Origin of the sequence: Paraflavitalea pollutisoli, assembly GCF_029360705.1 — a bacterium.
GTDB classification, from domain to species: domain Bacteria; phylum Bacteroidota; class Bacteroidia; order Chitinophagales; family Chitinophagaceae; genus Paraflavitalea; species Paraflavitalea pollutisoli.
The window spans coordinates 1444661-1502331 of the sequence record NZ_JARKMX010000008.1 but is presented as its reverse complement, the minus strand read 5'-3'; the positions used below and the strand labels follow the sequence as shown (position 1 = coordinate 1502331).

Below are 57671 nucleotides of genomic sequence, written 5' to 3'. Positions count from 1 at the left end.
ATGGTCATGGGTTTTTCGGTGATGATGTTGGCGCCATATTCCATGCCTTTAATGATGAACTCGTGGTGCGTACCATCAACCGTCATGACCATGAGCGTGTCGGGTTTGGTTTCCTTCATCATCTTGTCGAAGTCGGTGAAGGTAGGGCAGGAGAGCTTGAGTGATTTGCGGGCTGTTTCCACGCGGCCGGGGTTGATATCGCAAAGACCGACGAATTCAACCTGGTCTTTAAACTCTTCGATGACGGGTTTGCCCCACATGCCGATGCCGCGTACGCCGGTGCCAACCATGGCGATGCGTTTTTTGGCGAATGGGGCGGTCAGGTTTTCGTTGGCGAGTACGGAATCGGCAAGAATGGTTCCGGCGAGGAGGCTGCCGGATTGTTGCAGGAAATTTCTTCTGTGCATAGCAATCTGATATTTGATTTAAGATACCGATTGCACCGCAAAACGGAAAATACATTTACGATTTTGGGTAAAATTCCTGTATAAAAGGTTGTATTTGTTGATCATGCGATCAGGATGGAGCAGGATGGTGGGGAAGTAAGGCAATTAGGCAGCAAGGCAACCAGGCATCGAGGAAAAAAGGCATCGAGGCAACCAGGCAAGAAGTTGTCGAGGCGTCAGGGGAAGCTGGCAGGAAAGCTACTATGGGGTGGCCAGGTGCGCGTTTAACGCCAGCAACCTTTCGTGCACCTGCATCACCTGCGGAATTACTGCCTGCTGTTCGTCGTTGGTAATGACAAAGTCGCAGAGGCGCATTTTGATGGATTGGCTGATCTGTTTGTCCATTCGGGCGATCACGGCTTCCCGGGTTACGTTGTCACGCTGCATGGTACGGTGGATGCGCAGGGCGTCGGGCGCATACACGCCGATCATATAATCGAGCTGCGATTGGGTGCCACTCTCGAAGATGATGGCCGCTTCCTTGATCGCATAGGGATCGGTTTGCTGGGCCATCCATTGTTCGCCGGCGCGTATGGTGGCGGGATGAACGAGCGAGTTCATCAGGGCGAGTTTCTCCTCGCTGTTGAAGACGATCTGTGCGATGTATTTGCGGTTGAGCGGACCACCTTCATAGGCGGCTGCTCCAAAATGGTGTATGATCTGTGCCTTGAGGTCGGGATCATCATTCATGATCGACCGGGCTACGTCGTCGGCATAGTACACGGGAATGCCCAGCACTTCAAATACTTTGGCTACGGTGCTTTTGCCCGATCCGATACCGCCTGTCAGTCCGATCTTTAACATGGCGCAAAGCTACTGCGTAAAATCCTGTTTTAATAGGGCCTGTTTAATTAGCATCAACTGCACAAAAAAAGCCGGAACCATTCGGTTCCGGCCGTATAAAAAGTTCACTGGTAAACTTATTTGGCTGGTGTAGCAGCAGTGCCTTTGTTCACGTTGTTGCTCCACTCGATAGAGATAGCGCTCTTTTCGATCTTGATGGTGCTGCCGGGGCTTGTTTCCAGATCGATGGTGTTGTCTTCGCTATTGATCCGGTATACCTTACCGTGGATACCTGCGATCGTTACCACTTTGTCACCCTTTTGCAGGTTCTCCTGGAATTGTTTTGCCAGCTTCGCTTTTTTAGCTTGCGGACGGATCATGAACAACCAGAAAATGAGGATCATACCACCCAACAGGATCAGTTGCATAGAACCGCCGCCGGGGCCTGATGCCTGCAATAAAACAACTAATTGAGAATTCATTCGTATGTCGGTTTTAAAAAATGTTTAATAATTACTTAACCAGAGGCCGCAAGATACGGCAATCGGGATAATTAATTGCCCTTCATCTCTAAATCAACTGTATATTAACAGTTTACTTTTTCTCGGCAGCTGGTTTTACATCCACCATGAACTGCAGTCGGTGTTCTTTAGAACCTTCCGTATTGGCCACTACATAAATGCTTTTGGAGTTGGGGCCGGGTTTGCCTGTGCTGTTGAAAGATGCTTTGATGATACCTTCTTCACCGGGGGCAATGGGCTTTTCGGGCTTCTCGGCCACGGTACATCCGCAACTAACATTTACCTGTTCGATCACCAATGGTTTGGTACCCGCATTCTTGAAGCGGTAGGAGATGTCTATTACCTGTCCTTCCGTCACCTGACCCATTTCCTTCAGGGTATCGACCCATTGGATGGTGGTGAGTTCACCGGGTTTTGGTTGCGCTGCTTTGTTTTCAGAAGCGCTGCTTTGGCAGGCTACGGCAACTACGCCGATCGCCAGGGCCAGGAACATGAGTTTTTTCATCTGATAATTATTGATGGGGTATTTGAAATCTTCGATTAAGATGGTTTGAAAGCCACTTTATGCATCCGGTCATCCTTCACCAGGTCCTTGTGAATATTGTCCAGGATACCATTTACAAACTGACCGCTCTGGGGGGTACTGTATTCCTTCGCCAGGTCGATGTATTCGTTGATGGTGACCTTGGGCGGGATGGTTTCAAAGAACAGGAATTCACACACACCCATCCGCATCAGGATCATATCGAGTACAGCGATCCGCTCGGGATCCCAGTTCTTCAGCTTGGGTTTGATCAGCTCCATGGTCACGTCCTTCTTGCCGATCACCGTCTCCAGCAGTCCTTTGCCAAACAGCCATTTCTCCCGGCTGATCAACTCCTGGAAGTTGAAAGCAGCTGGCTTGTTGAGAAAGTTCTGTACCAACACGCGCAGCATGTCCGCATCATCGTCCCAATTGGTAAAGTTCTCTTCCACATAGCTGGTGAAGGCCTCATTGGGCAACAACAGGTCGTTGAAGATGAATTCGAGGATCGTTTTCTCGTCTTTCTTATCCCGTCCTGCTACTGCAATATATTGCTGGTATTGGTCTGTATCGACCAGTTGCCAGTAAAGTTTACGTAACATGTCAGGACTGTCCAGTAATTCTGGTCTTGTTTCCTTGACGGCTTTCTGGTAAGAAGGGTATTCGAGGATCTTCCACAGCAGTTCGTTGCCGGCCAGTTTGATGTTCACGTTCAGGTCTTCCTTGGAGGGAAGGTGTTTGCTGGCGCGGTTGCGTGAGTCGGTTTCTGCATAGCGTGCTACCTCTAAGAGCGAATGAATGAGGAACACAAAGAGCTGGTGGGTCTGGTCGAAATGTTTCTGGAGGAGCTTAAACGGATCGCCTGGTTTTTCATTCGTTTCCTGGCTTTCTACGGAATAGAGGGCCTGCATTACCTTCACACGGATGTTTCTTCTGCTGATCATGCTAAGAGCTTATTTTGAACCGGCAAAACTAACGTTTTCCGGTGGAATAAGGAATTTGGATACCGGAAATAGGGGTGAATGCCAGCGGTTTCCGCACGGAAAGGTTTCCAATATACTGCCAGCAGCCCGGCCTGCCGGCGGACTGACAAACAAGGTGGTCTGCCAACTTTCGTTGCAACATTGATCCGCTGCCTGCTAATTTGGCATTGAAGCTGAGGCGAATAGCCTGCTTCGCGCGGTACTCCCTGTCAGCCTTACGGTTAGAAGCTGAAAAAATGACCTGTAAATCCGGTTTGGTATGGATTATGTTTACCTTTGCGGACTTTCCACCGGGGCTATTCCCGGACAGAAAGGCGTTTGAACCACTATTTAAACATTAGTAATCAATTTCACCAAAATCAAAAAACTGATAAACTATGGCTAAGAAGCTTAATGTTACCCCCTTGCACGACCGGGTAATTGTGAAACCCGCTAAAGCGGAAGAGAAAACTGCCGGAGGTATCATCATCCCCGACACTGCCAAAGAGAAGCCCCAGCGCGGTACCGTGGTAGCTGCAGGTCCTGGTAAGAAAGACGAGCCGGTAACAGTTAAGGTAGGTGACACCGTATTATATGGTAAATATTCCGGAACAGAAATCCAGATCGAAGGTGATGATCTGCTGATCATGAGAGAGAGCGATATCTTAGCGATCGTTTAATCTTTTTTATCTCGCATTTCCAATTATTCAAATTCTCAAATCAAGAATATCATGGCAAAACAACTGTTCTTCGATATCGAAGCACGCAATAAAATGAAAAGAGGAGTTGATGTCCTCGCAAACGCCGTTAAGGTAACTTTAGGTCCTAAAGGCCGTAACGTAGTGTTGGAAAAGAAATTTGGCGCTCCTGCTATCACTAAGGATGGTGTGACTGTAGCCAAAGAAATCGAACTGGAAGACCCCATCGAGAACATGGGCGCTCAAATGGTGAAAGAAGTAGCTTCCAAAACCGCTGATATCGCTGGTGATGGTACTACTACGGCTACCGTTCTGGCTCAGGCGATCATCGCTGAAGGTCTGAAGAACGTAGCTGCAGGCGCCAACCCCATGGACCTGAAGCGTGGTATCGACAAGGCTGTTACTGCTGTTGTTGCCAACTTGGCCAGCCAGTCTCAGGTTGTAGGTTCCGACAAAAGAAAGATCGAGCAGGTTGCTACCATCTCTGCCAACAACGACGAAGCAATCGGTAAGCTGATCGCTGAAGCGTTTGGTAAAGTAGGTAAAGAAGGTGTGATCACTGTAGAAGAAGCAAAAGGCACTGAAACTACCGTTGACGTAGTAGAAGGTATGCAATTCGACCGCGGTTATATCTCTCCTTATTTCGTTACCAACAGCGAAAAAATGGAAGCTGAACTGCAGAACCCTTATATCCTGATCTACGACAAGAAGATCAGCGCTATGAAGGATATCCTTCACATCCTGGAGAAGGTTGCACAAAGCGGCCGTCCCCTGGTGATCATCGCTGAAGACCTGGAAGGTGAAGCACTCGCTACACTCGTAGTGAACAAGCTCCGCGGAACCCTGAAAGTAGCAGCTGTAAAGGCTCCTGGTTTCGGTGATCGTCGTAAAGAAATGCTCCAGGATATCGCTACCCTGACCAAGGGTATCGTGATCAGCGAAGAGCAAGGTTACAAGCTGGAAAACGCTGACCTGAGCTACCTCGGTACCGCGGCTTCTATGACCATCGACAAAGACAACACCACTGTTGTTGGCGGCAAGGGTAAGAAAGAAGAAATCGCAGCCCGTGTAAACCAGATCAAAGCACAGATCGAAGTAACTACTTCCGACTACGATAAAGAAAAATTACAAGAGCGTCTCGCTAAGTTGAGCGGTGGTGTGGCTGTACTGTACGTAGGTGCTGCTACTGAAGTAGAAATGAAAGAGAAGAAAGACCGTGTTGACGACGCCCTGCACGCTACCCGCGCTGCTGTTGAAGAAGGCATCGTTCCTGGTGGTGGTATCGCGTACATCCGCGCTATCGCTGGTCTGGACAAGCTGAAGACTGCGGCTAACGAAGATGAGCAAACTGGTATCGCGATCGTTAAGCGCGCTATCGAAGAGCCCCTGCGTCAGATCGTGTTCAACAGTGGTATCGAAGGCAGCATCGTGGTACAAAAGGTGAAAGAAGGTCAGGCTGACTACGGTTTCAACGCTCGCACAGAGAAGTATGAGAACCTGTTCAAGGCTGGCGTTATCGATCCTACTAAGGTATCGCGCATCGCTCTGGAAAATGCCGCTTCAATCGCCGGTATGTTGCTCACTACTGAGTGTGTAATTGCCGACAAGCCTAAGAAAGAAGAGCCCCATGTACATGGTGGTGGCGCTCCTGGTATGGGCGGTATGGACTACTAAGATCATCCGTTTTACGGAACTATATCGAATCCCGCTGTTTCGCTCGTCGAGGCAGCGGGATTTCTTATTGGTGCCCTTACCGTTTGCCCGTCTTTACCGGCAGGCCCCTTCATATCGGCAGGCGATTGCGTTGCTTCAGAAGTCGTTATGCCCAATTCTGTACAATTGCGACAACGGTCGTTGCCGCCCGTATAAATCCCCGCCAACGGCTGTCCGGCTCCTTTATATTTATGGCTCCTTAATGTAATCAACATGAACAAAAGAATGCTGTTGTGCCTGCTGGCTTTCGTAGGTATGAGCCACCTGAGCCAGGCCCAGAAAGCCGAAGATTCTGTGAAAGCGACGATCAATCAATTGTTTGAAGGCATGAAAAGCGCCAATGCCTCGATGGTGCAGGGCGCTTTTGCCGACAGTGCCGTACTGCAAACCATTATTACCCGTAATCGGGAAGGCAGAACGGTGATCAGGAATGAGCAGGTCAGCGCGTTTGCTGATTTTGTAGGTAAGCAAAAGGCCGGAGCGGCCGATGAACGCATCCAATTCGAAACCATTCGCATCGATGGCCCGCTGGCTATTGTATGGACGCCCTACAAATTCTATTTCAACGGCAGTTTCAGTCATTGCGGGGTCAACTCCTTTCAACTGGTTCGCCTCAATGGCCAGTGGAAGATCCAGTACCTGATCGATACCCGCCGCAAAGAACCTTGTGAGTAGAGAGGGATGGAGCCACGGCTCCTCCGGCAGCGCGCGACGGCTTTTGAGGCATTGTGCTGTGCCGGACAAATAAAAGGGCCATCCCGTCTGGAATGGCCCTTTTGTATGAATAGGGGAGTCTGGTGCTGTTATTTCTTCAACCGGTATTTTCTGCGCACTTTAGGGCTGTCGAAATAGTCGTTCAATTCCCGTTCTGTCATGTCGTTGGTGATCTCGATGGGGACATCGATCAGCTGCACCTGTATCTGCTTGAGCTCATCTTTTAGCTTGGCCGTTTTCCGGCTGATGTCCGGATCACGTTCGCCGACCAGGGTTTGATCCTTGACCATATAGTCAAGCCGCTTGATGGCAGCACGCACGGAAGAGGCCTGGTTCTGATCGAACACCTTTTGAGGGGCTACGGCTTCTTTGATCGGTACCAGTGATACGCCGACGCTGGGCAGGATCTTGCCGGTTTTCTGGGTGCCAGCGCTGGTCGCCGAACTCATGATGGTACCAGTTAATGCCGTGGTAGAACTAGTGATGTCAAACCCCGTCCGAGCATTTTTGGTTTTCTTGACGCCTTTATCCAATTGTACAAAGGTGTATTTCAGCTGTAAAATATAGGTTTCAATATTACGGGCCGACAACTTGTATTCCTGCAGCGCAAAAGGATAATTGAGGGCATCTTTTACGATCACCCTGACTGTTGCCGTATCGCGAACCATAAAGCGGTTGGTGCCGATAAAGCTGAGAATCAGGATCCGCTCCTTGCCGGGATCGGTTTCCTTCACAAAGTCGAAGGGGGGAGACCAGATGAAGTCGTCCTCACATTTCTTGACGTTGGTGTATCCCTTCATGGGCAGGTTGGCCAGCATGGTAATGTTCTCGATCGGGAAGCTGCCAAACTCACACTGTACTTTGAAAGCCAGGGTGTCGCCTTCTTCGATCGTAATGGTAGAGCTGATGGACGGCTTGACCCGGGCCGGTACGATCTCGGTGTTGTAGAACACGATCACGAAGGAGGTGTCTACCCGTTCGGCCGGATTGTCCAGGCTCTGTACCCCCAGGTTTACCCGGTACTCATTGTCGTACCGCAGTTTACCGCTCAGGAAGTAAGATTTTTCAGCTTTAAAAGTGAGCGTACCATTGTCTTTACTGATCCGCAGGCCCACGGGGGAGTTGCGGAGGTACCAATAATACTTGGATTCATCCTTATTGATCTCCAGCCGGTAAATGAGGGTGGAGTCTACATGGAGTGTAAAATAAGGATTGAGGTTCTTGATGCGCAATAGCATGTCTGCCGAGTCCTGGTGCGTGGGTGGGAGGGCCACCGTGTCAACAGATTTCGGAATAGTGTCAGTCAGTCGATCTTGCGCCGTTAACCAAACTGTGGGTGCGATCATACATACGATCAACACCAGCCATTTTTTTGCGAAGGGATTTGGACTTATCATGTTGTAAAATCGTGGCCGAAGTTAATAACAAAACAATAAAAAACCCATCCCGATTGATATCGGGATGGGACTAATAACCAAAACCAACTGCTTATGAAAAAAGTTTATGAAATATTTAAAGCCTTTGCTTACTGAATGTTAATTTGTTTAACACTTGCTTTAGGCTGTTCCTTCTTGGGCAGATGCAGTTTCAACACGCCTTGCTCATACTTAGCCTGGATATTGTCTACATCGATGTTCTCATCTACCGTGAAGCTTCTTTTAAAGCTGCGTGTTGCAAATTCCCGGCGCACGGTCTTGTAGCCTTCTTCCTTAGTTTCTTCTTTCTTTTCGTAACCGATGGTCAGCAGACCTTCTTCTACTTTGATCTGAAAGTCTTCTTTGGCCAAACCGGGTGCGCTCAACTCAACATGATATGCATCTTGTGTTTCATGAATGTTGACGGGGGGATTGTGCAGGGAACTGTCTTTCCAGGTAGCCGGAAACTGATTGAACAGTTCATCAAATACATTATTGAAAACTCTGTTAGCGGGACGGTTGTTAAACTTTACCTGTGTCATAGTCTTATGCTTTTTTTGTTTTTGAAAGATTGTACAGCCCCATGTCCAAATGGTGTACCAGTGCCAAAATCAGAGGTTTGGTCAGACAAAATGGAAGGAAATGAGTGGCTGGTAAGACAAGTTGGCGGTTTGTGTTGGGTTTATGGTGACATAAGGGCAGTTTATCCATTTCAAAACAAGGCGTCAACTTTTTGCGTAGATTTGCGTTCTAACAATTGAACTTAAAAACATACAATAATTATGTATCCAGCTGAAATAGTGCAGCCCATGAAAGAGGAGCTGACGGATTATGGCTTCACCGAATTACTGACCCCTGCTGATGTTGACACGCAAGTTGCTCAGCAAGGAACGACGCTCGTAATGATCAATTCTGTATGTGGTTGCTCGGCGGGATCTGCCCGTCCAGGTGTATTGATGGCTGTCGCTAATGCCAGCAAGAAACCCGACCACCTGACCACCAGCTTTGCTGGATTCGATGTAGATGCGATCAAGAAGCTGCGCGAGCACCTGTTGCCTTATCCTCCGTCTTCTCCAGCGATTGCGCTGTTTAAAGATGGCCAACTGGTTCATTTTATCGAGCGTCATCAGATAGAAGGACGCCCGGCACAAATGATTGCGCACAACCTGATCGGTGCTTTTGATCAGTACTGCTAACCGGTTTCAAAGGCCCGGTCACAAGCGGCCTTTATGAAATGGAATTATGCTGATTAAATCAGCTTTGTTCATAGTGATAAACCTTCCCATTCCTGGGAGGGTTTTTTATTGCTGGAACCTTTTACTTATCATTGCACATTCAAATCCTATAACCGTTCTCATTAAATTCAACTACGCTCTTCCATGTATCCCAATTTATATTATGCTTTTCGTGATCTGTTTGGCCTTGAATTAAAAGCGTTGCGCTTTGTGAATTCATTTGGGTTCTTTGTGGCCCTTTCTTTCCTGGCCGCCGCCTGGGTGCTTACGCACGAACTGAAGCGCAAAGAGCGGGCAGGGTTGCTGGGGTATCAGGAAGTAAAGATCGTAGTGGGCAAGCCGGCTTCATTGGCCGATCTGCTCCTCAATTTTATATTGGGTTTTATCCTGGGCTTCAAAATACTGGGCCTGTTCTTGTCGAAGGATCCTGCTGCTGAAGATCCGCAAGCCTTTATCTTCTCCGGAGCGGGCAACTGGCCGCTGGGTATTGCCCTCGGCGTCGTGTTTGCTGGTATCAAATGGTGGGAAAAGAACAAGCAAAAGCTTGCCAAGCCCGAAGAGCGTACCGTGCGTATCTGGCCCCATGACCGGGTAGGAGACCTGGTGATCTATGCGGCGCTGTTTGGTTTCCTGGGCGCCAAGATCTTCCATAACCTCGAAAACTGGAATGAGTTCTGGGCCAGTCCGATCGAGGCCCTGCTGTCGTTCAGTGGTCTTACTTTTTATGGTGGATTGATCTGCGCAGCGGTGGCTATTTATTTCTATGCGCGCAAACACAAGATCGGTTTCCGTCATTTATGCGATGCGGTAGCGCCGGGCCTGATGATCGCGTATGCCATTGGCCGTATTGGTTGCCAGGTGGCAGGTGATGGTGACTGGGGCATTCTCAACAGCGCCTATATCACAACACCGGAAGCGAAAGTGCAACTGGCAGATACCACCCAGTTCAGAACGACGCTGGAGGCCAACAACCGATTTTACCTGAAGACTTTCCAGGCACAGTCGCTGGACCAGATCCATCACAAATCGGTGAAAGCGCCTTCCTGGCTGCCCGACTGGATGGTGGCCTACAACTATCCCCACAACGTGATCAATGAGGGTACGCCCATCGCCGGTTGTACCGATCCTCAATATTGCAATCAATTGCCCATCCCGGTGTATCCGACACCCTTTTATGAGTCGGTAGCGGGCTTCCTGTTGTTTTTCCTGTTGTGGTCGCTGCGCGGCCGCCTGAAAGTGCCGGGTACCATCTTTGCGGTGTACCTGATGGTGAATGGGTTGGAGCGTTTCTTTATAGAAAAAATTCGGGTCAACACTACCTATTCTATCTTTGGTTTTCACCCTACCCAGGCAGAGCTCATCTCCACGGGGTTGGTCATTACGGGTCTCATATTATATTATGTATTGACCCGGAAGAAAATTGCCGATTCGGCAGTGCTGGAAAAAGAGATCAAAGGATAAGGGCAGGTGTTATTATTGAATATAAACACATTACATATCAAAAGCGGGTTTATGCCCGCTTTTTTTGTGCCCGGGCAGGTTTCTGCCATTCATCCCCGAATGCCTGCCGCTCATCCCAACCTGCCACCTGCCTGTAACCTTCTCCGCCGCTCTGCGTCCTATTATCGTTCCCCGTTATTTACCGAACATCAGTATTAGCAGCCATCTGACACTTGGCAATGTACTATGTAACACATAGTACCTACTTTTGGACTGTAATAGCAAAGACAAAGTATTCAACTTCATAAAGAGTATAGCCATGAGAACAAAACTGATCTTAGCATCGATGATGCTGACTGCCGTGCATTTTGTAGCCGAAGCCCAACAGAAGGCTGGCAAAATCACAGGGTCAATCGGTGGCGGCGACAAAGCCGCTGTGCAAGCCGCCACCGTTTCCTTATTAAAAGCCAAAGACTCCGCTGTAGCTAAAATTTCCGTATCAGACAAGACAGGCCAATTCGCTTTCGAGAACGTCCAGGAGGGTAAATACCTGCTCCTGGTGTCTGCCGTTGGTCATGAAAAGAAATATACCAGCGCCTTTGAAATGGCTGGTTCCGACGTAGCCGTCGGTAGCATTGCGCTGATCGCCGTTTCCAAAGACCTGAAGTCCGTCACCGTAACTGCCAGCAGGCCGATGATCGAGCAAAAGATCGACCGCACCGTGGTGAATGTAGAAGCCCAGGTTACCAATGTAGGCGCTAATGCGCTCGAAGTGCTGGAAAAAGCCCCTGGTGTGCAAGTTGACAAGGATGGCAATATCAGCCTGAAAGGCAAGCAGGGTGTGGTCGTGATGATGGATGGACGTCCTACTTACCTCACCGGCGCGGAACTCGCCAACCTGCTGAAAGGTATGCAGGCCTCTCAGCTCGATCAGATCGAGATCATGACCAACCCGCCCGCCAAATATGATGCAGCCGGTAACTCGGGCATCATCAACATCAAGACCAAGAAGAACAAGGTTAAAGGTTTCAATGGTAGCGTGACTGCCGGCGTTGGCCAGGGTGTTTATTTCAAGACCAACGAAAGTATGAGCCTCAACTACCGCGATGGTAAGGTGAACCTGTTCAGCAATTATAGCTTTGGGTACAATGAGAATTTCCAGCAGCTGGACATCTACCGCCGCTTCAAGAATCCCGATGCCTCTACCCGCGCCATCTTCGAGCAGGTTGCCTTTATGAAAAGGAAGAACCGCAACAACAACCTGAAATTGGGCATGGATTATTACCTGACCAATAAAACCACCCTGGGTGTGGTGTTGAGTGGCGCCTTCAATCCGGAAGAAAGCGATGGTCGTAATACCAGCTATCTTAAGAACCCTCAATCGCTGGTCGATTCCATCAATACCGCCGATTCCTATATCAAAGAAGTATGGAAGAATGTAAGCGTCAACCTGAACCTGCGTCACCAGTTCGATTCTACAGGTCGCGAGTTGAGTGCCGACGTAGATTATATCCGCTACGATGCTACCAACGATCAGCGTTTCGTGAATACCACGTATGATCCTAAATGGGTAAAGCGCTACGATGAGCTGCTGAATGGCGACCTGCCTTTGTCGATCAATATCTATTCTGGTAAAGTGGATTATACACATCCGCTGAAAGGCCAGGCGAAACTGGAACTAGGGGTGAAGTCAAGCTATGTGAACACCGATAACAGTGCTAATTATTTCCAGTATGCCGGTGGTCAGTGGGAAGCGGATCTGCAGAAGACCAACTTCTTTACCTATAAAGAGAATATCAATGCTGCCTATGTCAGCCTGAACAAACAACTTAACAAGAAATGGGGTATACAGGCGGGTCTTCGGTTTGAAAACACCAACCTGGAAGGCCGCCAAACAGACATCAACGTCAATAAACCCGATTCTTCTTTCAAGCGCACCTATAATGGATTTTTCCCTACGGTTTATATAAGTTACAATGCCAATAAGGACAACCAGTTTGGCGTTTCTTTCGGTCGTCGTATCGATCGTCCCTCTTACGAGAACCTGAACCCTTTCCTGTTCTTCATCGATAAGTTCACCTATGGTTCCGGCAACCCCTTCCTGAAGCCACAGTATTCCAACAACTACGAAGTGACACATATCTACAAGGGATTCCTGACTACGACGTTGAACTATAGCCTGACAAAAGACCTGTTCAATGAAACGTTCAGCCAGGAAGAACTGGCCAACGGTGACAAGGGCTATGCCACCATCGTTCGCCAGGGTAATATCGGTCGCCGGGAAAATGCAGGGGCGTCGGTGAGCGTGCAGCTGCCTGTTGCCAAATGGTACACGATGATGGTGTACACCAATTACAACTATACCAAGTACAGTGGTGTGCTGAATGGCGAACAACTGGATGTGCAGGCGGGTAACCTGATGGTGAACATGAACAACCAGTTCAAGTTCAACAAAGGCTGGAGCGCCGAACTGAGTGGCTGGTACCGCACCAAAGGTCCCGAAGGACAGATCCTGCTGGAAGCTTTTGGACAAATGTCGGCTGGTATTGCCAAGCAGGTGTTGAAGAGCAAAGGCACTGTTAAACTGAACGTACGCGATATCTTCTATACACAACAGCCCCGGGGCGATATCAATTTCCAGGAAACGGAAGCCCGCTTCAGGAACTATCGGGATAGCCGGGTGGTCAATGTCACCTTTACGTATCGCTTTGGTAAGCCTTTGAAGAATGGCAACGGTCAGCAACGCAAGAAAGGGGGTGCTGGCGACGAACAGAATCGTGTAAAAGGTGGTGGGGAATAACGCAACCGTTTGCGGGTGCTAACGGCCAATCACACAACCGAAATCATCGCAAGGCATACCACTTTCCGGTAATTGTTGCCTGGTATGAGGATTGCAACACAAAACGTGTTTCCCAAATTGAACCGTTTGACGTCAAATGGGAAAGTGCATCACCTCGGAAAGAAAGTAGCATGAAAAACAAACAGATCAAGTAGCCGCAGGGAAGTCAGTGACCATCGATCCGGATGATATTGGGGGTAAAAAATATTCAGGCGGAAAAGATGGTCGCTGACCATGTGAGGGATGTTAATGAACCGTTATTGATACGGTAATTCGGTTGCTAAATGCGTTTAGTGGTGGACATTTGACTTGTTGCTCTTTTAAATCGATTGGTGCTGCTTTTGGAAAATTTTAACAGGTGTTGGTACAACCTTTTCTTTTTAAAATGGTCTTATATATATAGCCAACGATGAAGAAAATTATACTGATAGCGATAGCACTAATGTACCTGGTAGGATGTGGAATTTCGTACATGTAAAATAAAATGGACAGTGCCGTCGTTTATAGATTGTTCGAATGATGCAGCAAAGGACCGGGAACAAAGCAGATCGACAAACGTTATTCTTATATAAAGCAATTATAAATTTTTTCTCATAAGCAGTTAGTTTTGGTTAACGGGCCCCATGTCTATGGGGCCTTTTTCATGTACCTACCTTACTGATTCTCCCGTTCATGGAATGAATTACCGCACAGGGAATGCCATGCTACAAATGGGAATTTGTACAAATGCGGGAATTGATTACCGGTAGGAGACTTTATAGAGCTCATTAACCGGATCCGATTGCCAATATTCATGGGTGGCTACATTCATGATGGTAATTCTTCCTCCTCCTCCGCCTCCTGTATCGATATTGTAAATATTGGCCGCTTTCATGGGTTGGTCGGTATCCCACATCAGCGTGCGGGTATGACCGATGAATACTTCCTGAAAGGGTGTATCCATATGGAATTTTGTCTTCCTGATTCTGCGGCGGTTGGTGGCTTCCCAGGATAGTGCCTGCAGCCATAGGTGGCGATCCCAGTAATAGATCTCTTTGGGTTGGATGTTGATGGGGAGCGTTCTGTCGAACCCGGCATGTACATAGCAGTTGTTGAGGCCATCGATATGGAATAATCGTTGCGCGGCAAAGAAGGCACGGTGGGAGCGTGGTATCTCCGCGGGCTGCAGGGCGCTGGCGGGTGTATTGCCGTACAGGGGGATCAATCCTTCCATGCCCAGCGCCTTGAGGTAGGAGCGTAGGGTGCCTTCGCCGCCTTGCGCCCAGGATTGAGGGTGGAGCCCGGTTTCCAGGAAGTGGAAAAACCATTGGTCATGGTTGCCCCGGATCGCCACGTGGTTGTCGATCTTCAGCAATTCTTCTACACAATCATAGACCTCATCGTACCCATCGGCGATATCACCCAGCTGTATCAGGGTATCTTGCCGGTAGTTGAACCCGGCCCGTTGCAGGCATTGCACCATGGCTTTGTGGGCGCCATGGATATCTCCCATTACATAGGTGTTCATCGCAGGAAAGATTTCTCCGGCAAATTAGCATATTATGTTTTGGATACATTCCCTAGCTTTGCGCAAAATGTTGCCATGCCCTCATTCGACATCGTTAGTAAAGTAGACGCCCAGGCATTGGACAATGCCGTCAACGTAACCAGTAAAGAGATCACCAACCGGTATGATTTTAAAGGTACCCATGTGGTGGTCAACCTGGATAAAAAGGAATTCAAGATCAAACTCGAGACCGAAGACGAGATGAAAATGGGTCAGCTGGTCGATGTGCTGATCAATCGTGCCCACAAGCAAGGTATAGTTCCCCAGGCTTTCGATACGTCTAAAGAGCCTTTCCCCAGCGGTAAATTGATCAAGCAGGAGATCAGTGTGCGCAACGGCCTGAAGCAGGAAGATGCCAAAAAGATCGTGAAGCTGATCAAGGATTCGGGCCTGAAGGTGCAGGTAGCAATCATGGACGATATGGTACGGGTAACCGGCAAAAAGATCGATGACCTGCAAGAGGTGATCGCGCTGTGCCGGGGTGCTGAACTGGGCCTGGCGCTGCAGTACGAGAATATGCGGAGTTAGGTCCCGATGTGCATAACCAGGTGCAGAACTGGTGCATATCGAAGCCGGTGAAAATTTGGAATCAGCCTATTCGTAATAGTATCTTAGATGTAGATAGTCGCTCAAAATTCAATCAAAAGTGTTGAGAGCGCAAACAAAAGCATTGGATTAGTAAACTATACAAGCCTACGCAAGTATAGACTATTAACCCGGTGCTTTTTTGTTTTTATGGTTCTGTGTCGCATGGTGCAGGCATCCACTATCCCAGAAACGTCCTGGCCTATGTTTGAGTTGCCGGTTTATTTGTAGCTGAAAGCGGTATTAACTACCTGTTTGAGGTAATTAGGGGGCTTTTTCGGTAAAAAGGGTGTTTTTTTGAAAACTTGGTGGATCTATGCGGATAATTTCGTATATTTAGGCGTAAGCTTTTAGACTCCAATAGGTTACCAATTGCCCGGTGATAGCCTACAGTATGCCTGCATATTGCCTACACACCGGGAAAACATGGCCTCCGCTCATTGAGCGGCCAGGCAATGTGTAGGCAATCCGTAGGCAATCTGCAGACAGTATGGGGATACTATGCTGTTAACTCACAGGCCGTATTTCCTGCCACTGCCTCCTTTCTGACAGGTCTGCCACCTGCACGAAACTCCCCGGAAACTCCTAGTACACTCGAACTGCTATATAGAGGATCCATACCAGTAGTATACCAGTGTCATACCAGTAGTATAGGAGTAGTACCGCCGTGGGAAGGTGGTGGGATAGAAAATCAGGGGCACCACAACAAGTTAAAGGTTACGTAAAGCGTCTTATTGCCGGTTGTAGCAGGCTGCAATTGGTCATTAAAAGACTTTAATCGACGAATGGTAGTGTTTTCTCTTAAGTTTTCTTTAACTTACTGGTCTGCAACCTGTGCGCAATGGTATCCATCTTTATAATGAATTGAGGCAACGCAAACGATTGAGTACAGGAAAACGATTGACCTTAGTCAATAAACAGTGTTGTAACTGTAATTTTGTTAAAGTTAAATTGGCCGTGAATTGAATTAAATTTAATTTGGCGGTAAGACAGTCGGGAAGTAATTTTGCGGCTTTGTTAATATTAAAACTGTACGGCAAAATCCGTACAACCTTTAAATCAGAGAGTTATGAAAAAAGGCCTCCATCCCGAAAGTTATCGGTTCGTTGTTTTCAAGGACATGAGTAATGGCACAATGTTTTTGAACCGTTCTACGGCTCCTACAAAAGAGACGATTAAGTATGATGATGGGAACGAGTATCCCCTGATCAAGTTAGAAATTTCGAGCACTTCGCATCCTTTCTACACTGGTCAGAATGTGTTGGTTGACACAGCCGGTAGAATTGACAAGTTCAAAAAACGTTACGAAAAGAAGAAATAAGCTTAACTTCAGCATAACATTTTTTGTTTTTCATGGCTATACTTTCCCTTTCCTATTCTTAGGAGAGGGACTATTTTTTTAGGCCTATCCCAGTCAGTTTTTTTAAGTTTCACCCGCATTCAGCTGACGCCTTTCTCCGTTCTAGACGCCCCTGTTTTCTTTTATCTTCCCCGCTCACTGGAATCAGGATTGCATAGCAGGATGTATTACATTTGAAACCCAGTCGGTAGACTGTCCAATTTTTTACGCTATGGTATTCCTGAATGACAAAGAAGTACGCCAGCATTTATTCCCTTTTACAGAAGTACGACCCACCTCCGATATCCGTATCGGTATCCTGACGATCCGAGAAAAGTGGGAGGGCCTGCTTGGACAGCCTGTGCAGGTGGTGGGTGATGACCAGCAGGTGGCTTCACCCGATGCAGCCCTGTTTGCCTCCAATATCATCCCTTCCGCCCGTTTCATCGCTTCGCTGCAGCAAGACGATAAAACGCTGAAAAAGGATCCGGACTGGGAGGCCATCAAGATCCTGCAGTATCCCTGGCATATTTTCGAATGGAATGACTGGGCCCTGCGCGAAGATTTTGCCCTGGTCACCAAAGACCGGGTAGGGCAGGTGATCCCTGAAAGCGTGCAGGTGATCAATGCCAAAGACATATTTATCGAGCCCGGTGCCCGCCTCAGCCATTGTATGCTCAATGCATCTACCGGACCTATCTATATTGGCAAAGATGCCGAAGTGATGGAGGGAAGTTTTATCCGCGGGCCTTTCTCCCTGGGAGAAGGCGCCGTCGTGAAGATGGGTAGTAAGATCTATGGAGCTACAACCATCGGACCTTATTGCACGGTGGGGGGCGAGATCAAGAATTGCGTGTTCTTTGGCTACTCCAATAAAGCCCATGATGGATACCTGGGCGACGCGGTGATCGCCGAGTGGTGCAACCTGGGCGCGGGTACCTCCAACTCGAATTTGAAGAACAATGCCACCGATGTAAAGGTGTGGCACAATGCGTCGAAAGACTATATCCGCGCGGGCATGAAATGCGGTCTGCTCATGGGCGATTATTCACGTGCTGCCATCAATACTTCTTTTAACACCGGTACGGTGACGGGCGTTTGCGCCAATATCTTTGGCGAGGGGTTGACGCCTAAATTCATACCCAGTTTTACCTGGGGCAGCAAGGCGTTGTCACGCTATGAGTTTGAAAAAGCCCTGTCTGATATCAGTAACTGGAAAAAACTGAAAAAACGGGAACTCACAGATGCGGAAGCAAAGCAATTGAAACATATTTTTGAGCAATCATAAAAATCAACCAATCTCATGCGTAAACAAATTGCTGCTGCGAACTGGAAAATGAATTGTACCTACCAGCAGGGAGAAGAGTTACTGGATAATATCCTGAGCGAAAAGATCGCGCTGGCCGATCACCAGCAGGTGGTTTTTGCCGTGCCTTTCCCTTACCTGATCATGGCCAATAGCGAGGTAGCTGACGAGAAGAACTATTTCATAGCAGCACAGAATTGTTACAACAAAAAATCCGGCGCTTATACCGGCGAGGTATCGGCAGAAATGCTGCATTCCATCGGTATCAAATATTGTGTTCTGGGGCATAGCGAGCGTCGTGAATACTTCCAGGAAAGCAATAAGGCTTTGGCTGAAAAGCTGGACCTCTGCCTGGAAAACGGCATTACACCCATCTTTTGTTGCGGCGAACCTTTGTCGATCCGCGAAGCGGGTACACAAAACAGCTTTGTAGAAGTGCAATTGAAAGAATCCCTGTTTCACCTGCCAGAAAATGTGATCTCGAAGATCGTGATCGCATATGAACCCATCTGGGCGATCGGAACAGGTAAAACGGCTACCTCCGACCAGGCGCAGGAGATGCATGCGCATTTGCGTAGTGTACTGGCCAAGCAATACGGTCCGGTACTGGCCAACACCATCCCCATCCTGTATGGTGGCAGTGTGAAAGCCAATAATGCGGCGGATATTTTTTCCCGTCCCGATGTAGATGGTGGACTGGTAGGCGGCGCCTCCCTGAGTGCTGCTGAATTTATCGCGATCATCAAAGCATTGAAATAAATCATAGCCTGGTACACTGGCCGGTAGCGCCCGCTATCGGCCTGTGTGCTGGTTCCCGTTTGCCAACTCTCGGAACTGCCAACTCCCCGATTGCCAGCTCCCCGCATTTCCTGGTGCCCGCTGCCTTTTCTCCCCACTGGCCAAATAATGTTAAAGTTTTCCACATTCAACGGATATGGAGTAAAAATTGAATAAGCAAGGTCAAAGGAGGGATTTATCATGGAGCGTAACGCCGTATTAAAACCATATTTGGACCGCCTGGCCTATGAGCGCGAAACCTGCACCCGTCTGCTGGGTTTATTTCTATCCGGCAAGAACAGGGAGGGCGTCAGGACGGAAATCGTCAATTTCTGGAAGAATGATCTGCGCAAACATGTGGATGCCGAAGAAGCACGGCTGATCCCTTTTCTGATCCAACACCACTTCAACGAACAGTTTACTGCATTGCTGCACCGGGAGCACGATACGATCCGTATACTGGGCGAAAGATTGTCGGGTAATGAAGGGAATGATTACCCCTTCGAGGTGTTCATTAAACTGGTGCACCAGCATCTGTTGTTTGAAGACAATGTCGTGTTTACGCATATCGAGCAAACAATTCCAGCACCTGAGCTCGCGCAATTGAAACTGGTTGCCTGACGGCATTGAGGAGCGGTGACAGAGGTCGTTTACCGGGAGGCTTGTGAAGAAGTTGCTTTACTGAGTTGGTGACGGCAATAGGCGTTGAATTCTTCTTCGTCGGCGTCATCCTCTTCGTCATCTTCTACCTCTCGTTGCAGTATTTTGTTGTTGGTGAAGTCGAGGGTGAGCAATCCATCTTTCAGTACGATATTGTCGAACTGGCTCCACTGGTACCTTTTTTTGAACAGGGAGTTGACGACGATCTCTTTGTCGGCGAAGCCAATTTCCAGGGCGTATTTTGCCTGGTATTCGAGTAAGGCCAAAATGATAAGCACGAAGGTGAGCCATTGAAAGTAGGGCATCTTCATCCATACGAGCGCGGCGATCAGCAAGGCGCGCGAGTAATATACTTTTTTGCCTTTGGATGCCTGCACCACATTCCAGACCAGTACCGCTACCACGGCGATGGACCCTACGAGATAGGCCACATGCACGCCTGCCGACAGCAGCATTTCCCGTACAAAAAACAGCACAGACAAAATAGCCAGCAATAGACCGATGAGGTCGATGCTCCTGGTCTGTTTATTTTTCAGACTTACAACGTATTGGTAGATCATGTGTCGGGGTAGCTTATTGGTTGCAAGCTACCAGTAAATTACTTAACTTCCATAAAACACGGGCACCAACATTCGCATCCCATTCGTTTTCGCCAACGCCCACTTCCGTGAGGTCGAATCCGATGAAATGGCGGCCGCTTTTAATGACTTTTTTCAGTAAGTAATACACCTGTTGGGCTTCGAAGCCACCGGGCACGGGCGTGCCGGTATTGGGGCAGAGTTTCGGGTCAAGACCATCGATGTCGAAGCTGAGGAAAACATGTTCCGGCAGTTGTTCAACGATCTCATCCACGATGTCTTTCCAGCACTCGCCTTCATAGATCCTTTCTTTGATCGTTTTATCGAGGTAGGTGACCACCCGGTCCTTGTTGTTGCAGATATAGTTCCATTCTTCTTCGCAATAGTCACGGACACCAGCCTGTACCAGTTTGGTGAGCTGTGGTACTTCGCGCAGGGCGTTGTACATGATACTCGCATGGCTGTAGCGGAATCCTTCGTAGTTTTCGCGCAGGTCGCAGTGCGCATCGATCTGCAGGATACCGAAGGAGGGGTATCGTTCCGCGATCGATTTATAATACCCGAGGGCCGTGCTGTGGTCGCCGCCCAGCAGTGCCACTAGTTTTCCCTGCTCGAGCAATTCTTTGGTTTGTTCGTATACCCAGGTATTCAGGTTGGCAGCGCCTTCATTGATCTCTTTGAGGGATTTGCACATGAAGGAGTTCTTGGCCACCTCATCTCCTTTGGAAATATAATCGATGAGTAGTTCTGCTTCTTTGCGGAGGTAATCGCTTTTCAGCAGCACCTTTTTGTCGGGACTGCGCATGAAGAAGCCCTGTTTCCAGGCATCCTGCACATCGGCGTCGTAGAGGTCCACGTGCATACTCGCTTTGAAAATATGGTCTGCCGCCCGGGCGGTGCCTGCGCTGCAACTGACCGTTACCTCCCAGGGCACGGGTAATATTACAAGTCGGGCATCTTCTTCTGTGAAGGGTAATCCAAAGATGTTGTTATTCGGATTACTAACTGCGTTGGGATCAAAATGCGATAGGTCTGTCATTGTTGAAGAGGTCTCTTCTTTAAAAACGCCGTGCAAGGTAGCACAGTATTAGATAGAAGCAAAATTATCTCTTTGCGTTGCATACGGGCGTTCGTAAGGGGAGGAAAGGCAATGAGGGGAGGGCGGGGATCGGCCCAGGCAACGAGGGGGAGGAAGGCAATGAGGCACAAAGGCATTGAGACACCGGAGGGGGAAAGGGGGCTCTGTGGGTGCACGACCTTATGACGGCAGGCTCGAGGACGCCTTTGCAGCCGCTCGCCCGCCGGCTGTAACGGGTGGGATTTTGATGTGATGCGGCGCCGCGGCCAGCCGCGCCGGAAAAAGACGGCGAATATGACCTATGAAAAAGATTTTCAAGATTTTACAAAAAAATGAACAAAATCTAAACGGCCTGGTTATACAGGCCGTAAACCCACAAAATTCACATTAACCCGAACCGCATTTTGAGCTAACTTTGCGGGGAATTGTAATAGGTTATGAAGAAGATCCACATTGTTATTCTTGTCGCTATTGCTGCCGGTATTATGGTCCTGCTCAGCTTTATGGGCGACCTTTCCACCTACGAAACCCTGTCGTCTGCCCGGCAGAAAGCGGGAAAAACAGTGACGGTGATCACCCAACTGGACAAAAATTTTCCGATCGAGTATAATCCTGCCGTCAATCCCAACCTCACTACCTTTCATGTGACGGACTCCCTGGGCAACAAGGCTCGGGTTGTTTATTATTTCGAGAAACCTTTTGATATGGAAAAAAGCGACCGGATCGTGTTGAAGGGAAAGATGCAAGGTGAGGTGTTTGAGATCAGCCGGAAGGATGGTATCCTGATCAAATGCCCATCGAAATACAAAGACGACCCTAAAGCAGCCTATAATAACCTCTCTCAAAAATAATCACCCTGATGGATTACATTGGTGAACACCTGTTGCCTGGCCAACTGGGCCATTTTCTGGTCCTGTTATCCCTGGTTGCTTCTATAGTAGCCTTCATTGCCTATTTCAAATCTGCCAATGCCAAACAGGTCGACGAGGCCGTAAGCTGGCGTAAGATCGGGCGAATCGCTTTTATGACCGATGCTTTTTCGGTGATCGCGGTTTTCCTCATCATCCTGTACATTATCGTACAGCATTACTTCGAATATTATTACGCGTATAATCACTCCGATAAAACCCTGTCTGCCAAATTCCTGCTGAGTAGCATCTGGGAAGGGCAGGAGGGCAGCTTTACCTTGTGGACCCTTTGGCACGGTGTATTGGGCCTGGTGCTCATCCGTACTGCCAAGAAATGGGAAGCGCCGGTGATGGCCGTGATCAGCTTTGCGCAGATCTGTCTGGCCACCATGGTATTGGGTATCTATGTATTCGACCTCAAGGTGGGCAGCACGCCTTTTATGCTGACACGCCACCAGTTTTCGAATGCGCCCATTTTCAGTCAACCAAATTACCTCGAAAATATTACCGATGGGGTAGGCCTCAACCAATTGCTGCAGAATTACTGGATGGTGATCCACCCGCCGGTATTGTTCCTGGGCTTTGCGTCTACCATCGTGCCTTTTGCTTTTGCCATTGCTGGCCTCTGGAAAAAGGAATATGGCGGTTGGGTGAAGCAGGCCTTGCCCTGGTCGCTGTTTTCCGGCGCCATCCTGGGCCTTGGTATCATGATGGGCGCCTACTGGGCCTATGAATCGCTGAGCTTTGGTGGTTACTGGGCCTGGGATCCGGTAGAAAACGCTTCCCTGGTACCCTGGCTGATCCTCGTGGCGGGGATTCACACGCAAATCGTGTACAATTCTACGGGCCACTCGCTGCGGGCTACTTATTTCTTCTTCATCATGCAGTTCCTGCTGGTATTGTATTCTACTTACCTGACGCGTAGTGGTGACCTGCAGGATACTTCGGTGCACGCCTTTACAGGCAGTGGTATGAACTGGCAATTGCGTTCACTGCTGTTCGTATTTGTAGTGCCTGCACTGGCACTTTTCATCGCCCGGTACAAAAAGATACCTTCCATCGCCAAAGAAGAAAACTCGTACAGCCGCGAATTCTGGATGTTTATCGGTTCGTTGGTGCTGTTCCTCTCGGCGGTGTTCATCATCATTGCGACCTCATTGCCGGTGATCAATACCATCACCGGATCGGCCTTTACCATTGGTGAAGACAAGGAGTTTCCGTACAACCGTATTCAGGTATTTGTAGCCGTGGTGCTCGGCATCCTGACGGCCGTGACCCAATACCTGAAATATAAAAATACGGCGAAAGCCACCTTCTATAAGAAATTGCTGATACCGACTGTTGTGGCGCTGGCCATCTCGCTGTCGATCAGTTTCTGGGGTAATATCAACTACAATACCTATGGTCCAGGGTTCCTGGCGGCCATTCACCTGGCCCTGTTTGCCAGTGTGTATGCGGTGATCGCCAACGGAACCTATATCTGGGGCGGGCTAAACGGTAAGCTGAAGGCTGCCGGCGCTTCTGTAGCACACGTTGGTTTTGGGCTGATGCTGGTAGGCATTCTCATTTCTTCTTCCAAAAAAGAAGTGTTGTCGATGAACTTCCTGAACCCGCTCAATTTTGGTCCCGAGCAAAAAGAGAAGGGCGTGGAGAACCTGACGTTGTACCAGGGTGTTCGTACCGATATGGGCAAATACTGGGCTACTTATGCCGCCGATTCGGTGACCGGCAAAAAGGGCAATGTAACCTATTTCCGGATCGATATGGAGCGGAAAGATGGTTCAGAGCGTTTCCCGCTGTATCCCGACCTGATCAAGAATACCAAGGGACAGGAAGGTTATTCCAACAACCCCGATGCCCGTCATTACTGGAATAAAGATATTTTTGTATACGTTAACGCTTCCTCGAAGATCCAGGAAGAAAAAGATACTACACAATTCCGCGCACACGAAGTGAAGGTGGGTGACACCATCTTCTACTCCAACGGTTTTATCAAGCTGGATAGTGTTACGGCCAATCCTCCTTCTGGTGGTTATTACCAGGCTGAGGCTGGGGATGCCGGCATCCGCGCCAACCTGAGCATTGTGACCCGCGAACAACAAAAGCTGAGCGCTCATCCGATCCTCTATGTACGTAACAACGAGGTGGAGCATGTGATGGATTCCGTCTACAACCAGGGGCTGGCGATCGCCCTGTCGAAAGTGATCGACGACAAGCACATCGAGATCCGTGTACGGGAAACTTCTCAACTGGTGCCGTTCCTGGCCCTGAAGGTGTTGCAGTTTCCGTTTATCCGTCTGGTATGGCTGGGTACGGTGCTGATGGTGATTGGCTTTGTAATGAGTATGCTGTACCGCATCCGGTTGCTGAAACCGGTGGGGGCCGAGCGTGCTTTGCGCAAAAAAGAGCCTTCCACACCGCCACGGGAAGTACCGACTGAAATTTAACAAAAAAATTTAACGTAATTATTTGCAGCGACTGGGGTTACCAAGTTGGTCTTACCTGTATTATTCCTTAGGAATAATTCCTATTTTGTGTAAGAACAATGGTTTTCCCACGCAGCATATGTAATTATTTTTTCCTGCTCCTCCTGTGCCTGGGCGGTAGTATGGGGCTGTGCGCGCAAACGCGCGACACGGTGCCTCCGATACCGGCGGGTGTAGAGGTGCCAGAACTTGGGCCCAACGATACCATCCCGGTTCCCGGTCTCATCGTCAACAACCAGCTGATACCGTCGGGCAATCTCGAGTGGTATTGGGTGACGGCTCCCTATCCCAAACATTTACTGAAAAAAAGACAGGAGTGGACGCGGCTGCGCAATGCAGTGTATGTAACCTATCCCTACGCGAAGAAGGCCGGTGTGATCATCAATGAGATCAATGCCCGCCTGTCGGGTGTTACCGATAAAGAGGAGCGTAAGAAATACCTCAAGACGCGGGAAAAGGAACTGAAAAAGGAGTTTGCCGATCCATTGAGCAACCTGTCTGTATACCAGGGTAAGGTGCTTATGAAGCTCATCAACCGGCAAACCGGCAACAACTGCTACGATATCATCAAAGAATACAAAGGCGGATTCACGGCCCGTGTGTACCAGACAGTCGCTTTTTTCTTCAACAGCAACCTGAAGCAGCCTTACGATGCACAAGGTAACGATCAGGAAATTGAAATGATCGTGCAGGAGGTACAACGCATGTACCGGATGTAATTATTCGCTTACAGCGTATTGATCTTACCGATCAAGCCGGTGGTAGAATAGCCTGCTACAATGGGGTTGATGACGACCCTGCCTCCCTTTGCTTTCACCTCTTTAGCACCCACGATCTGCTCTTCGGTATAGTCTCCGCCTTTTACGATCACGTTGGGCAGGATGGCCGTAATGAGCTCAAGGGGTGTGTCTTCTTCAAAGAGCACGACCGCATCCACCATCAACAGGGACGCCATCACGATGGCACGTGCCTGCTCGTCGTTGACGGGGCGGCTATCGCCTTTAAGGCGTTTAGTGGAAGCGTCGGAGTTGAGGCCCACTACGAGGTAATCGGCTTCTGCGGCTGCTTGTGAGAGGGAGGCAATATGTCCACGATGCATGATGTCGAATACACCATTGGTGAAGGCGACGGTTTTACCGGTCAGGCGCCACTGGGCGATCCTTTTGTTCAACTCGGGTAGTGTGAAGATCTTGTTGGGTATGATGTCCGCTTTGCGCATAAGAAGCTTTTTGCGTCTTGTTAAATATTGGCAGCAAAGCTAAGGCAACAAATCCACTGATGAGCATCTGGAAGAACTGAACTGTCCACATGAGCAATCCGAAGGCTAGTGCAATACCGTCGTTGGTACCATACAGGATGAGGGTTTGCTGTACGAAGATGTGGTACACACCGAGACCACCGGGTGTGGGCATGATCATGGCGAGGCTGCCTGTCGACAATACCGACAAGGCTTCTTTGATGCCATAGATGGAGGTTTCCTCGAGGGAATAAAGGCCGATCCAGGTGCTAACGAGGTACATGGCCCAAATGAAGATGGAATGGAAAATGAACCAGCCTTTTTTCTTTACATAACGAATGCTGGTTACACCACCCCAAACACCGGCCACGATCTTTTTGATCTTCTGGATGATACCTATATGGGAGAATTTTTTAAAGACGAAGATGGCGCCACCGATCAGTACGAGCAGGGCGATGACCATCATGATGATCTTGCCGGGGGTAAACAGGGCGGCTTTGGATTCGATGATGCTGTTGACCTGGGTGCCGACGAATCCGCCGATCACATCCAATTGGGAGAGGGTAGCGAGGGTGATCACGACAGCGAGGCAGATCACATCGACGGCGCGTTCGGCGACGATGGTCCCTACCAGTTTATCGGCGGGTACTTTTTCATAACGCGCCAGTACGGTGCATTTGAGTACTTCTCCCAGCCTTGGGAAGGCCAGGTTGGCCAGGTAACCGATCAGCACCGCGAGGTAGGTATTGGAGGTACGGGGTTTATAGCCCAGGGGTTCCATCAATATCTTCCAGCGGATAGCGCGGCTGTAATGGCTCAGCAGGAGGGCACCCATGACGGGTATAATCAACCAGTAACGGGCCTTGCTGATAGCGAGTTTAATATTGTCCCATTCTGTGGCAGGAATTTTGGAGATTGACCACCAAACCAGGAAGATTGCCAGTCCTAAAAACAATGCATACTGAAGGTAACTGACAATTTTCTTGTTCATATCAAAAGGCGGTTAGTGTTCCTGACAAAAATAGGGACAATATATCACGCGAATATTATTATAACGGGATTGTTATAATTTATTGCCCTCTTTAGGAAATACCAACCAGGGTTTGAAAGCTTTGGCTTTTTCAAAATCCATGCGGGCGTAGGAGATGATGATCACGATATCCCCGGCAGCACCCTGACGGGCAGCGGGACCATTGAGACAGCAAACACCGGAGCCTCTTTTTCCTTTGATGAGGTAGGTTTCGATACGCGAACCGTTGTTGACGTTGACCACCTGGATCTTTTCGTGTTCGATCATATTGGCTGCTTCCATCAGGTCTTCATCCAGGGTAAGACTACCTACATAATTGAGGTTGGCTTCTGTGATCACTGCCCGGTGAACTTTTGACTTGAGCACTTCTATATCCATGATACCTTTTTATTTGTGTTATAGGGGATGGTTTGCATTGCCTGTTGCTACCTGTTACTGCAACCCGGTTGGGGGACAGATCAGCCTTTGGCCGTGCGTTCATAAAAACGGCTGCAAAGCTATAAAAGTTTACGCATTTTCGAACGTTAGTTAGTCCGAAACGGATGAGTGGAAATAATAATGTCAGTTATTGGGTGATTACCAGGTTGTCGATCAGCCTTACCTCTCCCAGAAATGCGGCGACCAGGGCTACCAGGCGCTGTTTTCCATCCCAGGTTTCTACGGGGGCCAGGTTATCGGCATCGGCGATGGCGACATAATCGACGCGGAATCCTGCACCATCCAGGATGGCCACAGCCTGTTGCAGTCCGGGAGCGAGGTCGCCGGCAGCGAGGTGGCTGCGGAGGTGGTCGAGCGCCCGGTAAATGGTGGTGGCCGTATTTCGGTCGGCAGGGGCAAGCCGCATGTTGCGGCTGCTCATGGCGAGTCCATCGTTTTCGCGCACGGTAGCCACGGGTACCAGGGTGGTGTTATTCATACCGAGGTGTTGTAATAACCATTTTACTACCATACATTGCTGATAGTCTTTTTGCCCCATGAAGAGCTGGTCGGGCTGCACCATGTTCAGCAACCGGCTCATGACCTGGCATACGCCCTGGAAATGGCCGGGGCGGAAAGCGCCTTCGAGTATCGTTTCGAGGTAGCCGAGCGGATAGTGCTCCAGTTGCTGGAGGCCCTGCGGGTACATCTCCTCGACAGATGGCAGAAAAAGTACATTTGTGCCTGCTTTTTCGAGTTGGTAGATGTCTTTGTCTAGGGTATTCGGGTATTTTTTGTAGTCGTTGGGATCGTTGAATTGGGTTGGGTTGACGAAAATGCTACAGATGGTAATGTCCGTCTGTTGCCGCGACTCCCGGATAAGGGTTAAATGCCCCTCATGGAGGGCTCCCATGGTGGGAACAAAGCCTGTTTTCCGTTGCATCGTACGTTGCTGACTGAGATACCTGACCAGGTCACTGACCTGCTTAAAAATGATCATTTTGAGACGTTTAAAAGCATGGGACGGGCTATTCTGCCCGTTTTTCTAATAAAATACCTTAACTTTGCACCCTGTTTTCAAAAAAATGGTTTAGCGCAACCAATTATTTTCATAATGCTGACAAAGAAAAGAATTTTATTTATTGCCAACGAAATGTCTCCATATCTGGAGCTGACAGAATTCTCGGAAACTGTTAACCGACTGGCGATAAAGGCAAATGAAGGTGGTTTTGAAGTACGTTGCATTATGCCCCGATTTGGGGTGATCAATGAGAGGAGGCACAGGCTTCATGAAGTGGTTCGGTTGTCGGGTATCAATGTATCTGTCGACAATGACGATTTCCCTCTCCAGATCAAAGTGGCTTCCCTCCCCAACGCACGCCTGCAGGTTTATTTTCTGGATAACGAAGATCTGTTCAAGCGCAAGAGTATTTTCCACGATGACGATGAAAAGTGGTTTGATGACAATGGCCTGCGTACCGTATTCTTCTGTAAAGGTGCACTGGAAACCGTCAAGAAATTCGGATGGCCACCGGACATTATCCATTGCAGCGGCTGGATGACCGGCCTGATTCCCCTGTATCAAAAGACTGCCTATAAAAAAGAGCCTGTATTTGCCCACAGCAAGGTAATCTACACGATGGGCAACACCAGCTTTAAAGAAAAGCTGGGTGCCAACTTCCTGAAGCTGGCCAATATAAGTCCGAACATCAAGGATAAGGACCTTGAGCCATTCAAGGAATTGAATAATGTTGCCATGATGCGTGGTGGTGCTACGTATGCGGATGCGGTTACTTTCGGTGCCGAAAAGGTAGATAAGAAACTGGTAGAGGAGTTTGGTAAGGTGAAAGGTAAAAAGGTACTTACCTACAATGCTGAGTCCGATTTAACAGACTATTTGCAATTGTATACCGACCTTGCCAAATAAGTTTTATTTCCGTAACTGATAACAATCTCAAGTGAATAGGAAAATTTTTCTATCTGTCAGCGCTGCTTTGACCGGATTGATCCTCTATAGTTCCTGTACCAAAATAGACACTACCGACCTGGGCAATGAACTGATCCCTGCTGTCGACAACGTAAAGACCTTTGAGACGGTGCTCGACGTACAGACGGATAATTTCCTTTACGACGATTCTACGAAGATCACTTCCAATTTGCTGCATGCCCTGGGTATCATCGCTGATGATCCCGAGTTTGGCGGTACGGAGGCCAATATCTATTCCAATTTCAGTCCCGGCACAGCGGCTACCAATCCTTTCGGCAGCGTCACGGATTCCGTGATCATCGATTCGGTGGTATTATCGCTGGCTTATGGTGGCTACTATGGCGATTCCAACACCGTTCAGCATCTGGAGGTGTATGAGATCGACCCGGCTCCCGGTAATTTCATCGATTCCACGTATTATATCCATACACCTGATTTTAAAGTGTTGCCTTCTTTATTGGGTAGCAGGGATGTGCTGTTTACGACGTTGAACGATTCTGTACTGTACCGCAATGGGAAAGACACCATCAGAACGATCAGTGAAATGCGGATCAAGCTGGATACGGCTTTCGCCCGCAAATTTGTGAACTATGATACGGCCGTTCAGTATAAGACCGACTCGGCCTTCCGTACTTATTTCAAGGGATTGGCCATCAAGGCTACCAGCGCCGGTGCTGTAAAAAATGGGTTGGCTTACTTCAACCTGACCAGTACTTCCAACACCAAGCTGACCTTTTATACACGGGTAACCAATGATGGTAAGATCGATACCACTACGGCCACCTTTGCTTACAACAGCAACAACCAGGCAAACCTGGTCAAGCATACACCCGCTCATGCGTATCAGCAATACCTGACCAATGGTACGCCTAACGACGATAAGGTTTATATTCAATCTACCCCTGGTTCTTATGCTACGATCAAAATTCCGGGCATCGATACATTTGCCCAGGTAAACCGGGTAATCCATCGTGCTGAACTGATCATCGAGCAGGTACCTTCGATCCAGGATAATATCTACACGCCACCAGCCCTGCTGTTCCTCGATGCGGTAACCAATGTGGGTGATTCTATTGTTACCATCCGTAACGACTTTACATATGACAACCAGGGGGGATATGATATCAGCACCTTTGGCGGAAACTATACCAGTGGTAAATATGTATTTACCTTGTCCCGGTATCTGCAAAGTGTGGTGACGAAAAAGCAGGCTTTCTATAGAACCATGCGTATCTATGCGCCGGTGATGACCGATCCTTATATCCAGGATACTTACGGGGTATCGAGGGCCTCACAATACCAGGTTGGTGTCAATACAACCGTGGCCAATGGCCGGGTAGTAGTAGGGGGCGGTAGTCATCCTAACCAAAAAATGCGCATACGAATTATTTATTCCAAAATTTGAGTTGGACGCTTATCTTTGCGCGAGTTCTGAAAAAACCCATTAAAGATTCTGTTTTAACCTTTATCAAATTAAATAGTCATGCCGTATTTATTTACTTCGGAGAGTGTGTCGGAAGGCCATCCCGATAAGGTAGCCGACCAGATTTCTGATGCGCTGATTGACAATTTCCTTGCATTTGACCCTCAGTCCAAAGTAGCCTGCGAAACGTTGGTTACCACTGGTCAGGTGGTACTGGCAGGTGAAGTTAAATCTGCTGCTTATCTCGATGTACAGGAAATCGCCCGTAACGTGATCCGTAAGATTGGTTATACCAAAAGCGAATACATGTTCGAGGCCAGCTCCTGCGGCGTATTGTCTGCCATTCACGAACAATCTGCTGATATCAACCAGGGTGTTGACCGCAAGAAAAAAGAAGAGCAAGGCGCTGGTGACCAGGGTATGATGTTTGGTTATGCAACCAACGAAACCGATGATTACATGCCCTTGGCATTGGATCTGGCGCACAAGATCCTGCTTGAACTGGCCATTCTGAGAAGGGAAGGCAAGCAGATCAAGTACCTGCGTCCCGATGCAAAGAGCCAGGTAACCCTGGAATACGATGATAACAACAAGCCTGTTCGTATCGATGCGATCGTGGTATCTACCCAACACGATGACTTCGCTACTGAAACGAAAATGCAGGATCAGATCAAGAAGGACATCATCAATATCCTGATCCCCCGCATCATCGCCAAGAACAAGAAGATCGCCCACCTGTTCAACAATAAGATCAAGTACCATATCAACCCTACCGGTAAGTTTGTGATCGGTGGTCCTCACGGCGACACTGGATTGACCGGCCGTAAGATCATCGTTGATACCTACGGTGGTAAAGGTGCACACGGTGGTGGTGCCTTCAGCGGAAAAGATCCTTCCAAGGTTGACCGTTCAGCTGCTTATGCTACCCGTCACATCGCGAAGAACCTGGTGGCTGCCGGTATCTGCGACGAAGTACTGGTACAGGTATCTTACGCTATCGGTGTAGCCCAGCCAATGGGTATCTACGTAAACACGTATGGTACTGCCAAGGTAAAGCTGTCCGACGGCCAGATCGCCAAGAAAGTTTCTGAAGTATTCGACATGCGTCCTTACTTCATCGAACAACGTTTGAAATTGCGCAACCCTATCTATAGCGAAACCGCTGCTTACGGCCACATGGGTCGCAAGCCAGAAGTTGTGGAAAAGACATTCACCTCACCAGATGGTAAAACTGTTAAGAAGAAAGTGGAATTGTTTACCTGGGAGAAGCTGGACTATGTGAGCAAGATCAAAAAGGCATTTAGTTCCAAATAGTTGCTGAAAAAAACGGAAAGGCCCTGCTGAAAAGCGGGGCTTTTTTTGTTGAGGGCCTTGGGGTAAATTCGCAGCATGAATGAGCAGCACAACCCCTGGCAGATCAAAGGTGAAAAGCAGGTCTACGATAACCCCTGGATCGGCATTACGGAATTTGATGTGATCAATCCGTCTGGTGGAAAGGGTATTTATGGTAAAGTGCATTTCAAGGGTTTTGCGATCGGTGTGTTGCCGTTGGATGAGGAGTTGAATACCTGGCTGGTAGGGCAGTACCGTTTTCCGCTGAACCAATATAGTTGGGAGATACCGGAGGGAGGTGGACCACTGCACCTGACACCACTCGAATCGGCGCAGCGGGAGTTGCTCGAGGAGACCGGACTGGTGGCTGCCGAATGGACCAAGATCATGGAAATGCATCTTTCCAATTCGGTGAGCGATGAACATGGCTTTATTTATGTGGCCCGTGGGCTACGGCAGGAAACAGCCTGCCCCGAAGAAACGGAGCAGCTGCAGATCCGGAAACTGCCTTTTGAAGAGGCATACCGGATGGTAGAGGAAGGCAGGATCACCGATTCCATGTCGGTGGCTGCGATTTTAAAAGTTAAACTCATGTTACTCGATGGAAGGATATCATAAGAAACCGGGGATCAAGAAATCATCTATGATCATAGGAAGGCAGCCGATTATTGAAGCTATTCAATCGGGGCGGCCCATCGATAAAATACTGTTTCAACGCAATGTGTCCGGAGACGCGATCGGTACGATCCGCCAACTGGCGCGTGAGCAAAATATACCGATCCAGCAGGTGCCGCCGGAGAAATTGCATGCTTTGACGAAGGCCAACCACCAGGGCTGTATTGCCATAGCTGGACTCGTTCAATACCTGGACCTGCAGCAGGTGATCGACCATGTCGTAGGTGCCGGCGAAACGCCGCTGTTCATTATGCTGGATGGTGTAACGGATGTACGTAATATCGGCGCCATTGCCCGTACGGCGGTTTGCTGTGGTGCGCAGGCGCTGATCATTCCTGACAAAGGTGTCGGTGCGCTGAATGAAGAAGCGCTGAAGTCGTCGGCGGGTGCATTGGAGAAGATCCATGTGTGCCGGGTCGGCAGCCTGATGAAGGCAGTGGATACGTTGCACCTGAATGGCATCCAGGTGTTTGCTTCAGAGATGACAGCCACTAAACTGGTAGCGGAGCTGCCTTATACCGATCCTTGCTGTGTGATCATGGGCAGCGAAGACAAAGGTGTGTTTCCCGGTTTGCTGAAGATCTGTGATGGTGTGTTCAAGATACCGATGGCCGGCGAGTTCGAGTCGCTGAATGTTTCCGTGGCCGCTGGCATTATTTTGTATGAGGCGATGAAACACCGGATGGGGTAGACTAGTATATTTTTTTCTGTTCCAATAAAGGACTATTGGCCAGCATAACGGGGGAGATCAGTTTTTGGTGCAGGGGTATATTTTTACCGTAGCGTTCTTGGAGCATGGTCTTGACGGCAATGCCCCGTAAATCCATTTCGTAGAGGTGCTGCAATTCGCCCAGCTCAAGCCCGGTGGCTTCCTTGTATACTTTCCAGATCAATTCCGAGCAATAGAGGCGATCGTCGCTCCATTCGAAATACGGATCGTAGGGTTTTCCTTTAAAACGCCTTAGTGCCTTGTCCATACGGGCAATCACCGCTGGTGTCAGTATTTCGCCGGCGTTCTTAAGGCGGCTAATGGCATAGGTTTGGTTGATCCCTCTGTTGATCCATTCCTGCAAAGGCGTTATTTTTACGGGTCCTACAGCCTCCCACACATACGTTTTATGATCGACTATCCGGATCAGGCCGCAATGGCTATACAGGGCATGCGTGGCTTCTTGTATGGCAGCGCTTTGCCGGGAAGGAGAGCGGTGGAAAATGAGGTCGCCATCGCGTAGCACCAATGGCGTATCGGGTTTTGCCGGTGGCGGACTGTATTCTACCTGGGGTGGCCGTTTAGGCTTCTCTGGGGCATCACATGCGGAAAAGTGTGCACTCACTATTACCAGGAAGAAGACTATCATGTCTACACGGGAGAAACTGATTTGCGTATTGGCCATCCCGAAAGATAGGCGTTTGCATTGGTAAATACAATGTATGCGACAAGTGTGTAGGCGAAAATGCCACATGGCGTCAAAGGCCAGCGATACAAGGAGCTGTTTCATGTGCGTTGATTGTAGGGGAAAGGGTTGGCTTATAGAAGGTACGACAAATCCATGCGTTGATAAATTCTCATACTGCAATAGCGCTGCAATCCGCTGGCCCATTCACGAATATAAAAGTGGCCAGGTGCAAGCCTGGCCATGAAACATCAGAAAGACTGCTTCAGCACTAAAAACTCTTCTTCTCTACTTGCGGGTACTGTATGCCCAATTGCTCGAGGTAGGTTTTGTATTTGGTAGGATCGTAGTAGTATTTCTTCAGCAGCGGTTTGAATTCATCCATCGTGCCCTTGTTGAGGTGAATGGCTGGTGGCGTTTTGGCTTCTACAAACGGAATGTACTTTATGTCTTTGGTCTGCACATTGCGGAAATAATCCCAGGCATCGGTAATAGTCTTGGGATTCGTGAGCATATCCAGCAGGGTGATAGCAATTACTTTACTACCTGCGACTACACCTTTGTGTGCGATGGGGGTAGCCATCGAAATGGCATCTACCCAACTGTGGCCGGGTGTGCCGGGTATGTTGGAGGCATAGCGAAATACGACGGTGGGTATGTTCCAGCCAATATCAGCGATATCATCACTGCCGCCACCCCAGGAAAACTGCACGGGGCCGTTGAGTGAATCCAGCTTCAGCGCGAGTCCATCGATAGGCTCACCGCGCTGGTTTTTTTTAGGTGCGTTGCTCATTTTCTGTACCGCCCTGGCGAGTTGCTGGTCAGCGGTGTCCCAAACAGGCAGGCCAACTGTTTGAATGTTCTTATACACCAGTTCTGCAATGGGTTTGTTGAAATGCCCAGGCCAGGCCGTGCCGAGTAATTTGTGCGAAACCGTAGTACCCGTCATCGTGGCTACCGATTTGGAATAAAGAACTGCTTCGTCGTACATGGCCTTGATGTCTTCATAAGTCCGCTCACGCAGGTAATACCATACCGATGCTTTGGAGGGCACTACATTGGGCTGATCGCCGCCGTCGGTGATCACATAGTGAGAGCGTTGGGTAGGCTTCAGGTGTTCTCTTTTATAGTTCCAGGCTACGTTCATCAGTTCGACCGCATCGAGGGCACTCTTGCCTCTCCAGGCCTGTCCGGCTGCGTGCGCCGCGGTGCCTTCAAATTTGAACTCTACCGATACCAGACCGTTGTTCCCGGCATCGCCCCAGGACACGCCCATATTGCTGCCGACATGGGTAAAGAGACAGGCATCTACGTTCTTGAAATAGCCATCGCGGATATACCAGGCTTTGGAACCGACGACTTCTTCTGCAACGCCTGGCCAGATAACGAGGGTGCCGGAGAGTTTTTCGCGTTCCATGATCTTTTTCACTTCGATGGCCGACAGGATCACCAATGGCAGGCCTGAGTTGTGGCCTTCACCATGACCAGGTGCGTCTTCCACGATAGGGTCTTTATACGCCACACCGGGTTTTTGAGATGCCTTCGGAATACAATCTACGTCGCTGCCAAGCGCAATGACGGGCTTGCCGTTGCCCCATTTGGCCATCCAGGCCGTGGGGATGCCACCAATTCCTTTCTCAATGGTAAAGCCATTCTGCTCCAGGATACCGGTGAGGTAGCGGGCCGTTTCCGATTCCTGGAAACCCAGTTCGGAAAAGCTGAATACCATGTCGACCATTTCCTGGGCGGTCTTGTACTTGCCATCCAGGGTTTTGATCGTTTCTTTTTTCCAGACTTCCACCTTCGCATTGGGCGCGGGTGCTTTTTGGGCAAACAAGGGCATGGATATAGCCAATGCAGCAGATAGCCATGTTAGTCGTGCATGTAACATAGTCAGTGTAAAATTTGAGTAAACGAAAGCGGGTATCGGTACCTTCGGATTGCAGGTACAGGCGTACAATTGTTGATGGAGAAGCCAAGATAAGAAAAAAAGAGGTATTGAATGGAATGTTACCTTTATCAACCAATTAGTTTTCATGAATCAACCAATAAAACTGATCGAATGCCCACGCGATGCGATGCAGGGCTGGAAGGAGTTCATCGCTACGGAGCGTAAGGTAGAATACCTCAACACCCTGTTGCAGGTGGGGTTCGATACCCTCGACTGTGGTAGCTTCGTTTCGCCGAAGGCTATCCCGCAGATGGCCGATACCGCTACCGTATTGTCGAAGCTCGATCTCTCCGGATCGTCGACCAAACTGCTGACAATCGTAGCCAATGAGCGGGGCGCTGTAGAAGCGGTGGCCTTTGAGCAGATCAGTTACCTGGGATTTCCTTTTTCTGTGTCGGAAACCTTTCAATTGCGCAATACAAAAAGCACAGTTGCTGAATCGCTCGACCGGGTGGCAGGTATTCAAAACCTGTGCGTAAAGAGCGGCAAAAAACTAGTTGTCTATATCTCCATGGGATTCGGTAATCCGTATGGTGATCCTTATTCACCGGAGCTTGTATTTGACTGGGTCGATAAGCTGGTGGCGATGGACATTGGCATAATCTCCCTGGCGGATACGGTAGGGCTGGCAACGCCCGAACAGGTAGCGTCGATCACGGAATACCTGGTGAAGGCCCTGCCCGGTACTGAAATCGGTGTTCACCTGCACTCAGCACCTTTTAACCAACAGCCTAAGTTGGAAGCGGCGCTCGGGGCAGGCTGCCTTCGTTTCGATGGTGCATTGAAAGGTATCGGCGGATGCCCGATGGCCAATGACGACCTGGTGGGCAATATGAATACTGAATGGATGATTGCTTATTTCGACCAGTTAAATAGAGGCCCCAATTTGAATAATGATGCTTTGCAGGAGGCCGGCCGGCTGGCCGACCTTATCTTTGCGGGTCATTGATAAAGGCCGGCCTTCACCTCAACGTTTTGTGTTATGGATTTCATGTTGGATGTAAACATACCCTCGCCGCAAGAGCTGCTACACTACGGGCAACCTGTTTTGCTGACGGGCTCCTGCTTTACGGAGCATATTGGGAATAGTCTCCAGGAGCTGAAGTTCGATGTCTTGCAAAATCCGCATGGCATTCTCTTCGATCCGGCCAGTGTGGCGTCGAGCCTGGTTTCTTACGTGCAGAACAAGCAATATAGCGAGGCGGACCTTTTTCAATTGAACGAGGTGTGGCAGAGCTGGCAGCACCACAGCCGTTTTTCGCATATCGACGCCCGCAATAGTCTGGAGCTGATCAATGCCTCCCAGCAGCGGGCACATGAATTCCTAAAAAGATCGGAGTGGCTGATCATCACCCTGGGTAGTTCTTTTTCTTACCGGCTGACGAGTCAGGCTCCGGCACCTGCACAGGTAGGATTGAATGCAGCTCCTGGCAGCGAAGGAGCGGTGGCCAACTGTCACCGGGCACCGGGGCAGTGGTTTCGCAAACACCTGATGACGATCGAGGAGATCAATACGGTGCTGGACAATAGCCTGTACCAGGTGTTGAAATTCAATCCCCGCTTAAAGGTAATCTTTACCGTAAGTCCGGTGCGGCATATCCGTGATGGTGTGGTGGAGAACAACCGTAGCAAGGCACGACTGATCGAGGTGGTACATCACCTGACGAATAAATTTGACAGGCTGTATTATTTTCCTGCCTATGAACTGGTGATCGATGTATTGCGCGACTACCGCTTTTATGATATCGATATGGTGCATCCCAACTATCCTGCCACCCGGTTTGTATTGGAAAAGTTTATGAAGTATTTTACGGATGTCGAATCGCAGCAGATTGCTGCTGAAGTGCAGCAGATCGTGATTGCACGTAAGCACAAAGCTTTTCATCCGGCTACTGCCGCGCATCAGAAGTTTCTGCAATCCCATCTCGAGAAAGCGCGGGAACTGCAAAAGAGGTATCCTTTCCTATCGCTGGCAGAAGAGATCGACTATTTCGCCCGTGGAGGGCAATAGATCACAATATGCTGGTCTGTTCACTACCTGGCGGTTCACACGACGGCGGGCTCCAGTTCTGCTACAAACGCTTCCAGTCTTTCCAGTAAAATCAATTGATTCAATGCCCGGTTCAGGTTTTGCTCGGGGTACGTGATCTTGTAGTACACGTCTTCGTTGAGGTAATCGGTAACGAAGCGCAGCGACTGCATATAGGCCATGATGAGTCCTGCTTTGTGTATATGCTGCTGTTCGGCGCTGGTAAAGGTATCGCCCATGCCATCGAGGTAGCCGGCGATAATGGCCTTGTAGAAATCACCGTTGATGGTGATGGCTTCCCATTCAGTGCTGTTTTCGTCTCTTGTGGGAGCCATACTACGGATCATGTCGCCAACATCCGAGAAGAATAGTCCGGGCATCACGGTGTCGAGGTCGACCGGGCAGATGGCCTGGTGGGTATTCTCATCGAGCAGGATATTGCTCAGTTTGCAATCATGGTGCATCACCCGGATGTGGTAGTCGGCCGGATGTTGTTGCACGTGTTCATAGAATGATACCAGGTGCTTACGCTGACGTAATTCTGCAATAAGATGGGTGGCTTTCAACAGGCGGTTGATGCCGGCGCCAGCTATGGCTTCTTCAAACTGCGCGTAACGGAGCGAGAGGTCATGAAAATGTGGTATGATGATCCGCAGCTGTGAGGTGTCGATGCTATTGAGCGACCGTGTGAAATGGCCGAAGCACTGCGCCGTCTTATACACCTCAGCGGCCGTATTGGGAATGGTCTGCGTGTAGGAGCCTGCTACAAATCCGGTAGCCCGCCAGAATGACTGCTGATCATCTACCCAGTACCATTTGCCTTCGTGGCTGCGCAGTAGTGGTGCCAGGTGCAGGCCGTTATGTGCCTGGATACCATCGTACACTATTCGGTAGTTGTGGATGATGTATTCCGGATGCCTGAACATATGCCGGTTGATGGCCTGCAGTACGATGGGAGCACTGCTGCCTTCGCCGGTAAACTCCACTTTATAGGTATGATGGATCAGCCCATTACCAAGGTTGCTGACAATGGGCTGACCGTGGCCAAATTGCCGGGCCGCTGCTGCTGTCATGTCTGAATTCATTAATGATTCCAATGCTTCGCTTCGATCGTTTCTTTTAGCGCGTTCCTGTCGGGCCGGTTTAATATTGGTCGTTGAGTGCAAAGTCGTTTTTACGGTACATCCACTGGCCACCGGTAAAGTCGGGAAACTCGACGGTCTCGTTACCCAATTCAATGCTCTTTTCGCTGAGCGGGGTGATGGCACTCCAGGCAGCTGCATCGTATACATCCATCGGGGTGGGTGTTTTGCGTTTGATGGACTCCACAAATGCGTGCAGGACGAAGAAGTCCATCCCCCCATGGCCCGCGCCTTCGGTTTCTTTGCTCCAGCGTTGCCAGAGTGGGTGGTCGTATTTGTCGAGGTAAGACTTGGCGTCTTCCCAGGTATGTCCCTTCGGGCTAACCCCTTCTACATAGATCGACTTGTTGACGTCCATCCAAAGACCTTTGGTGCCCTGTACACGGAAGCCTAATGAATAGGGGCGTGGCAGGTTGGTATCGTGCTGTAACAGGATCGTTTCGCCATTGGCGCAACGGATCATGGTGGTCACCACGTCGCCCAGTTTGAATTCTACTTTGGCATTGGGGTGTTGTTCTCCGCCTTTCTTCACGATATAGTCATGCAAGCCTCTTGACTTGGTCGAAAAACTGGACAGGCTTACAAAACGGTTGCCCCGGTTGATATCGATCATGGTGGCTACAGGTCCTACACCATGTGTGGGGTACAGGTCGCCGTTGCGGTGTACGGAGTGGTTGGTACGCCAGTGGGCTTCTGACCAGGCTTTTTCGCCAAATTCCACTTCCGGACCGGTACCGTTGTACCCGTTATTGAATTTTACCGCGCGCAGGTCATGCTGGTAACCGCCCTGCAGGTGGATGAGTTCTCCAAAAAGACCCTGGCGTACCATGTTGAGTACGGCCATGACGTCGCGGCGGTAACAAACGTTTTCCAGCATCATCACCTGGGCTTTGTGGTGTTCGGCTGCTTTAACGACATCCCAATGTTCCTGTAAGGTGATGCCCAGGCAAACTTCTGAGCCTACGTATTTGATACCCGCCTCGAGTGCTCCAAGGATCATGGGGCTATGCCATTCCCAGGGGGTAGAGATGATCACGCCGTCGAGTTCTTTCAGCTCCACGAGTTTCTTCCAGGCGTAAGGATCGTCTTTGAATATTTTGGGTGTTGCTTTGCCCGACTTCTTGATCAGGTTGAGTGAGCTCTGCAACATGCGTTCATCGATATCACAAATAGCGACTACTTCCACATCGCTACGGCGAAGGGCATTATCGAGGTGGTTTTGTCCGCGTAATCCAACACCGATAAATCCAAGCTTTACTTTCTGTTGGGCGGCGAAAAGCTGGGTGGGCGAAAGGATGGCGAATCCGGCGGTGGCAAGTCCGGCGTTTCTGACAAATGATCTGCGGTTCATACCTTAATTGATTTGGTGTTCTTTAGCGAGGGCAAAGTAGATAAAAATGCTGAATGGGAGCGGGGAACGGCCAAATCTTGCGCAATCGTATGTGCGCAATCCAACGGGTAAACAAGGGGCTATCAAACGTTTGCGGAGCCATTTGTGCACAAAAGACGAAGCCTCCCGGATGGGGAGGCTTCGCATAAGTCAGTGTGCTATGGGTGGCTTACATTCTTTCGGGAACGCGAATACCGAGGATGTGCATGGCCGAGGCGATCACGTGTACGGTCATTTGAGATAACTGCAAACGCAATTCTTTCTTTTCCGGTGTTTCGGCTGTCAGTACCCGAAGCGCGGAAACAAAAGTGCTGAATGTCTGTGCCAACTTGTAGGTATACACGGCAATTGCTGATGGATTCATTTCCAGTTTAGCCTGTTCGAGTACCGCTGGGTATTTTTCCAGTTCGATGATTACATTCTTTTCCATAGGAAGTAATGCGTCGCCGCTATTGGCATTTTGCGGTAATTCCTTTCTCAAAATAGCACTGGTTCGTGCATAGGTGAATTGAATAAACGGCCCGGTAAACCCGTGGAAGTCGATCGACTCTTCAGGATTGAATACCATCCGTTTTTTGGGGTCTACCCGCAACAGAAAGAATTTCAGGGCGCCAAGACCGATGGTGTCGTACAATCCTGCCAGTTCGTCTTCATTGAAGTCCTTTACTTTACCCAGCTCTTCTGTTTTTTGGCGGGCAATGTCGACCATGCCATCAACCAAGTCATCGGCATCTACGACCGTACCTTCGCGGCTCTTCATTTTACCCGTCGGCAACTCCACCATGCCATAGCTCAAATGGAAGATGCCATCGGAAGCGGGAAGGCCCAGCTTCTGGGCAATCAGTTTCAATACCTTGAAGTGGTAGTTCTGCTCATCGCCCACCACATAAATGCTTTGATCGCAATGGTACTCGTTGTATTTGAACACGGCCAGGCCAATGTCCTGGGTGATATATACAGAGGTACCGTCGCGGCGGCGAACGATCTTTTGATCCAGGCCATCGGCCGTCAGGTCGATCCAAACACTGCCGTCCTCTTTCTGGAAGAATACACCTTTTTGCAGGCCTTCTTCTACCAGGTCTTTGCCGAGCAGGTAAGTATCACTTTCGTAATAGGTTTTATCGAAGTCGCTGCCGATGCGCTCGTAAGTGGCATTGAAGCCGGCGTACACCCAGCTGTTCATCTCGCGCCAGAGTGATAGGGTTTCGGGGTCTCCCTGTTCCCATTTCAACAGCATGTCACGTACTTCCTTCATGAGGGAGGTGTTATTCCTCACGATATCGCGGATCTCTTCGTGTATCTCGTCACTCTTTTCTTTGTTGTTTGCCAGTGCCGGCAGTTTGCCCAGGAACAGTTGCAGTTTGTTTTGGTCTTCGTCGGTGAAGCCGCTGACGTCACCCGCCATTACCTTTTCCAGGATCGGCGCCGTTTGGGCTTTCAGTTCGTTCTCGAATTTCACATAATAGTCGCCCACGAGGTGATCTCCTTTGATGCCGGTACTTTGGGGCGTGGCGCCATTGCCAAATCGCTGCCAGGCCAGCATCGACTTGCAAATGTGTACACCGCGATCGTTGACGATACAGGTCTTGATCACTTCATATCCGTTGGCCTTGTAAATTTCGGCGATGCTCCAGCCCAGAAAGTTGTTGCGCAGGTGTCCGAGGTGCAGGGGTTTATTGGTGTTGGGGGAGGAGTATTCCACCATCACTTTTTCACCCTGGTGTGGCTTGCGGCCATATTGGGGATCGTTGTAGTTGGATTGCAGGAAATGCAGCCAATAGCCTTCTGCGATGGTGAGGTTGAGAAAACCTTTGATGACATTGAACCCGGAAAAAAGCTGGCTGTTGTTGGCGACGAGTTTTTCACCCAATTCCTTTCCCAGGGCCTCGGGGTTCTTTTTGAGCGTTTTGACGAGGGCAAAGAGTACGACGGTATAGTCGCCTTCGAACTCGGGTTTGGTTTCGGTAATCTGGATAGCCGAAGCTTCCAGCTGTACCTGAAATAAAGACGCTATTTCCTTGCTGACTACCGATTGTAATGCCTGAACAACTGCCATGTTTTCTTTTTGAGGCTGCAAAAATAGTACAATGATGTTTCAGGTCAGCATTTTATAGGCTTTTAGCGTTGCCAGGGTATGCTGGGAGGACTGTTAACACCAAAATAACACGGATCCATGCGATCGGGTGGGGTGTTGATCAACGGATGCTGCGAAGGGGAATAAAAATCAAAAAGCTGCTCCTACTCGGAACAGCCTTCTGTAGATCTAGGGGTTAAACAACAAGTTCAGGATCAAATATGTGGCATTTTGTATGATTAATTGTCAACCTTACTTTTTATTGATCGCCGTCAAAGATTTGCTACTAAATCGCTATAGTTCTATGCTTTAGGAGAAAAATGCATATGATGCAAAAGTCTGAATGGAAATTACGTTCTTCATTACACTACAGCATGGAAGGTTGGGTGTTTTGAATTACTTTTGCCGCGCAACAATTAACTGATGCTCAAGGATTACATAACAGGTATAATCGACTTTTTCTATCCCCCCTTCCGTAAATACATGAACCAGCAAACTTTCAGGTATGCGGTATGTGGAGGGGGCAATACCCTGCTGGATATCTTTCTGTACTGGCTTTCTTTTCACTTTATCTTCAAAGAGGCCGACGTTCATGTACCTTTTATTACCGTCAGTGCCAAGATCGCGGCTTTCCTGTTCTCTTTTGCGATCAGCTTTCCTACTGGTTATTTCCTGAACAAGAACATTGTTTTTCCAGGTTCTTCGCTGCAGGGGCGGGTACAGCTGTTTCGCTACTTTGTGCTCGTGGTGATCTGTATCGCGCTCAATTATATCTGTATCACCCTGTTCGTAGATCGTTTTGGCATCTATCCTACGGTAGCCAAGGCGTTGACTACGGTAGTCGTGGTTTCTTTCAGTTACCTTACGCAAAAGAAGTTCACCTTTAAGATCGACAATGCCGGCGACGAATCCCCGGCATCGGCTGCTGACAGCAAATAAACATCCATGGCTATCAGTGTTCTTTGGGCTGGGTCATGCTGAACCAGTTGCCCACCCCGTCGGTGATGATGCACTCTATACCGTAAAACACTTCTTTGGGCTCGGATTTGAAATGAACCCCTTTTGCTTTTAATTCCTCGTAGGTTGCCCGGCAGTCGGGGGTATAAAAAACGCCGGCGCCCATAATGCCTTTATTAAGCAGTACGTTGATCGCGTTGGTCGCTTCCTCATCCAGCCCGGCGACAGGCATAATTATGATCTCCAGGTCGGGCTGATCGGGTGGGTTGAGGGTGAGCCAGCGGTATTTTGGCGTCTTGCTACCACTTTTAGGGGCGTCCCCATCCTCGCAGGAGGAATCGCCACTATCCATCACAACGTCGGTGTTGACCTTAAATCCCAGTTTGTTGACATAAAAATCGTAGGCTTTATCCTGGTCGAGTACGAACAGGGTGGTGTGCGACATTTTGGTGATCATATTACTTGTTGTTTATAAGGTCAAATCTATCGATAAGGGAAGATACGGGCTTCTTGAATATTGCTTTTTCACCAGGCGGCGTTTCCGGTCGGAACGATTTGTTTATATTTGGTTCATGCATTCCCGTATGGATTTGTCTACCGATGTATATGAGCGGATCGTAGCCGCGAAGCTGTTCATGGACCAGCATTTTCATGAACACATCAACCTGGATGGGATCTCGGGCAGGGCATGCTTTTCGCGGTTCCATTTTCATCGTCTCTTTAGCCGGGTATACCGTACTACACCTCATCAATACCTGACCCGCAAACGGATCGACAAAGCACAGGAGTTGCTCGCCGGCAACAAGCCAGTGACGGATGTTTGCAACGAGGTTGGTTTTGAAAGCGTGGGTTCCTTCAGCTCCTTATTTAAGAAGGAAGTGGGCATTGGTCCGCAGCATTACCGTAATATGCAGATCATGCGCCAGCAACAGGCGAAAGTGCAGCCCCGCAGTTTTATTCCCCACTGTTTTATTGAAAGTTATAAGCTCGATCGGCAGAGATGACCTTCCTGATCGCTGACTTGATCGTCCTGGCTAATTATTGGCCGGGTTTTTCCAACCTTTGGTGAGGCGTTCGATCGTTCCCTGGATCCTGTTGGCCCGGGTTTCTTCTTTTTTAGCCGTGATGATCCATTCAACGTATTCCCGGCGATGGCTGTAGGCGAGGGCGTTGAACAGCTTGCCGGCTTGTTTGTTTTTGGTGAAAGCCTTAGCCAGGTCTTCGGGTACGATGACTGTTTTGGTGGCCGGATCGGCATATTGCAAAATCAGTCGTTCCTCCTGGGGTTTGGCGGCCTTTTTGACGTCTACCGCGGTTTTGAGGCGGAAGGAAAAGGTAGACCAGGTATCGTTGAAGGAAACCAGGTTAAGCCACTGGATGTCGTGCGCCAACAGTAGCTCCCAGCCTTTATCGCGGGTCAGGTCGGTTTGGATGCCGGAACTGCCTTTCGGATAGTACGCCCAGCAGGTAGCGCCCTTATTCAGCAGTCGGAGTACCTTGTTCAGGTCTTTCTCTACCTGGGCCTGGTTGAGGACAAACCAGTGGATCTGCTGAAAAGCTGCCCCGGTAGTGGTGACCGTCACGTTGGGCGGAAGGGGTGACAATATTGCTTCAAAATCGCGCGGCGCATGGAGGATGAGCAAGTTATAGCCTTCCCGGATCTTCAATTTTGCAGCAATGGTGGCAGCCATAAGGGTTAATTTATGCCAAGGTACGGAAAGCCTGTCAGGTTGCCTTTACGCGATCTTGCTATTTAATAAGTTGTTAGACACTCGCTACCTGGCTGCGTAATGCCCGGGGGAAGCCCGATTCGGGCAGGTGCGGGTATGCAGGACCAGCAACCGGCGGCGACAGGATGTGCCAGGGACTGACAGCCTTTAATTGGCATAACTGCCATTTTTGCATTCCGGGCCGCCGCGGCATAATCATTGATAACCATAAGGGAACATTAAATTCAACACAACTATGGGAAAGATAATAGGAATTGACCTGGGTACAACCAACAGCTGCGTCGCGGTGATGGAAGGTAATGAACCCGTGGTGATAGCCAACGACGAAGGGCGCCGTACAACCCCGTCTGTAGTGGCTTTCCTGAAAAATGGAGAGCGTAAGGTAGGAGATCCGGCTAAACGTCAGGCGATTACCAACCCCCATAATACCATTACATCGGTAAAGCGTTTTATGGGTCGCCGGTTCGACGAAGTGACCGAAGAGATCAGCCACTGGAGCTATAAAGTGGCAAAAGGTGACAATAATACTGTACGTATTGACATTGACGGTCGTTTATATACACCGCAGGAAATCTCTGCCATGGTTCTTCAGAAAATGAAGAAGACGGCCGAAGATTACCTCGGACAGGATGTGACCGATGCGGTGATCACCGTACCCGCTTATTTCAACGACGCTCAGCGTCAGGCTACTAAAGAAGCCGGTGAGATCGCCGGTCTGAATGTACGCCGTATCGTAAACGAACCTACTGCTGCTGCCCTGGCTTATGGTCTGGACAAAGGCAAGCACGATCAGAAGATCGCCGTATTTGACCTTGGCGGTGGTACGTTTGATATTTCTGTACTGGAGCTGGGTGATGGTGTATTTGAAGTAAAATCAACCAATGGTGATACACACCTCGGTGGTGACGACTTCGATAAAGTGATCATGGACTGGCTGGCAGAAGAGTTCAAGAAAGACGAGAACATCGATCTGCGCAAAGATCCAATGGCTTTGCAACGTTTGAAAGAGGCTGCTGAGAAAGCAAAAGTGGAGTTGTCTTCTTCCAGCGAAACAGAGATCAACCTGCCTTATATCACAGCGCTGGACGGCGTGCCCAAGCACCTCGTAAAGAAGCTGACCCGTGCCAAGTTCGAGCAACTGTCGGATAAATTATTCGAGCGTTGTCTGAAGCCCTGCGAGCAGGCGTTGAAAGACGCTGGTATGAGCACTTCCGAGATCGACGAAGTGATCCTGGTAGGTGGTTCTACCCGTATCCCTAAGGTACAGGAGATCGTAGAGAAGTTCTTCGGCAAAAAGCCCAACAAGGGTGTGAACCCCGATGAAGTGGTAGCCGTAGGTGCTGCTATTCAAGGTGCGGTATTGACCGGTGAAGTGAAAGACGTACTGTTGCTCGACGTAACGCCGTTGTCGCTCGGTATCGAAACAATGGGTGGTGTCATGACCCGCCTGATCGATTCGAACACAACGATCCCTTCCAAGAAATCTGAAACTTTCTCTACTGCCAGCGATAACCAGCCTGGTGTTGAGATCCACGTACTGCAAGGTGAGCGCCCAATGGCCAATCAGAACAAGAGCCTGGGTAAATTCAACCTGCAAGACATTCCCCCAGCGCCGCGTGGTGTGCCCCAGATCGAAGTGATCTTCGACATCGACGCCAACGGTATCCTGCACGTAACAGCGAAGGATAAAGGCACTGGTAAAGAGCAAAAGATCCGTATCGAAGCCGGTAGCGGTCTGAGCAAGGAAGAAGTAGAAAAGATGAAGGCGGAAGCCCGTGCCAATGAAGCCACCGACAAGGCTGCCCGTGAGAAGGTAGAAAAGGTGAATCAGGCCGATAGTCTGATCTTCCAAACCGAAAAACAGTTGAAAGAGTTTGGTGACAAGGTGCCTGCCGATAAGAAAGGACCTATCGAATCAGCACTCGAAAAACTGAAGGAAGCACATAAGTCACAGGATGTTGCTGCGATCGATACGGCAGTAGCTGAAATGAACAATGCCTGGACGGCAGCTTCTGAAGAGATCTACAAGGCACAGCAAGGTGGTGCTGCTCCTGGTGGTGACGGTCAGCAAGGACCTAACCCCGGCGGTCAAGCCAATGCCGGCGGTGAGAATGTAACCGATGCCGAGTACGAAGAAGTGAAGTAATTCCTCCGGGAATTCCATCGAATACGAGCCCTCCGCTTTGCGGAGGGCTTTTTTTATTTCTAAAACCGTATCGCCACCGTTGCGCTGAAGTCATGGCGACCTATTCCTGTTTGGTGTGCGCCATCGATACGAATGGTACCTCCCAGTTTTTCAGAAAGCGGAAAGTCGGCGCGCAGTGATCCACCGAGCCTGGTGCGGGATGCCGACAGATAGGTAAGGTTGCTGGTGAGCATATCATACTGTGCTTTGTCTCTTGATAGATCGGCCCAAAAGCCGGTAGCCTCGATGTTTTCCTGCCTTTGCGCCTGTGCTGCCAGCGTTAGGCGGGTGCTGCGGAATGATTTGGACACGGTGAGGTCGATGCCTGCCAGCCAGTGGCTGTAGGATAATTCCCTGTTGGGCAACCGGTATTCCTGGATACTGTTGACATAACCTGCTTCCACGCCAGCATACCAATCGATCGTACTGCCGGTATGGCCATAAACGGTGCGGGCTTTTACTTCGGTAAAATCATGTGTATAGCGCAGTTCATCGGCAAGTTTGTAGAGGCGAAGAACATTGCTGCTGTCCGGATTGCCAAGTATGAATTTGCTTTCAATGCCATCCCTCAACAGCTTGGTGCCCCGCACCTGCACGAGAAAATGCCTGCTGGTGGTTTCACGCTGATAGCCTACGGTAGCTGTAACAGCTTGCTCCTTGCTTGTGCTCAGCTCATCCAACACGCCGCTTTTGAATTTTTCAACCGTGAAACTCTTATAAGATGCGCGGGCAAATAGACCTTTGTACTGCAAGGGAGACAGCACGAGACTTGCCTGGTAGCCAAGACCATTATATCGCAGGGTCACTAACCCGGATGTGCTCGTGCCTTTCATCAACTCGTTGTACATACCAAGGCCTGCTTCCTGGTACACCATCGGAACACCCAGTTCGCTGACGAACGTGAGGCTGTTGTTCTGGTTGTATTTGGTACCACCGAGATCCAAGGCCAGCGCATAGTTACTGTTGATGCGGCGCGAAACCGAGAGTAGGAGGTCCAGGTTGGAACTAACGTTTTTGGGCCGTGGATCTCTGTTGCGGTAAGCCTGTTCGCCCCGGTAGCCCCCCTGCATGGCGAGTTGATAACGACCCATTGCCTTGGCGATGCCGGCCTGAAATGCGTAGCTCTCGGCCTTCATATCGCCACCTACGGTGTCACTGGTCACGTACGGATATACCAGGTGGTAATCGGAGGTTTCGTTGAAGGTTACTTTTTTGATCAGGCGGTTGTGGTAGGTAGCATGCCCCCACAATGTTGTGGTGGCATTTTGCCGCAGGTAGGTTTCTGAGTGAATGGTCATGACCCTTTGCCCGCTACCTTCCTGCTGCAAATAAAGCTTCTGATCATTGTTGCGATAAACGGCGCCAATCTGCGAATAATTGTTTTGTCGCTGCCAGGCCCGCAATGAAGGACTGGAATAAATGCCATCGCGCAATTGCGTGACGGGCGACAATTGCTCTGATAGAGAGGCAGATAATGAATCCTGGGCATCCGCCGTGCGGACGCCCAGGATCAATAAGCAAAAGGATATTTTATGATACCAACGCATTCATTAAGGCATTAAAGAGGGCTTTACCTCTGCATCGAAATCTACGGTTGAGTTGTTGTTGTCTTTCAAGATCACACGGCCGTCAGGATTGGTAGAAAGTACCTTGCGACGAACTGCTTTCCCGAAACGGGTGGCATCGGAATCTATCTTGCCGCAATAGCTCCAGCCCATATCGAGCGCCGGTGCTACCAGGTTCCATTCGTAAATAGAGGCTACCGACAGGTTTACCGCATCCTGGATCCAGGTATTGGGAATCTTGTAGCCGGTAAATGGCATCAACTTATCTCCATTCATGTAAGAATAAGTGTATGTATTGGCTGTTTTATAAGAATCTACGGTAAGATCAGCAGGCATGCGGGCAATGACATACGTTTTAAAACCGCGGTTGTGCATGGTCATGGCGCCGGTCACATTTACCAGATCGGTAACCTGGGGGTTGTCGACGTTGATGGTAGAAAGTAAGGTCAGTTCGAAATCAGACTTGCTCAGGTCTACTGAATTCGCGTTGACTTCCTTGTGGTTGATGGCGTTGTTGGCAATAACCAGTTGCTTGCCTGGATAAACGGGGTATTGTTTACCGGTTCCGGGAATCATGACAATGCTGCCAGCAGTGAATGTTTCAGCCATGATATCTGGCGTATAGGCACGTTTGGTTGTAGTCAGGAAAGCCGCTTCTGCAATGATCAGGTGATCTGCATAGAGCGTATCATCGGAGTTGTTGTACAGGATGAAATACTTATCACCATTGTAGGTTTTGCCCTCCGGCGTTTGTGTGCCAGTAAAGAAGATCTCTTTGAACACAAAACCAGCTGTGTCGTCATACAGGAACAAGGGCAGGCTCAGGGTAATAACGTCACCAATAATGGCCACATCTTTTTGATAGCCCCGGATCTTTTTGCTGTATTCTACACCTGCATCGGTGTATTTGATGTCACCTTCCAGGGTAACTTCGTACGAACCCTGTGACGCAGTAAACGTTAATGAGGCTGTGCTCGACAGGTTGTAGGTGGTGGTCGTATTCGTGTTTACCTCACGGATCGTCAATACCAGGTTGGAGGTGCTGGCGCTTTGCAGGCCGCTCGGGCTGCTCAATGCCAGGCTGACGTCGGTTGTTTTGATGCCGTCTTTCTTACAGCCAATGCCCACAGTCAACATGACTGCTGCCATCAATGATAAAAGTGGTCTGGATAGTTGCATATATCTATAGTTAAAATTTCAGGTTTAGTTCCATGCCAAAATAGGGACTGATAAAAGCTTGCCGGGTGAATGTTACACCGTAAGCCGTGTAGTCGGGTGTATAGGTCAGCAGCCTGTTGACAAACATGGAAATGGCCGCTGTCTTTTTAAACTCTTTGGTTACTTTAAGATTCACCTGCAGGTCGAGCGGTACGGTCCTTTTTCTGAAGGAAGTATAATTATACATCCTGTCGAAGAGCTTTAATGCCGGATCCAGCTGACTCTGCTTGGTATAGGGAAATACTTTTCCGTTGATATCCATATAGCTTGTTGGAAGCGATTCAGCTGACGGAACCTGCAAGCTGGTAAACCATAAATTTTGCAAGCTGGTGGATATGATCAGACCCAGTTTGGGCAGGTAGCTGTCAATAGTCAGGTTGGTATTCAGCTGTTCGCGCAGATAGTTGGAGGCTGCATCGGCGTCATACGTAGCAACGAATTGACCTGCCTGCTCTTCGGGTACCTGCAGGCCAGAAAGCAAAGCATAGCTGGTCATGCTGTTGACGTAGGTGGTGCTGAACCAGGCGCCATTGATCGTAAAACGGGTGTTGATGCCCTTGAAACGTTTAGTAGAAAGCTGGTATTCAATCCCTTTTTTATTGATGCGGCTACCATTGGAGGGTAGGGAGTAGGAATAATATCGTCGCTGATTGGTATAAGTAAAGTCACTCGTCTGCGGCGGGGCCGTCAGGTTGGCCGCGTCTACCGATCGATTTGGTATCATATCGTTTATAAGCAAGCACCTGGAAGTTGGTGATATCCCGGAAACCGGTACTCATGGTTTCTTTAAAGTAGGTGACCGATAAGCGATTGCCCGCCCATTCCAGGTCACTGTTTACTTCCCATTTGTAATTGATGGCAGGTGCCAGCCCGAAGTTGCGGCGATCAGTGATATAGGTCACTGCATTGGCTTGGCGGTAAGCCGGGTTGTTGTGGTAAAAATTCAATTGTACAATGTCGTCGTACTTGTCGTTGGGATACAATTGGCTGAGGGTAGGCATTTTGGTTTGCACACCATAACCGCCACCGACGGTGATGAGCAGCATTTTGCCGGCCACGCTCGTGCGGGGCAATTGCCAGCGGATATTGATACGTGGATCGATATAGGGCTTGTTGGCCAGGCTATACTGGCTGTTCATCCCCAGCAAACTCATGGCGCGGATGCCAGCTTGTGTTGTAATAACGTGATTTCCCCAACGCATGGTGAGCATGTCTTCTGCAAACACCGATTGGTTGAGCATGGCTGGAATACTGTTGAATGCCCTTGGCCTTACTGTAATCCCTCCGGGATCGGGTGGATAGTTCAGGTCATACTGCTGGCCATCGCCAAGATTTTTACTGTACCGTGTTTCGAGTCCCAGCTTTGCCTGGTGTTTGATGCCGGCCGTATGAAACTCCAGCGAGGTCATGGCTTTGAAGAAGGCGTTGAGTGGTTGATCGTCTACCTTAAGATTGGCTGCATATCCACCGCCGGCATAACTCAGGTCATGGTCTCCGGCTGTGGTGGCATTGAATAAAATGCCGACAGATAAAGGTTGCACCCATTTGGTTTGGTCAAGCGGTGAGTTCGTGTAGCTGATGTTACCCGACAGTTCCCACGACCTGACCAACGACGTAGCATTGCTGGTAGTGTGGCGTAGGATGGCGCCAAAAGTGTAATTATTGCTACGACTTACGTACTTGTCAACAGGTGCAAAGCCATTGTCCGGATCTACCCGTTCATTGTCAATATTGCTGGAAAGATCCAAGTTGGCGCTCCAACTGAGTGTACCCCGACGGCGTTCCCAAGCTTTTTCAAGGCGAAGGCTACCATTGATACGTTGATAGGTTTCAAAGTTATTCGTGGGCTCGTCTTTGGCATCCAGGTAGCCAAAATCAATATTGAGTGAAAGGTTTTTCTCCGGGAAAAAGAACCCTTTGCCCAACGCGACCAGCTTGCTGAATCCATCGCTCTTCAGACGGGCATTATATGGTGAGGCGCCTTTTCTCCGGGTAATCTGAACAACGCCACTGGTCAGATCGCCATGTTCAACAGATGGAATACCCCGGATGATATCTACCCGTTCGATCTGATCGGTGGACAGTGTACGCATATCCACTCCTTTATTAACAGCACTGCGGCTTGAATTGGGGCTGGATAGTACATAGCTTCCGGTTGTCTGCAAAGCGGCAGTAGTATTAACGGGTGCACCATCGATCACGAAGGCGGTACCGAGGGAGGAAATATCGTATTGGTTTCCTGATATACCGACTTCCCGCAACCTGATCTGGTTTATGCCGGTTAAGTTGGGGTCAATGGCCCTTCCGCCCGGCAGCAACTCCAGCAGGTCGGTAAAGCTTGAAGGTTGCAGGTGCTGCATCGCTTTGCGATCGATGATAGAGGCGCTGGTCATGCCTTTTGATTCCGAGGCGGTGATCACTACATCCTGCAGGGTAACGGCTACTCGCTCGATCAGGAGATCGGTAGTATGGTCTTGCTGAAGGTGTACTGTCAGGTTGCGATACCGAATAAAAGTCTGCATATTACTGTTGATTCAGAATAAAATTCTGAACATTTTGTTTTTGCAGAATTAAAGTCTGTATATTTAGATCCTTAAAGTATAGCCATGCAACCTATCGCCATTGCGGCTGCTGCCCCCACCAGGGTAGCAGCCATCGCCCGTATTGAGTCTATTGACCTTTTACGCGGCCTTATTATGATCATTATGGCCCTTGACCATGTCAGGGACTATTTCCACGCCGATGCGCTGGTAAACGATCCTACCGATCTGGCCACCACTACGCCCGCACTGTTCTTCACCCGCTGGATTACCCATTATTGCGCGCCGCTATTTATGCTCCTGTCGGGCGTATCCGCACGTATCTCCGGTGAACGGAAGACTAAAAAAGAACTGACGCGTTTTCTCCTGACGCGTGGTCTTTGGCTCATCTTGCTGGAGCTGACCGTAGTGCATTGGGCCTGGTATTTCAATATCCTTGGTAAAGGCGTCGACCTCACCGTGATCTGGGCATTGGGCGTCAGTATGATCGTGCTGGCTGGCCTTATCCATTTGCCAGGTTGGGCCATTGCTTCGATTGGTTTGGCAATGGTCTTTGGGCATAACCTGCTCGATGGGGTGACCGTACCAGGCAATACGCTCCAGGGGTCCGGCTGGGCCCTGTTGCATGAGCAACGGGCATTTTTTGTAGACGGTTTCATGGTATTGGTCGGTTACCCGATCATTCCCTGGGCCGGTGTCATGGCATTGGGTTATTGCCTGGGCCAGGTTTATGCGAAAGACTATCCAGCCCAATCGCGTAAAAAGTTACTCGTTGTGTTGGGCATTTCGGCCATCGCCTTGTTTATTATCATACGCGGTATTAATATATACGGTGATGGACATCCCTGGAGCCAGCAGCCTACGCTCGTGTACACCATGCTATCATTCCTCAATACCGTTAAATATCCACCTTCTCTCTTGTATTTGCTGATGACCATCGGGCCTGCCTTGCTCTTCCTGGCCTGGACGGAGCGACAGCCCGGATGGCTGGGCCAGCAGATCTCGGTCATAGGTCGTGTTCCACTGTTTTATTATATCCTGCACCTGTACCTGATTCACCTGCTCGCCTTGTTCGCTACAAGCTTCAGTGGACATTCCTGGCGGGATATGGTGTTGGATTACGCGTTGTGGACGGGCCGTTCCTCGGAACAATTAGCTGGTTACGGCTTCTCGCTGGGCATCACCTGGCTCGTATGGGCATTGGTCGTGCTCCTGTTGTTTCCCCTTTGCAAATGGTACGACCGATACAAACGTTCCCATAAAGACCAATGGTGGCTGAGTTATCTCTAGATTCCAACAATCGATACACTAGTTGTATCAAAAGCGGACAGGGTACGGCGGGTGCTGGTTTTCGAATCTGCTGATTATGAATGCGCTGCACAGAGGCATTGTCTTTGGTACGGTTAGCAGGTCATCACTGCTTTTGTAACCAAACCCGTCGCAATGCTCCTTCATCACCTTCGGTTTGCCTGGCGTAACATCCTCAAAGATCGCCGGTTTACCCTGCTCAACCTGATTGGTCTGGCCTCCGGACTAGCCTGTGCCTTGCTGATATGCTTGTGGATCTCCGACGAAATGGGGATGGATAAAGGGCACCGGGAAGATGCGCGGTTGTACCAGGTGATGCAGAACATAGAGTCCCCGCATGGCGTCAGTACCATGGACTATACGTCTGGCTTATTGGCGGGTACATTGGCCGAAACCCTGACTGAGGTGGAGTATGCTGCTACGGTGCTGCCTGCGTCTTGGTTTTCGAGCAAGGGCATCATAGCACAGCATGAAAGCAAACTGAAAGCCCGTGGCCAGTTTGTTAGCAAAGATTATTTCAAACTCTTTACGGGCCGGTTTCTCGCCGGCAATCCCGACCAGCTGTTTGCTGATAAACGTTATATCGCTGTGTCCGATGAGCTGGCGATGAAGCTTTTTCATACGACCGACGTTCTTGGCAAAACCATTGAATGGAACCAGAACGAATTCAATGGCACCTATACCATCCAGGGAGTATTTGAGAAAAACGCCCCGCAGGTATCTGATCCCTTCGATGTACTATTCAGCTTTGACCTCTTTATAGAAAAACGCCCACATATTATGGAATGGGGCAACAGCGATCCCAATACCTATGTATTGCTGAAGCCGGGAACGGATATCGACCGGTTCAATACACATATCCACGCCATGTTGCTGGATAAGGACAAAAACGAAAAGAAAACATTGTTTGTCCGGAAGTTCTCCGATAAATACCTCTACAGCCAATACACGAATGGGAAACAATCGGGTGGGCGCATCTCGTATGTAAAACTATTTGCCCTCATCGGCATTTTTATCCTGCTGATCGCCTGCGTCAATTTCATGAATTTGTCGACTGCGCGTGCTGCCAGCCGGATGAAAGAGGTGGGGGTGAAGAAAGTGGTGGGCGCCAGCCGTTCGTCGCTGGTGCTGCAATACCTCAGCGAATCGGTGCTGATGAGTACCATGGCACTGCTGTTGGCCCTGGCCCTCATGGCCCTGTTGTTACCGGCCTTCAATACTATCACCGGTAAATCGCTAACGCTGCACCTGAGTTCCTCCATGTTCATGGCGGTCGCCAGTATAACCCTGCTGACCGGCTTGGTGGCGGGTGCCTATCCCGCGTTGTATCTTTCACGATTCCGTCCGGTGGCGGTGCTGAAGGGGAAACTGTCCACAAAAGCAGGAGAACTATGGATCAGGAAAGGGTTGGTCGTATTTCAATTTTCCTTATCGGTGATGGCGATCGTCGCCGTACTGGTGATTGCAGCACAGATAAATTATATTCAATCCAAAGACCTGGGGTATCATCGTGACAATGTGGTGTCTTTTCCTATTCCCCTGGATGAGGAACCGGGTAGTATGACCAACGGTGTTACTTTTATCAATAACCTCAGGAATATTCCTGGTGTATTAAGTGTGTCGTCTTATTACCACAACCTGACCGGCGATCACGGAGGTATAGGACGGTTTCAGTGGCCCGGTAAAGATCCGGCCAACAACATCGAGTTTGCCAACCTCGAGGTGGGGCAGGGATACATGGAGACGATGGGTATGCAACTCGTCGCGGGCCGCGATTTTTCCAGCAATGCCAGCGCCGAACGGGAAATCATCTTCAATGAAGAGGCCATTCGAAAGATGGGCATCAAGGATCCTATCGGAAAAATGGTCAAATTCTGGGATCGGGAAAAACGGATCGTTGGTATCGCCAAAGACTTCCATTTTGAATCCTTGTATGCCAATATTCAGCCTGCTTTTTTTCAGGTGTATCCTGCCATGCCCAATATCATCGTTAAAGTGAAAGCGGGTACAGAGAAGCAAACGTTGGCGGCTATTCAGCGGGTGTTTACCGGGTTTTACAAAGGCCTTGATTTCGAATACCGCTTTCTCGATGAAGAGTACCAGTCCATGTATGCTGCGGAGAACCGGGTAGCTACTTTGTCCAAATATTTTACAGGTCTGATTTTGTTGATTGCCTGTCTCGGCTTATTTGGACTTGCTGCCTTTACTGCACAGAAACGCCAGAAGGAGATCGGTATCCGGAAAGTCGTAGGGGCTTCTGTCAATAGCATCATCGTACTGTTGTCGAAAGAATACCTGGTACTGATCCTCATCGCGGCACTGATTGCATTACCATTGGTCGGCTGGGGGATGCACCAGTGGCTGCAGGCTTTCGCGTACCGGGTCTCGATCGCGCCGTGGATATTCCTGGTTGCCGGTGGCACGGTACTGTTGATCACGTTGCTGACGGTGAGCTTTCAGTCGATCAAAGCGGCGCTGGCCAATCCGGTAAGGAGCTTACGCAGCGAGTAGTCTTGAAACATTACATGAACTATTTTGTCATTGAACTATAAACGTTATTAATATGATTTCCCATTATCTGCGCATTGCTTTTCGGAATATGTCGCGGCAAAAAATGTATGCGGCCATTAAAGTAGGTGGTTTTGCCATTGGCATCGCTGCCTGTTTATTGATTGGCTTGCTCGTTCGCCATGAGTTAAGCTACGATAGCAACTATCAGGATGGAAACCAGATTTACCGCATGATCGGTATCTACAATGATAATGGTAAGATAGAGAAAGGCGTCAGCTTTCCAGCTCCCTATGCGGAGGCTTTGAAGGATGACTATCCCGAGGTGGAGCAGGTGGCGCGTGTGATGCCCTCTGCTTTGTTTTACGGGGCTGGTAGCAATCAGCTTCGCCGGGAAGACAACCCCATGAACACTTTTGAAGAAGGATTTGCCTATGCCGACCAGTCATTGCTGGATATGCTGCAACTACCCATGGTGTATGGCAATCGTAATAAAGCGCTGACCGAACCGAATACCATGGTCATCACCCGCAGCAAGGCCGATAAATATTACCCGGGCCAGGATCCTGTTGGGAAGATCATGTTCCTGAATGACAATACGCAACAGTCTTATAAAATTGGCGGCGTGATCGAGGATTGGCCCACTACCTCCCACCTGCAATATGATTATCTGCTTACCCTTGCCGGCAAGTCGTTGTGGGAAGGTGAGCAGAACAATTGGATGGCGAGCAACTATACGACCTACGTAAAACTGAAGGCCGGAACGGATGCAAAGCAGTTTGGCGAGAAATCCATTAAAGGGACTTTTACTAAATACATGTTGCCGGCGTTTAAGGCATCTGGCCGGTCAGATGCCGGAGAGCTGCTTGGCAAGCTCAGTATGTACGTGCAGCCTCTTCGTGATATACACCTGAAGTCGTATGATATTTATGATTGGGAGACGCGGGGTGATAGTCGTTTCGTATGGATGTTTGTAGCGGTGGCTCTATTTATTCTGCTCATAGCTTGTATCAACTTCCTGAATTTA

The 57671-nt window shown here is 49.4% G+C and carries 52 protein-coding genes (2 of these 52 running past the window's edge); 27 read left to right on the top strand and 25 right to left on the bottom strand.

The window, feature by feature from the left end; genetic code table 11:
- The 5 genes from P2W70_RS19755 to nusB all read right to left on the bottom strand — a co-directional run.
- A protein-coding gene (locus P2W70_RS19755; protein WP_276483239.1) for a Gfo/Idh/MocA family protein crosses the window boundary here: on the bottom strand, positions 1–407 show its start. Its footprint begins 931 nt before the window's first position; 407 of the gene's 1338 nt are visible here — the first part of the coding sequence; it begins with the start codon at positions 405–407; its stop codon lies off the left edge, out of view.
- A gap of 240 nt (positions 408–647) precedes the next feature.
- Entirely contained in the window at positions 648–1250 is a 603-nt protein-coding gene (coaE, locus tag P2W70_RS19750; protein ID WP_276483238.1) for a dephospho-CoA kinase, read from the bottom strand.
- A gap of 116 nt (positions 1251–1366) precedes the next feature.
- A complete protein-coding gene (gene yajC, locus P2W70_RS19745) occupies positions 1367–1711 on the bottom strand; it encodes a preprotein translocase subunit YajC (RefSeq protein ID WP_276483237.1) in 345 nt (114 codons plus the stop codon).
- A 112-nt stretch (positions 1712–1823) separates the two neighbouring features.
- Positions 1824–2255 carry a DUF1573 domain-containing protein gene (locus P2W70_RS19740; RefSeq protein WP_276483236.1) on the bottom strand — a complete coding sequence of 144 codons (432 nt, stop codon included), beginning with the start codon at positions 2253–2255 and terminating at the stop codon, positions 1824–1826.
- A gap of 35 nt (positions 2256–2290) precedes the next feature.
- A complete protein-coding gene (gene nusB / locus P2W70_RS19735; RefSeq protein WP_276483235.1) occupies positions 2291–3217 on the bottom strand; it encodes a transcription antitermination factor NusB in 927 nt (308 codons plus the stop codon).
- Positions 3218–3633: 416 nt separating this feature from the next.
- Here nusB and P2W70_RS19730 point away from each other — a divergent pair, with 416 nt between their 5' ends.
- From P2W70_RS19730 to P2W70_RS19720, 3 genes are all read left to right on the top strand, one after another.
- A complete protein-coding gene (locus P2W70_RS19730; protein ID WP_275825428.1) occupies positions 3634–3915 on the top strand; it encodes a co-chaperone GroES in 282 nt (93 codons plus the stop codon).
- Between the two features lie 51 nt (positions 3916–3966).
- Complete coding sequence (gene groL, locus P2W70_RS19725; RefSeq protein ID WP_276483234.1) at positions 3967–5607, top strand: chaperonin GroEL; 1641 nt, start codon at positions 3967–3969, stop codon at positions 5605–5607.
- A gap of 252 nt (positions 5608–5859) precedes the next feature.
- Positions 5860–6321, top strand: a complete 462-nt coding sequence (locus tag P2W70_RS19720; protein WP_276483233.1) for a nuclear transport factor 2 family protein — start codon at positions 5860–5862, stop codon at positions 6319–6321.
- A 128-nt stretch (positions 6322–6449) separates the two neighbouring features.
- Here P2W70_RS19720 and P2W70_RS19715 read toward each other — a convergent pair whose 3' ends face one another.
- Positions 6450–7634 (bottom strand): hypothetical protein, encoded by a 1185-nt coding sequence (locus tag P2W70_RS19715; RefSeq protein ID WP_276483232.1) that lies wholly within the window; start codon positions 7632–7634, stop codon positions 6450–6452.
- 251 nt (positions 7635–7885) lie between these two features.
- Complete coding sequence (locus tag P2W70_RS19710) at positions 7886–8317, bottom strand: Hsp20/alpha crystallin family protein (protein ID WP_276483231.1); 432 nt, start codon at positions 8315–8317, stop codon at positions 7886–7888.
- Between the two features lie 240 nt (positions 8318–8557).
- On the opposite strand from P2W70_RS19710, the gene P2W70_RS19705 reads away from it, so the two are divergent.
- The 3 genes from P2W70_RS19705 to P2W70_RS19695 all read left to right on the top strand — a co-directional run bounded on the left by P2W70_RS19705 (position 8558) and on the right by P2W70_RS19695 (position 13250).
- Positions 8558–8971, top strand: coding sequence for a BrxA/BrxB family bacilliredoxin (locus P2W70_RS19705; RefSeq protein ID WP_276483230.1), 414 nt, complete (start codon positions 8558–8560; stop codon positions 8969–8971).
- A gap of 183 nt (positions 8972–9154) precedes the next feature.
- On the top strand, positions 9155–10471 hold the full coding sequence (locus P2W70_RS19700) for a prolipoprotein diacylglyceryl transferase (protein ID WP_276483229.1): 1317 nt from the start codon (positions 9155–9157) through the stop codon (positions 10469–10471).
- 298 nt (positions 10472–10769) lie between these two features.
- Complete coding sequence (locus tag P2W70_RS19695) at positions 10770–13250, top strand: outer membrane beta-barrel family protein (RefSeq protein ID WP_276483228.1); 2481 nt, start codon at positions 10770–10772, stop codon at positions 13248–13250.
- Positions 13251–14028: 778 nt separating this feature from the next.
- Here P2W70_RS19695 and P2W70_RS19690 read toward each other — a convergent pair.
- Complete coding sequence (locus P2W70_RS19690) at positions 14029–14796, bottom strand: metallophosphoesterase (RefSeq protein ID WP_276483227.1); 768 nt, start codon at positions 14794–14796, stop codon at positions 14029–14031.
- A gap of 75 nt (positions 14797–14871) precedes the next feature.
- Between P2W70_RS19690 and P2W70_RS19685 the strand changes: the two genes are divergently transcribed.
- From P2W70_RS19685 to P2W70_RS19665, 5 genes are all read left to right on the top strand, one after another.
- Positions 14872–15363, top strand: a complete 492-nt coding sequence (locus P2W70_RS19685; protein ID WP_276483226.1) for a YajQ family cyclic di-GMP-binding protein — start codon at positions 14872–14874, stop codon at positions 15361–15363.
- A 1126-nt stretch (positions 15364–16489) separates the two neighbouring features.
- Positions 16490–16741: a type B 50S ribosomal protein L31 gene (locus P2W70_RS19680; RefSeq protein ID WP_276483225.1), complete on the top strand. Its 252-nt coding sequence runs from the start codon at positions 16490–16492 to the stop codon at positions 16739–16741.
- Between the two features lie 250 nt (positions 16742–16991).
- On the top strand, positions 16992–18047 hold the full coding sequence (locus P2W70_RS19675) for a putative sugar nucleotidyl transferase (protein ID WP_276483224.1): 1056 nt from the start codon (positions 16992–16994) through the stop codon (positions 18045–18047).
- A gap of 15 nt (positions 18048–18062) precedes the next feature.
- The gene (gene tpiA, locus P2W70_RS19670; RefSeq protein ID WP_276483223.1) at positions 18063–18824 is read left to right on the top strand and encodes a triose-phosphate isomerase; all 762 of its coding nucleotides are present in this window, start codon (positions 18063–18065) and stop codon (positions 18822–18824) included.
- Positions 18825–19043: 219 nt separating this feature from the next.
- A complete protein-coding gene (locus P2W70_RS19665) occupies positions 19044–19463 on the top strand; it encodes a hemerythrin domain-containing protein (protein WP_276483222.1) in 420 nt (139 codons plus the stop codon).
- A 29-nt stretch (positions 19464–19492) separates the two neighbouring features.
- Here the strand turns inward: P2W70_RS19665 and P2W70_RS19660 are convergent, their stop codons facing one another.
- The gene (locus P2W70_RS19660; protein WP_276483221.1) at positions 19493–20062 is read right to left on the bottom strand and encodes a hypothetical protein; all 570 of its coding nucleotides are present in this window, start codon (positions 20060–20062) and stop codon (positions 19493–19495) included.
- Between the two features lie 13 nt (positions 20063–20075).
- Positions 20076–21119 (bottom strand): agmatinase family protein, encoded by a 1044-nt coding sequence (locus P2W70_RS19655; protein WP_276483220.1) that lies wholly within the window; start codon positions 21117–21119, stop codon positions 20076–20078.
- 476 nt (positions 21120–21595) lie between these two features.
- Between P2W70_RS19655 and P2W70_RS19650 the strand changes: the two genes are divergently transcribed.
- From P2W70_RS19650 to P2W70_RS19640, 3 genes are all read left to right on the top strand, one after another.
- Positions 21596–22009 carry a cytochrome c maturation protein CcmE domain-containing protein gene (locus P2W70_RS19650; protein WP_276483219.1) on the top strand — a complete coding sequence of 138 codons (414 nt, stop codon included), beginning with the start codon at positions 21596–21598 and terminating at the stop codon, positions 22007–22009.
- Positions 22010–22017: 8 nt separating this feature from the next.
- Positions 22018–24513 carry a cytochrome c biogenesis protein CcsA gene (gene ccsA, locus P2W70_RS19645; protein WP_276483218.1) on the top strand — a complete coding sequence of 832 codons (2496 nt, stop codon included), beginning with the start codon at positions 22018–22020 and terminating at the stop codon, positions 24511–24513.
- Between the two features lie 191 nt (positions 24514–24704).
- Entirely contained in the window at positions 24705–25271 is a 567-nt protein-coding gene (locus P2W70_RS19640) for a DUF4294 domain-containing protein (protein WP_276483217.1), read from the top strand.
- Positions 25272–25279: 8 nt separating this feature from the next.
- On the opposite strand, the gene rfaE2 is transcribed toward P2W70_RS19640, so the two are convergent.
- The 4 genes from rfaE2 to panC form a co-directional block, all read right to left on the bottom strand.
- The gene (rfaE2, locus tag P2W70_RS19635; RefSeq protein WP_276483216.1) at positions 25280–25771 is read right to left on the bottom strand and encodes a D-glycero-beta-D-manno-heptose 1-phosphate adenylyltransferase; all 492 of its coding nucleotides are present in this window, start codon (positions 25769–25771) and stop codon (positions 25280–25282) included.
- A complete protein-coding gene (locus P2W70_RS19630) occupies positions 25686–26780 on the bottom strand; it encodes a lysylphosphatidylglycerol synthase transmembrane domain-containing protein (RefSeq protein WP_276483215.1) in 1095 nt (364 codons plus the stop codon). Before P2W70_RS19630 ends, rfaE2 begins: the two co-directional genes overlap by 86 nt.
- 72 nt (positions 26781–26852) lie before the next feature.
- Positions 26853–27197, bottom strand: a complete 345-nt coding sequence (gene panD / locus P2W70_RS19625; protein WP_276483214.1) for an aspartate 1-decarboxylase — start codon at positions 27195–27197, stop codon at positions 26853–26855.
- A gap of 187 nt (positions 27198–27384) precedes the next feature.
- Entirely contained in the window at positions 27385–28236 is an 852-nt protein-coding gene (gene panC, locus P2W70_RS19620; protein WP_276483213.1) for a pantoate--beta-alanine ligase, read from the bottom strand.
- 114 nt (positions 28237–28350) lie between these two features.
- Here panC and P2W70_RS19615 point away from each other — a divergent pair, with 114 nt between their 5' ends.
- The 5 genes from P2W70_RS19615 (at position 28351) to rlmB (ending at position 33344) form a co-directional block, all read left to right on the top strand.
- Positions 28351–29163 carry a glycogen/starch synthase gene (locus tag P2W70_RS19615; protein ID WP_276483212.1) on the top strand — a complete coding sequence of 271 codons (813 nt, stop codon included), beginning with the start codon at positions 28351–28353 and terminating at the stop codon, positions 29161–29163.
- Between the two features lie 31 nt (positions 29164–29194).
- Entirely contained in the window at positions 29195–30628 is a 1434-nt protein-coding gene (locus tag P2W70_RS19610; protein WP_276483211.1) for a DUF4270 domain-containing protein, read from the top strand.
- A 78-nt stretch (positions 30629–30706) separates the two neighbouring features.
- Positions 30707–31960 (top strand): methionine adenosyltransferase, encoded by a 1254-nt coding sequence (metK, locus tag P2W70_RS19605; RefSeq protein ID WP_276483210.1) that lies wholly within the window; start codon positions 30707–30709, stop codon positions 31958–31960.
- A 75-nt stretch (positions 31961–32035) separates the two neighbouring features.
- The gene (locus tag P2W70_RS19600; RefSeq protein ID WP_276483209.1) at positions 32036–32596 is read left to right on the top strand and encodes an NUDIX domain-containing protein; all 561 of its coding nucleotides are present in this window, start codon (positions 32036–32038) and stop codon (positions 32594–32596) included.
- 25 nt (positions 32597–32621) lie between these two features.
- Complete coding sequence (gene rlmB / locus P2W70_RS19595) at positions 32622–33344, top strand: 23S rRNA (guanosine(2251)-2'-O)-methyltransferase RlmB (protein WP_276483208.1); 723 nt, start codon at positions 32622–32624, stop codon at positions 33342–33344.
- Between the two features lies 1 nt (position 33345).
- Here rlmB and P2W70_RS19590 read toward each other — a convergent pair whose 3' ends face one another.
- Complete coding sequence (locus tag P2W70_RS19590) at positions 33346–34152, bottom strand: YiiX family permuted papain-like enzyme (protein ID WP_276483207.1); 807 nt, start codon at positions 34150–34152, stop codon at positions 33346–33348.
- 166 nt (positions 34153–34318) lie between these two features.
- Positions 34319–35938, bottom strand: coding sequence for a peptidase dimerization domain-containing protein (locus P2W70_RS19585; protein WP_276483206.1), 1620 nt, complete (start codon positions 35936–35938; stop codon positions 34319–34321).
- Positions 35939–36083: 145 nt separating this feature from the next.
- On the opposite strand from P2W70_RS19585, the gene P2W70_RS19580 reads away from it, so the two are divergent.
- Entirely contained in the window at positions 36084–36947 is an 864-nt protein-coding gene (locus P2W70_RS19580) for a hydroxymethylglutaryl-CoA lyase (protein ID WP_276483205.1), read from the top strand.
- A gap of 33 nt (positions 36948–36980) precedes the next feature.
- Positions 36981–38009: a GSCFA domain-containing protein gene (locus P2W70_RS19575; RefSeq protein ID WP_276483204.1), complete on the top strand. Its 1029-nt coding sequence runs from the start codon at positions 36981–36983 to the stop codon at positions 38007–38009.
- 35 nt (positions 38010–38044) lie between these two features.
- On the opposite strand, the gene P2W70_RS19570 is transcribed toward P2W70_RS19575, so the two are convergent.
- The 3 genes from P2W70_RS19570 to argS all read right to left on the bottom strand — a co-directional run bounded on the left by P2W70_RS19570 (position 38045) and on the right by argS (position 42615).
- Positions 38045–39100, bottom strand: a complete 1056-nt coding sequence (locus tag P2W70_RS19570; RefSeq protein WP_276483203.1) for a phosphotransferase enzyme family protein — start codon at positions 39098–39100, stop codon at positions 38045–38047.
- A 70-nt stretch (positions 39101–39170) separates the two neighbouring features.
- A complete protein-coding gene (locus P2W70_RS19565) occupies positions 39171–40520 on the bottom strand; it encodes a Gfo/Idh/MocA family protein (RefSeq protein ID WP_276483202.1) in 1350 nt (449 codons plus the stop codon).
- A 208-nt stretch (positions 40521–40728) separates the two neighbouring features.
- On the bottom strand, positions 40729–42615 hold the full coding sequence (argS, locus tag P2W70_RS19560) for an arginine--tRNA ligase (protein ID WP_276483201.1): 1887 nt from the start codon (positions 42613–42615) through the stop codon (positions 40729–40731).
- A 441-nt stretch (positions 42616–43056) separates the two neighbouring features.
- On the opposite strand from argS, the gene P2W70_RS19555 reads away from it, so the two are divergent.
- Positions 43057–43572 carry a GtrA family protein gene (locus P2W70_RS19555; protein WP_276483200.1) on the top strand — a complete coding sequence of 172 codons (516 nt, stop codon included), beginning with the start codon at positions 43057–43059 and terminating at the stop codon, positions 43570–43572.
- Between the two features lie 13 nt (positions 43573–43585).
- Here the strand turns inward: P2W70_RS19555 and P2W70_RS19550 are convergent, their stop codons facing one another.
- The gene (locus P2W70_RS19550; protein WP_276483199.1) at positions 43586–44047 is read right to left on the bottom strand and encodes a VOC family protein; all 462 of its coding nucleotides are present in this window, start codon (positions 44045–44047) and stop codon (positions 43586–43588) included.
- Between the two features lie 115 nt (positions 44048–44162).
- On the opposite strand from P2W70_RS19550, the gene P2W70_RS19545 reads away from it, so the two are divergent.
- Positions 44163–44594 (top strand): helix-turn-helix domain-containing protein, encoded by a 432-nt coding sequence (locus tag P2W70_RS19545; RefSeq protein ID WP_276483198.1) that lies wholly within the window; start codon positions 44163–44165, stop codon positions 44592–44594.
- A 30-nt stretch (positions 44595–44624) separates the two neighbouring features.
- On the opposite strand, the gene P2W70_RS19540 is transcribed toward P2W70_RS19545, so the two are convergent.
- The gene (locus P2W70_RS19540) at positions 44625–45281 is read right to left on the bottom strand and encodes a YdeI/OmpD-associated family protein (RefSeq protein ID WP_276483197.1); all 657 of its coding nucleotides are present in this window, start codon (positions 45279–45281) and stop codon (positions 44625–44627) included.
- A gap of 274 nt (positions 45282–45555) precedes the next feature.
- On the opposite strand from P2W70_RS19540, the gene dnaK reads away from it, so the two are divergent.
- Positions 45556–47466 (top strand): molecular chaperone DnaK, encoded by a 1911-nt coding sequence (gene dnaK, locus P2W70_RS19535; protein ID WP_276483196.1) that lies wholly within the window; start codon positions 45556–45558, stop codon positions 47464–47466.
- Positions 47467–47525: 59 nt separating this feature from the next.
- Here dnaK and P2W70_RS19530 read toward each other — a convergent pair whose 3' ends face one another.
- The 4 genes from P2W70_RS19530 to P2W70_RS19515 are packed head-to-tail and all read right to left on the bottom strand — an operon-like array spanning position 47526 to position 52810.
- Complete coding sequence (locus P2W70_RS19530) at positions 47526–49052, bottom strand: DUF6850 family outer membrane beta-barrel protein (RefSeq protein WP_276483195.1); 1527 nt, start codon at positions 49050–49052, stop codon at positions 47526–47528.
- Between the two features lie 3 nt (positions 49053–49055).
- Positions 49056–50249: a DUF4876 domain-containing protein gene (locus P2W70_RS19525; RefSeq protein ID WP_276483194.1), complete on the bottom strand. Its 1194-nt coding sequence runs from the start codon at positions 50247–50249 to the stop codon at positions 49056–49058.
- A gap of 10 nt (positions 50250–50259) precedes the next feature.
- Entirely contained in the window at positions 50260–51012 is a 753-nt protein-coding gene (locus P2W70_RS19520) for a hypothetical protein (RefSeq protein ID WP_276483193.1), read from the bottom strand.
- Positions 50954–52810 carry a TonB-dependent receptor plug domain-containing protein gene (locus P2W70_RS19515; RefSeq protein WP_276483192.1) on the bottom strand — a complete coding sequence of 619 codons (1857 nt, stop codon included), beginning with the start codon at positions 52808–52810 and terminating at the stop codon, positions 50954–50956. The genes P2W70_RS19520 and P2W70_RS19515 overlap by 59 nt, the downstream gene beginning before the upstream one ends.
- Positions 52811–52894: 84 nt before the next feature.
- Between P2W70_RS19515 and P2W70_RS19510 the strand changes: the two genes are divergently transcribed.
- The 3 genes from P2W70_RS19510 to P2W70_RS19500 form a co-directional block, all read left to right on the top strand.
- Positions 52895–54118 carry an acetyltransferase domain-containing protein gene (locus P2W70_RS19510; protein ID WP_276483191.1) on the top strand — a complete coding sequence of 408 codons (1224 nt, stop codon included), beginning with the start codon at positions 52895–52897 and terminating at the stop codon, positions 54116–54118.
- A 153-nt stretch (positions 54119–54271) separates the two neighbouring features.
- Positions 54272–56647 carry an ABC transporter permease gene (locus P2W70_RS19505; protein WP_276483190.1) on the top strand — a complete coding sequence of 792 codons (2376 nt, stop codon included), beginning with the start codon at positions 54272–54274 and terminating at the stop codon, positions 56645–56647.
- Between the two features lie 52 nt (positions 56648–56699).
- On the top strand, positions 56700–57671 hold the start of the coding sequence (locus tag P2W70_RS19500; protein ID WP_276483189.1) for an ABC transporter permease. The gene runs 1458 nt beyond the window's last position; only the first 972 of its 2430 coding nucleotides appear in the window; the start codon lies at positions 56700–56702; the stop codon falls past the right edge of the window.

Coding starts and splice junctions, on each gene's coding strand:
- yajC (WP_276483237.1), bottom strand. CDS start 1,711: ATGAATTCTCAATTAGTTGTTTTATTGCAGGCATCAGGCCCCGGCGGC.
- P2W70_RS19550 (WP_276483199.1), bottom strand. CDS start 44,047: ATGATCACCAAAATGTCGCACACCACCCTGTTCGTACTCGACCAGGAT.
- rlmB (WP_276483208.1), top strand. CDS start 32,622: ATGATCATAGGAAGGCAGCCGATTATTGAAGCTATTCAATCGGGGCGG.
- P2W70_RS19585 (WP_276483206.1), bottom strand. CDS start 35,938: ATGTTACATGCACGACTAACATGGCTATCTGCTGCATTGGCTATATCC.
- coaE (WP_276483238.1), bottom strand. CDS start 1,250: ATGTTAAAGATCGGACTGACAGGCGGTATCGGATCGGGCAAAAGCACC.
- argS (WP_276483201.1), bottom strand. CDS start 42,615: ATGGCAGTTGTTCAGGCATTACAATCGGTAGTCAGCAAGGAAATAGCG.
- P2W70_RS19720 (WP_276483233.1), top strand. CDS start 5,860: ATGAACAAAAGAATGCTGTTGTGCCTGCTGGCTTTCGTAGGTATGAGC.
- P2W70_RS19740 (WP_276483236.1), bottom strand. CDS start 2,255: ATGAAAAAACTCATGTTCCTGGCCCTGGCGATCGGCGTAGTTGCCGTA.
- tpiA (WP_276483223.1), top strand. CDS start 18,063: ATGCGTAAACAAATTGCTGCTGCGAACTGGAAAATGAATTGTACCTAC.
- groL (WP_276483234.1), top strand. CDS start 3,967: ATGGCAAAACAACTGTTCTTCGATATCGAAGCACGCAATAAAATGAAA.
- P2W70_RS19540 (WP_276483197.1), bottom strand. CDS start 45,281: ATGGCTGCCACCATTGCTGCAAAATTGAAGATCCGGGAAGGCTATAAC.
- P2W70_RS19555 (WP_276483200.1), top strand. CDS start 43,057: ATGCTCAAGGATTACATAACAGGTATAATCGACTTTTTCTATCCCCCC.
- P2W70_RS19630 (WP_276483215.1), bottom strand. CDS start 26,780: ATGAACAAGAAAATTGTCAGTTACCTTCAGTATGCATTGTTTTTAGGA.
- P2W70_RS19615 (WP_276483212.1), top strand. CDS start 28,351: ATGCTGACAAAGAAAAGAATTTTATTTATTGCCAACGAAATGTCTCCA.
- P2W70_RS19660 (WP_276483221.1), bottom strand. CDS start 20,062: ATGATCTACCAATACGTTGTAAGTCTGAAAAATAAACAGACCAGGAGC.
- P2W70_RS19530 (WP_276483195.1), bottom strand. CDS start 49,052: ATGCGTTGGTATCATAAAATATCCTTTTGCTTATTGATCCTGGGCGTC.
- P2W70_RS19590 (WP_276483207.1), bottom strand. CDS start 34,152: ATGAAACAGCTCCTTGTATCGCTGGCCTTTGACGCCATGTGGCATTTT.
- P2W70_RS19700 (WP_276483229.1), top strand. CDS start 9,155: ATGTATCCCAATTTATATTATGCTTTTCGTGATCTGTTTGGCCTTGAA.
- P2W70_RS19600 (WP_276483209.1), top strand. CDS start 32,036: ATGAATGAGCAGCACAACCCCTGGCAGATCAAAGGTGAAAAGCAGGTC.
- P2W70_RS19515 (WP_276483192.1), bottom strand. CDS start 52,810: ATGCAGACTTTTATTCGGTATCGCAACCTGACAGTACACCTTCAGCAA.
- nusB (WP_276483235.1), bottom strand. CDS start 3,217: ATGATCAGCAGAAGAAACATCCGTGTGAAGGTAATGCAGGCCCTCTAT.
- P2W70_RS19580 (WP_276483205.1), top strand. CDS start 36,084: ATGAATCAACCAATAAAACTGATCGAATGCCCACGCGATGCGATGCAG.
- rfaE2 (WP_276483216.1), bottom strand. CDS start 25,771: ATGCGCAAAGCGGACATCATACCCAACAAGATCTTCACACTACCCGAG.
- P2W70_RS19570 (WP_276483203.1), bottom strand. CDS start 39,100: ATGACAGCAGCAGCGGCCCGGCAATTTGGCCACGGTCAGCCCATTGTC.
- panC (WP_276483213.1), bottom strand. CDS start 28,236: ATGATCATTTTTAAGCAGGTCAGTGACCTGGTCAGGTATCTCAGTCAG.
- ccsA (WP_276483218.1), top strand. CDS start 22,018: ATGGATTACATTGGTGAACACCTGTTGCCTGGCCAACTGGGCCATTTT.
- metK (WP_276483210.1), top strand. CDS start 30,707: ATGCCGTATTTATTTACTTCGGAGAGTGTGTCGGAAGGCCATCCCGAT.
- P2W70_RS19650 (WP_276483219.1), top strand. CDS start 21,596: ATGAAGAAGATCCACATTGTTATTCTTGTCGCTATTGCTGCCGGTATT.
- P2W70_RS19690 (WP_276483227.1), bottom strand. CDS start 14,796: ATGAACACCTATGTAATGGGAGATATCCATGGCGCCCACAAAGCCATG.
- dnaK (WP_276483196.1), top strand. CDS start 45,556: ATGGGAAAGATAATAGGAATTGACCTGGGTACAACCAACAGCTGCGTC.
- P2W70_RS19655 (WP_276483220.1), bottom strand. CDS start 21,119: ATGACAGACCTATCGCATTTTGATCCCAACGCAGTTAGTAATCCGAAT.
- P2W70_RS19520 (WP_276483193.1), bottom strand. CDS start 51,012: ATGATACCAAATCGATCGGTAGACGCGGCCAACCTGACGGCCCCGCCG.
- P2W70_RS19685 (WP_276483226.1), top strand. CDS start 14,872: ATGCCCTCATTCGACATCGTTAGTAAAGTAGACGCCCAGGCATTGGAC.
- P2W70_RS19525 (WP_276483194.1), bottom strand. CDS start 50,249: ATGCAACTATCCAGACCACTTTTATCATTGATGGCAGCAGTCATGTTG.
- P2W70_RS19565 (WP_276483202.1), bottom strand. CDS start 40,520: ATGAACCGCAGATCATTTGTCAGAAACGCCGGACTTGCCACCGCCGGA.
- P2W70_RS19575 (WP_276483204.1), top strand. CDS start 36,981: ATGGATTTCATGTTGGATGTAAACATACCCTCGCCGCAAGAGCTGCTA.
- P2W70_RS19710 (WP_276483231.1), bottom strand. CDS start 8,317: ATGACACAGGTAAAGTTTAACAACCGTCCCGCTAACAGAGTTTTCAAT.
- P2W70_RS19675 (WP_276483224.1), top strand. CDS start 16,992: ATGGTATTCCTGAATGACAAAGAAGTACGCCAGCATTTATTCCCTTTT.
- P2W70_RS19545 (WP_276483198.1), top strand. CDS start 44,163: ATGCATTCCCGTATGGATTTGTCTACCGATGTATATGAGCGGATCGTA.
- P2W70_RS19505 (WP_276483190.1), top strand. CDS start 54,272: ATGCTCCTTCATCACCTTCGGTTTGCCTGGCGTAACATCCTCAAAGAT.
- panD (WP_276483214.1), bottom strand. CDS start 27,197: ATGGATATAGAAGTGCTCAAGTCAAAAGTTCACCGGGCAGTGATCACA.
- P2W70_RS19695 (WP_276483228.1), top strand. CDS start 10,770: ATGAGAACAAAACTGATCTTAGCATCGATGATGCTGACTGCCGTGCAT.
- P2W70_RS19730 (WP_275825428.1), top strand. CDS start 3,634: ATGGCTAAGAAGCTTAATGTTACCCCCTTGCACGACCGGGTAATTGTG.
- P2W70_RS19705 (WP_276483230.1), top strand. CDS start 8,558: ATGTATCCAGCTGAAATAGTGCAGCCCATGAAAGAGGAGCTGACGGAT.
- P2W70_RS19680 (WP_276483225.1), top strand. CDS start 16,490: ATGAAAAAAGGCCTCCATCCCGAAAGTTATCGGTTCGTTGTTTTCAAG.
- P2W70_RS19665 (WP_276483222.1), top strand. CDS start 19,044: ATGGAGCGTAACGCCGTATTAAAACCATATTTGGACCGCCTGGCCTAT.
- P2W70_RS19510 (WP_276483191.1), top strand. CDS start 52,895: ATGCAACCTATCGCCATTGCGGCTGCTGCCCCCACCAGGGTAGCAGCC.